This is a genomic window from Pseudomonas sp. AAC, from assembly GCF_000725445.1.
Lineage (GTDB): Bacteria > Pseudomonadota > Gammaproteobacteria > Pseudomonadales > Pseudomonadaceae > Pseudomonas > Pseudomonas citronellolis.
In genome coordinates, this window is sequence record NZ_KL647100.1 from 112,990 (window position 1) to 168,907 (window position 55,918).

Sequence of the window (55,918 nt, forward strand, 5' to 3'; positions counted from 1 at the left end):
GCCCGGCGGCGACATGGCGATCACCACCAGCCAGGCCTTCATCCGCTGAAAACGCCGGGCGCCGCCTGCTGGCGGCGTCCGGTCGGGCTTTTTTTCAGGCGCCGGGGTCGACGACTTCCGGCTCCGCTTCCTCCGCGCTCAGGTAGCGTTGTGCGCCGCAATGGCTGCAGCGCTGATGAAGCATCAGCACCTCGCCCACGCGGGTGGGCACGCCCTCGCTCCAGCGGCAGCCCAGGAAAAAGCAACGTAATCGCATGAGACCTCCCGTCGGGAATGGCTCCCGAGCGCAGAACAGGCAGCGTGGGTTCGGATCGTCCCGGCTTGTTCTTGTCTGGCGACGGTCGCGGCCAGCATCCGCCCGGCGCTCTAGAATGGGCAATCTAATCGCCGCAGGGCCCGCGGGACGGGGCTGCGCGGCCTTGTCGCTCCAACTGGCGTCACCTTTTCGGTCGATTGACCCGCCGGGGCATATCCCTAGCATCCGGGGTGGCGGCGGTTCCGCACCCGGTGCGGACGCCAGGTTTCGAACGATGGGGGCCACGAGGGCCCGGGGTGAAGCAATGAGCAAGAACAAGAACGGCCGCGCGCTGGTGACCGGCGCCTCCGCCGGCATAGGCGCGGCCTACGCCCAGCGCCTGGCGTCGCGGGGCCACGACCTGCTGCTGGTGGCCCGCGACCGCGAGCGCCTGATGGCCCTGGCCGCCTGCCTGCAGGCCGAGTACGGGGTGGACGTCGACATCCTGCCGGCGGACCTGACCGAGCCGAAGGAGCGCGCCCGGGTGGAAGCCCGCCTGGCCACGGACGCCGACATCGACATGCTGGTGAACAATGCCGGGATGGCGGTCAAGGGCAGCATGGTGGAGGCGGGGCTGGACCAACTGGAACAGATGATCACCCTCAACGTGCTGGCCTCGGCGCGCCTGGCCGGCTGCGCGGCCAAGGCCTTCGCCGCGAAGGGGCGGGGCACCATCGTCAACCTCACCTCGATCCTGGCCCTGGCGCCGGAACAGTTCAACGGGGTGTACAGCGGCACCAAGGCCTTCCTGCTCAACCTGAGCATCTCCATGCAGCAGGAACTGGCGCCCCTGGGCGTGCGCGTGCAGGCGGTGCTGCCGGGCGCAACTCGCACGGAAATCTGGGACCGCTCGGGCACCGACGTGCCGGAAGACATCCTCATGGAAGTCGGCCACATGGTCGACGCCGCCCTGGCCGGCCTGGCCCAGGGCGAGGTCATCACCATCCCGGCCTTACTCGACATGCAGGACTTCGAAGCCTACACCCGCGCCCGGCAGAACCTGGCGCCGCTGCTCTCCGGGCGCTTCCCGGCGGAGCGGTATGGGGTGCGGGTGGATTGAGCCGGGGCATTCCGGAGCGCGCGGCTTTTCGTAGGAGCGAGGGGGACGCCTAGTTCTTGCTCGCGAACGGTGTTTTGCCTGGGGTTGCGGGTGCCGGAGCTGAGAGCGCCCTCTCCCTAACCCTCGGCTGCGCGCCCCGCCCTGAAGGGAGAGGGGACCGTTCGGAGTGCGCTGATATTTCTGTGTTAGCCGGCTTGTACCGAGTTGCCGGCTGGCACCAAATCCTTTCTCGGCACGGACAAGCCCCCTCTCCCTTCAGGGAGAGGGCTGGGGAGAGGGAGCGGAGTCAACCCGATGCGCCGACATCGCCGGCGAATTCCCCTGTAGGAGCGCGCCCTGCGCGCGAAATCGCGGGCAGGGCCCGCTCCTACACCGGCCGAGAATACCGCGCGTCCCCGTAGGAGCGGACCTTGTCCGCGATAGCCGGACATATCGGCGCGATTCGCGGATGAGATCCGCTCCTACAGTTCGCCCGCAATATCGCGCTTGAGATAACGCCGGGTGCTTTCCAGAATGCGCCCGGACAACGCCGGATCGGCCACGCTGCGCGACAGCAGCAGTGCACCGACCAGCGTCGCCAGGGTCGCCACCGCCTGGTCCGGATCATGGCCCTCGGGCAGAACCTTCTCCAGGCGCTCCAGGCGCTGGACAAGGGCCAGGTCGGTAGTCGGGCTGGGCTTGCCGCGGGCGCCCAGCTCGGCGCTCAGGGTGGGGAAGGGGCAGCCGCGCTCGGGGTGGTCGCGGTGCTGCTCGGAGAGGTAGTCGTCGATGAAGTTCGCCAGCGCGTCCGGGCCGCCGAAGGTCCTGCCGGCCACTTCGGCGAGCTGCTCTGAAGCCGCCTGCAGGGCGATTTCCACCAGCTCTTCCTTGGACTTGAAGTGCGCATAGAAGCCGCCATGGGTCAGTCCCAGGGCCTTCATCAGCGTCTGCAGGCCGGTGGCTTCCACGCCCTCGCTGCGGAAACGCCGCGAGGCTTCGTCGATGATGCGCTGGCGCGTCTGGGCCTTGTGGTCTTCGGGGTAGCGCATGGACGTGTTCCCGGGCTGAATGACATGTCGGTCGTCATTCTAACCCCTAGGACCGATCCTGCGTCGTAGGACTTCAGACCAGGCTGTCGGGATCGCCGACGAACATGCTGATGCGCGAGCGCAGCCAGCGTTCGGCCGGGTCGTTGTCCTGGGCGCCGCGCCAGACCAGCGACAGCTCCGCCGGGCGCGGGGTGAAGGGCGGGTCCTCGGCGCGCAGGCCGCCGGCGGCGGTCAGCGCCAGGGCCGCGTAGTCCGGGACGGTGGCGATCAGGTCGGTGCCGGCGAGCAGCGCCCCCAGGCCGTTGAACTGCGGCACCGCCAGCACCACCTGGCGCTTGCGCTCGAGGGTCGCCAGCTGTTCGTCGACGAAGCCTTCCAGGTCGCCGGCGTAGGACACCATGGCGTGGGGCCGGGTGCAGTAGTCGTCCAGGCTCAGCGGGCCGGGCACCGAGTCGGCGCGCAGCACCTTCCATTTGCTGCGGCGCAGGGTCTTGCGCTTGGCATTGGCCGGCAGCTCGTCGGTGTAGCTGACGCCCGCGGAAATCTCGCCGGAGGCCAGCAGCTGCGGCATCAGCAGGTAGTTGGCGCGGCGCACCACCAGGACGATGCCCGGCGCCTCGGAGCGCAACCGGCGCAGCAGCGCCGGCAGCAGGCCGAACTCGACGTCGTCGGAAAGGCCGATGCGGAACACCGACTTGCTGGTGGCCGGGTCGAAGTCGGCGGCGCGACTCAGCGCGGTGGAAATGGAGTCCAGCGCCGGCGACAGGTGGCCGAAGATCTCCTGGGCCCGCGCGGTAGGCTCCATGCTGCGGCCGGTGCGGACGAACAGCGGGTCGTCGAACAGGTTGCGCAGGCGCGCCAGGGCCGCGCTGATCGCCGGCTGGCCGAGGAACAGCTTCTCGGCGGCGCGGGTCACGCTGCGCTCGTGCATCAGCGTTTCGAAGACGATCAACAGGTTGAGGTCAACCTTGCGGAGGTCGTTGCGGTTCATGGGGGCTCCCTGACGATGGGGGAAAAGTGAAGCGCGGCGCGTCTGGCGTCAAGGTCTGACGGATAAGTCCTTGATCATTTTCCGCATTCTTCCTTAGCAAGACGCTTCATTGCCGTTATCCTTCCCTACTGCGCAGCCGTATTTTTCGGGCGTTGCCTGGCGCTCCGGCCTGCGCGATCGATATGCCTGCGGAATCATCGGCATTTATGTCGACTATCGATAGCGGTGGGTAGCAAGCACAAGAAAGCCCGGATAGAGTCCGTGGCTATAAAGCATCAAAGGCGAGGTATGTGATGTCCCGCATGATCCGATTCCACCAGTTCGGTGATGCCTCGGTACTCAAACTCGAGGAAGTCCCGACCCCACGGCCGGGGCCGGATGAAGTCCTGATCCGCACCCAGGCGCTGGGCGTGAGCTGGCGCGACGTGCTCTGGCGGCAGAACCTGGCGCCCGACCAGGCCCAGCTGCCCGCCGGGATCGGCTACGAACTGGCCGGCGTGGTCGAGGCGGTGGGCGTGAACGTCACCGATCTTGCGCCCGGCATGGCCGTGGCCAGCTTCCCGGCCGACTCGCCGAACCAGTACCCGGCCTGGGGCGATTACGTGGTGATGCCGCGCACCTCGCTGACGCGCTACCCGGACAACCTCACCCCCGTCGAGGCCGCGGTGCACTACACCGGCCTGCTGTACGCCTACTTCGCCCTGGTCGAGCTGGCCGGGCTGCAGCCGGGCCAGCACGTGCTGATCACCGAGGCCGGGCACTGCCTGGCGCCGCAGTCGATCCAGCTGGCCAAGGCCCTGGGCGCCAAGGTGATCGCCACCACCAGCCACGAGAACACCCGCGACTTCATCCGCAGCCTGGGCGCCGACAAGGTGATCTACACCGAGGAGCAGGACCTGGTGCTGGAGGTCGAGCGCTTCACCGACGGCAAGGGCGTGGAAGTGGTCCTGGACCAGTGCGCCGGCCCGCAGATGAAGCTGCTGGGCGACGTCGCCGCGCCGCGCGGCAAGCTGATCCTCTACGGCATCAACGGCGGCAACGACGCCACCTTCCCGGCCTGCGCGGCCTTCAAGAAGCACCTGCAGTTCTACCGCCACTGCGTGCTGGACTTCACCGGCCAGCCGGAAATCGGCCTGACGCGCAACGACGAGGCGGTGCAGCGGGCGTTGCAGGCGATCAACCAGATGACCGCCGACCAGTTGCTCAAGCCGAGCATCGACAAGGTCTTCGACTTCGCCAAGTTCCGCGAGGCCAGCAACTACATGGAAAGCTGCCCCGGCGGCGGCCGGGTGGTGATGAAGGTCGCCGACTGACCTACCTGCCCGCGCAATGCCAGAAGCCACTCTCCGGAGTGGCTTCGGTGTTTCTGCGTCCCCGTTTTTCGTAGGAGCGCCAAACCTGTAGGAGCGGGCCCTGCCCGCGATTCGCGCGCAGGGCGCGCTCCTACAAGGGGCACGGCGCGAGGCAGCCCATACAAGCGGATCTTATCCGCGAATCGCGCCGGGATGTCCGGCTATCGTAGACAAGGGCCGCTCCTGCAAGGAATGGCGTGGGTGGGCCGCATCCACCGCAGGATCGGGCAAGCCTGCGCAGGACCGGGCAAGCCACTGGGCGGGGTTTTCCCGTATCGTCGCGGCATTCGGCCAGGGAAGCGCCTAGGCTGAATCCATTCCCCACGGAGCGGCCTTGGCTCCGGACTTCCACATCACCCGAACAAAGAGGTGAGCGCCTGATGATCAAGCTGAAACTCAACGGCAAGGACCACGAATTCGACGCGCCCGGGGAAATGCCCCTGCTCTGGGCGCTGCGCGACGTCGCCTTGCTCACCGGCACCAAGTATGGCTGCGGCATGGCCCTGTGCGGGGCCTGCACCGTGCACGTCGACGGCCAGCCCACGCGCTCCTGCGTGACGCCCCTGGCGGCGGTGGCCGGCAAGCAGGTCACCACCATCGAGGCGGTGGCCGAGCAGGCCGCCGGCAAGGCGGTGCAGGAGGCCTGGCGCAAGCTGGACGTGGTGCAGTGCGGCTACTGCCAGTCCGGCCAGATCATGTCGGCCACGGCGCTGCTGGCCGGCAACAAGAGCCCCAGCGACGCCGACATAGACGCGGCCATGAGCGGCAACATCTGCCGCTGCGCCACCTACGTACGCATTCGCGCGGCCATCCACGAAGCCGCGCAGAACCTGGCCTGAGGAGGCGCGACATGGCAGACCTGCAGCAACGAGCCAGCCGTGAGCCGGAAGATGCCGGCGACGGCATCCTCAACGTCAGCCGCCGGCATTTCCTGCGCGGCGCCGGCGGCCTGGCCCTGGGCATCTACTTCGCGCCGCTGCTGGGACGCTTCGGCGACCCGCAGGCCGCCGCGGCCAAGGCCTTCGAGCCCAACGCCTTCGTGCGCATCGCCCCCGACGGCACGGTGACGGTGATCGCCAAGCACGTGGAAATGGGGCAGGGCAGCTACACCGGCCTGGCCACCCTGCTGGCCGAGGAACTGGACGCCGACTGGAGCAAGGTCCGCGTCGAAGGCGCCCCGGCCGACGCCAAGCGCTACGCCAACCTGGCCTTCGGCACCCTGCAGGGCACCGGCGGCAGCAGTGCCATGGCCAACTCCTTCGAGCAGATGCGCAAGGCCGGGGCCACGGCCCGGGCCATGCTGGTGGCCGCGGCGGCGCAGCAGTGGAAGGTGCCGGCCGAGCAGATCGAGGTGCACGATGGCGTGGTCGAGCACAAGGCTTCCGGGCACAAGGCCGGGTTCGGCCAACTGGCCGAGGCGGCGGCCAAACAGCCGGTGCCGGCGGAGGTGAAGCTCAAGGCGCCGGAGGACTTCAAGCTGATCGGCCAGGTGAAGCTGCCGCGCAAGGACAGCCAGGACAAGACCGACGGCCAGGCACGCTTCACCCAGGACGTGCACCTGCCGGACATGCTGGTGGCCGTGGTGGCGCACCCGCCGCGCTTCGGCGGGGTGCCGAAAAAGGTCGACGACAGCAAGGCCAAGGCCGTGCCCGGCGTGGTGGCGGTGGTGCAGTTCCCGGGCAGCGACTCGCGCTTCGCCGGCGTCGCCGTGCTGGCGAAGAACACCTGGGCCGCGCGCCAGGGGCGTGACGCCCTGCAGGTGGAATGGGACGAGAGCAACGCCTTCCGCATGGGCAGCGCCGAAATCTTCGCCAGGTACCAGGAACTGGCGGCCAAGCCCGGCGTGGTGGCGCGCAACGAGGGCGACATCGCCAAGGCGCTGGACAAGCCGGCCAAGCTGATCGAGGCGCAGTACCAGTTCCCGTTCCTGGCCCATGCCTCCATGGAGCCGCTGAACTGCGTGGTCAAGCTCTCCGACGGCGCCTGCGAGATCTGGAACGGCGAGCAGTGGCAGACCGGCGACCAGATGGCGGTCGGGCAGTTGCTGGGCATCGCCCCGGAGAAGGTCTCGATCACCCAGCTGTATGCCGGCGGCAGCTTCGGCCGCCGCGCCAACCCGCACTCGGACTACGTGCTGGAGGCCGTCTCGATCGCCAAGGCGGCCCGCGAGCACGGCCACAAGGGGCCGGTGAAGATGGTCTGGACCCGCGAGGACGACACCCGCGGCGGCTACTACCGCCCGGCCTTCCTGCACAGCGCGCGCCTGGCGCTGGACGGCCAGGGCAACCTGGTGGGCTGGGAGCAGCATCTGGTGGGGCAGTCGTTCATCGTCGGCACGCCCTTCGAGAAGGTGATGGTCAAGGACGGCATCGACAAGGTGGCGGTGGAGGGCGCGGCGGACCTGCCCTATGCGGTGCCCAACCTGCGCGTGGAGCAGACCCTGGTGCCGGAGATCAAGGTGCCGACGCAGTGGTGGCGCTCGGTGGGCCACACCCACACGGCCTATTCCACCGAAACGCTGATCGACGAAGCCGCGGTGGCCGCCGGCAAGGACCCCTACGAATTCCGCCGCGCCCTGCTGGAGAAACACCCGCGGCACCTGGGCGTGCTCGACCTGGTGGCCGACAAGGCCGGCTGGAAGCAGCCGCTGAAGGCCGGCGGGGAAGGCGAGAAGCGCGGCCGCGGGATCGCCGTGCACGAGTCCTTCGGCAGCTTCGTGGCGCAGGTGGTGGAAGTCACGGTGAAGGCCGACAAGAGCTTCCGCATCGACCGCGTGGTCTGCGCCGTGGACTGCGGCCTGGCGATCAACCCGGACGTGATCCGCGCGCAGATGGAAGGCGGCATCGGCTACGGCCTGGCCATGGCCCTGCACAGCGCCATCACCCTCAAGGAGGGCGTGGTCGAGCAGTCCAACTTCCACGACTTCCAGGTGTTGCGGATCAACGAGATGCCGGCGGTGGAGGTGCACATAGTGCCGTCCAGCGAGGCGCCCACCGGCGTCGGCGAACCCGGCGTGCCGCCGGCGGCGCCGGCCCTGGCCAATGCCCTGGCGGCGGCCACCGGCAAGCGCATCCGCAACCTGCCGATCGGCAACCAGCTGCAGGCCTGAGGCCGGTGGTGAGGGCGGCCCGTTGCCTCGTGCAGCGGGCCGTTGCCTTTTCCGCGGCCGGCACCCGATATTTCCGGCGCGGCCGCGCCAAGGCAGGTATCCTTGTCGGCAGGCGTCCGCCCGGATGCCCCTTTCTACTGGAGCTGTGACATGACCCGCGACAAGCAACTCTTCCCCGACGACGAGATCGGTGACGCCCTGTGGGCCCTGCAGGAAGATGGCGAGGACCTTTCGTTCGAGCGTGAGGTGGAATTCGCCGTGATCTTCCCGGAAGAGCAGGCGGCGCTGGATTTCGCCATCCTCCTGCTGCAGAACGGCCAGAAGGTGGCCTATTCCGAATACGACGGCGACCCGGCCAACCCCTGGCAGGTCCTGGCCTACCCGGTGATGGGGCCGACCCACGAGAGCATCAGCGGCTACGAGGAACTGCTGGCCGAGCATTCCGAACCGCTGGGCGGCAAGACCGACGGCTGGTCGGCGCTCTGAGGCGGGATGTGGTGGAAAAAGCCGGGGCAGGTCCCCGGTTTTTTTCTGGGCGCAAGTTCATCATTCACCTGTAGGAGCAGGCCCTGCCTGCGATTTCGCGCGCAGGGCGCGCTCCTACAGGGGATGGCGAGGGTGGGGCGGCGTAGGTGCGGATCTCATCCGCGAATCGCGCCGGGATGTCCGGTTATCGCGGACAAGGTCCGCTCCTACAGGTCGACGCTGAGCTTCCCGTTCGCGCCGAACGGCTCCCTCTCCCTCTGGGAGAGGGCTGGGGTGAGGGAACGGAATCCCCTCGAACCCCAGCGGCCCCGGCCAACACCGTCGATTGCCCGCCTCAGGATTTCAACTCCTCCAGCTCCCGATACAACTCCAGCGCCTGCGGGTTGGCCAGGGCGTCGGTGTTCTTCACCGGCCTGCCGTGCACCACGTTGCGTACCGCCAGCTCGACTATCTTGCCGCTGAGGGTGCGGGGGATGTCGGCCACCGCGATGATCTTCGCCGGCACGTGGCGCGGGGTGGTGTTGGCGCGGATGGTCTGGCGGATTTTCTCCTCTAGCGACTCGTCCAGCTGCACGCCTTCGCGCAGGCGCACGAACAGCACCACGCGCACGTCGCCTTGCCAGTCCTGGCCGATGGCGATGGATTCCAGCACCTCGTCGACCTTTTCCACCTGGCGGTAGATTTCCGCCGTGCCGATGCGCACGCCGCCGGGGTTGAGCACGGCGTCGGAGCGGCCGTGGATCACCAGGCCGCCGTGGGCGGTTTCCTCGGCGTAGTCGCCGTGGGCCCAGATGCCGGGGAAGGTGGCGAAGTAGGCGTCGTGGAATTTCTCGCCCTGCGGATCGTTCCAGAAACCCACCGGGATCGACGGGAAATGCCGGGTGCAGACCAGCTCGCCCTTGCCGCTGCGCAGGCGCCTGCCGTCGTCGTCCCAGACTTCCACCGCCATGCCCAGGCCCTTGCATTGCAGCTCGCCGCGCCACACCGGCGCCGTGGGGTTGCCCAGGGCGAAGCAGGAGACGATGTCGGTGCCGCCGGAGATGGACGACAGGCACAGGTCGGCCTTGATGTCGCGGTAGACGTAGTCGAAGCTCTCGTGGGCCAGCGGCGAGCCGGTGGAGAGCAGCGTCTGCAGGCTGTCCAGGCTATGCGTCTGCGCCGGGCGCACGCCGGCCTTCTCCAGCGCGGCGATGTACTTGGCGCTGGTGCCGAAGACCTTGATGGCCTCGGCGTCGACCAGGTCCATCAGCCGTTCCGGGCCGGGGTGGAAGGGCGAGCCGTCGTAGAGCACCAGGCTGGCGCCCACCGCCAGGCCCGAGACCAGCCAGTTCCACATCATCCAGCCGCAGGTGGTGTAGTAGAACAGCACGTCGCCGGAGTGCAGGTCGGTGTGCAGCGCGTGCTCCTTGAGGTGCTGCAGCAGCACGCCGCCGGTGGAGTGGACGATGCACTTGGGCACGCCGGTGGTGCCGCTGGAATAGAGGATGTACAGCGGATGGGCGAAGGGCACCGGGGTGAATTCGGGTTCGCCGCCGCTCTGGTAGAAGTCGTTCCACAGGGTAGTTAGAGCAACTGACTTGTAATCAGTTGGGCGAGCCTCTGGCCGCGCGTAGGGCACCACCACCAGTTGCTGCAGCGATGGCAGCTTTTCCAGTATCTCGTTGAGCTTGCCGGTCAGGTCCAGCACCTTGCCGGCGTAGCGGTAGCCGGCGCAGGCGATCAGCACCTTGGGCTCGATCTGGCCGAAGCGGTCGATCACCCCCTGGGTGCCGAAGTCCGGCGAGCAGCTCGACCAGGTGGCGCCCAGGCTGGTGGCGGCGAGCATGCCCACCAGGGTCTGCCAGGTATTGGGCATGAAGGCCGCCACGCGGTCGCCCACGCCCACCCCGGCAGCGCGCAGGCTGCGTTGCAGGCCGGCGACCTGGGCGGCCAGCTCGGCATGGCTGAGGCTTTCGCGGCTGCCGTCTTCGCCTATGGCCACCACTGCCGTGGCCTCGTCGCGGCGGCGCAGCAGGTGTTCGGCGAAGTTCAGGGTGGCGCCGGGGAACCAGCGCGCGTCGGGCATCCGCGGGCCTTCCTCCAGCACCGTGCGCGGCGGGTTGTGGAAGCGTACGTCGAAGCTGTCGACGATGGCCTGCCAGAAGGCCTCGCGGTGCTCGATGCTCCAGGCGTGCAGGGCGGGGTAGTCGGCTAGCGCCAGGCCATGGCGCTGGTTGACCTGCCGGCGAAAGGCGTCCATCCGGCTGGCGGCGATGCGTTCGGCGGAAGGGGTCCACAAGGGCTTCATAGGGGCGTCCGTCCATCCACTGCTTGTCCTGTCAGTGTGGCACGGGATTGCGACGTCTTCCGCCCAGCGACGATCCGGCGCTGGCCCCCGCCGGCTGGCGGCGGGGGCGGACGCTCACTGGGCGACCCAGCCGCCGTCCATGTTCCAGGCGGCGCCGCGCACCTGGGCGGCGGCCTCGCTGCAGAGGAACAGCGCCAGCTCGCCCAGTTGTTCGGGGGTGACGAACTCCAGGGACGGCTGCTTTTCCGCCAGCAGGTCGTGGCGCGCCTGCTCGGGGCTGGCGCCCTCGGCTATGCGCGCGTCTATCTGCTTCTGCACCAGCGGCGTCAGCACCCAGCCGGGGCAGATGGCGTTGCAGGTGATGGGCGTGGTGGCGGTTTCCAGGGCGACACTCTTGGTCAGGCCGATCACCCCGTGCTTGGCGGCGACGTAGGCGCTCTTGCCGGCGGAGGCCACCAGGCCGTGGGTGGAGGCGACGTTGACGATGCGCCCCCAGTTGCGCCGGCGCATGCCCGGCAGCGCCAGGCGCGTGCTGTGGAACACCGCGGAGAGGTTGATGGCGATGATCGCGTTCCAGCGCTCCACCGGGAAGTCTTCCACGGCGTCCACGTGCTGGATGCCGGCGTTGTTGACCAGGATGTCCAGCGCGCCGAACTCGCGCTCGACGTAGGCGATCATCTCGGCGATCTGCGCCGGCTCGGCCATGTCCGCCGGGTGGTGGCCGATCCGCGTGCCGTGGCGGCCCAACTCGGTCAGGGCGCCCTCGACATCGCCGAAGCCGTTGATCACCACCTGGGCGCCGGCCGCGGCCAGGCTGTGGGCGATGCCCAGGCCGATGCCGCTGGTGGCGCCGGTGACCAGCGCGATCTTGCCTTTGAGGTTCATGGTCGTTTCTCCTGCCTGTGGCGGCCCTCAGCGGGCCGCCGGGTGGTACACGGCATCAAACGATGCCGGTTGCGTAGAAGGTAGCGATCACCACGAAGACCGCCAGGGTCTTGATCAGGGTGATGGCGAAGATGTCCTTGTAGGCCTCGCGGTGGGTCAGCCCGGTGACCGCCAGCAGGGTGATGACCGCGCCGTTGTGCGGCAGCGTGTCCATCCCGCCGCTGGCCATGGCGGCGACGCGGTGCAGCACCTCCAGGGGGATGTTGGCGGCGTGGGCGGCGGCGATGAACTGCTCGGACATGGCCGCCAGGGCGATGCTCATGCCGCCGGAGGCCGAGCCGGTGATGCCGGCCAGGGTGGTGACGGTGATGGCTTCGTTGACCAGCGGGTTGGGGATGCTCTTGAGCGCATCGGCCAGCACCAGGAAGCCCGGCAGCGAGGCGATGACCGCGCCGAAGCCGTATTCCGAGGCGGTGTTCATGGCCGCCAGCAGGGCGCCGGACACCGCGGTCTTGCTGCCTTCGGCGAGGCGGCTGCGGATCGCCCGGTAGCTGCTGGCCAGCACCAGCAGGATGCCCAGCAGCAGCGCCGCCTGCACCGCCCAGATGCCGGTGAGCTTGCTCACGTCGCTGGCCACCGGCGCGGCCATGCCGGCCAGCTGCAGGCTGTGGGTCTTGCCGTAGAGCTGCGGGATCCAGTGGGTGAACAGCAGGTTGGCCACGCCCACCAGCACCAGCGGCGAGAGCGCCAGCAGCGGGTTCGGCAGGGCGATGTCGCTGGCGGTTTCCGGCTCGTTGCGCAAGTCGCGACCGTAGCCTTCGCCGGCGGCGCGGGCGCGCCCGGCCTGGCGGCGCAGGAACAGCATGCCGGCGAAGAACACGAACAGGCTGCCGATCAGCCCCAGCCAGGGCGCGGCCCAGCCGTTGGTGCCGAAGAAGGCGGTGGGGATGATGTTCTGGATCTGCGGGGTGCCGGGCAGGGCGTCCATGGTGAAGCTGAAGGCGCCCAGGGCGATGGTCGCCGGGATCAGCCGCTTGGGGATGTCGCTCTGGCGGAACATCTCGGCGGCGAAGGGGTACACCGCGAACACCACCACGAACAGCGACACGCCGCCGTAGGTGAGCAGGGCGCACACCAGCACTATCACCAGCATGGCCTGGCGGGTGCCGAGCAGGCGGATGGCCGCCGCGACTATGGAGCGCGAGAAGCCCGACAGCTCGATGAGCTTGCCGAACACGGCGCCGAGCAGGAACACCGGGAAGTACAGTTTGACGAAGCCGACCATCTTCTCCATGAACACGCCGGTGAAGGCCGGCGCCACCGCTGACGGGTCGGTGAGGAGCACGGCGAGCAGCGCCGCGATGGGGGCGAAGAGGATGACGCTGTAGCCGCGGTAGGCGGCCAGCATCAGCAGGACGAGGGCGGCGAGGGCGATGACCACGCTCATGGGCAGTTCTCCTGGAGCCGCGCGGCGCCGTGGCCGCGCGTGATTATTGTGATGGTGGCGCGAATGCCGGCGGTTACCAGAGCGGCAGCACGTAGCTGAGGATCAGCCGGTTCTCGTCCAGGTCGTTGCCGAAATGGCTGGAGCGCACGCTAGCGTTGCGCCATTTGACGCCGAAGTTCTTCAGCGGCCCGCTCTGCACGACGTAGCCGATGTCCGTGTTGCGCTCCCACTCCTTGCCCTCCGGCTTGCCGGCGCCCAGCTCGATGTCGTCGCCGGACAGGTAGCGCGTCATGAAGGTCAGGCCGGGCACGCCCAGGGCGGCGAAGTCGTAGTCGTAGCGTAGCTGCCAGGACTTCTCGTCGCGGTTGGCGAAGTCGCCGATCTGCACGAAGTTGACCAGGAAGGCGTCGGTGCCGCCGATGTAGGCGAAGCCGGTATCGCCGTTCATGACCTGGTAGCCGGCGCCGAAGGCATGGCCGCCGAGGCTGTAGGTGAGCATGGCGCCGAAGGCGCGGTTGTCGACGTTGCTGTGGCCGTCGTCCTTGGAGCGGGCGAAGCGCAGGTCGGTCTTCAGCGATTGGCCTTCGGCGATGGGCAGCACGTGCAGCAGGTTGACGATGTGCTGGTCGTACAGGCCGTCGAGCTTGGCGTAGTTGTAGCCGGTGGTCAGCTGCGGCGTCCATTTGTAGCTCAGGTCGGCGAAGTCGAAGCGGTCGCTGTCGGCGCTGGCGACGATGCCGCGGGCGTTGCCGGTGGTGAGCGTCATGTCCTCGCTGTCGGAGGAATCGCGCTGGCTGACCTGGCGCAGGCGGCCGGCGTCGAAGGTCAGGCCGGCGAACTCGGTGGAATTCAGGTGCGCGCCCTGGAAGGTCTGCGGCAGCAGGCGCGAGTCGTTGGCGAGCACGCTGGGCAGCTTAGGCAGCAGGGTGCCGACCTTGAGCACGCTGTGGGAGGCGCGCAGCTTGGCGGTCAGGCCCAGTTCGCTGTAGTCGTCCTGGGCGCCGTGGACCTTCTCGCGGTCGCGCGGCAGCAGGCCGGAGCCGGCGCGGTCGGGGCTGGAGTCGAGCTTCACGCCCAGCAGGCCGATGGCGTCGACGCCCACGCCTATGGTGCCCTCGGTGAAGCCGGACTCGTAGCGCAGCAGGAAGCCCTGCGCCCATTCCTCCTGTTTCGACTGGGGCGCGGCGTCCTGGCGGAAGTCACGGTTGAAGTAGAAGTTGCGCAGTTCGAGGCTGGCCTTGCTGTCGGCGAGGAAATCGGCCTGGACGGGGAGCGCGATGCCGAGGGTGGAGCCCAGGGTGGCGAGGGCGACGGCATGGTTGAGCGGGGTTCTGCTCATGTTTGCTAGTACTCCTGGCGCGGCGCGGCGGCGAACCGGGGCGGGCCGTGGGCCCCGTGGGTAACGTTCGTGCGCGGACGGCGTTGGTTGTTGTTATGTCGGCGTGCGGCGGATGGCCGCCCGGGCCGGATAGCGAGAACCGTGCCAGATGTTTAACTAGCTGATTTTAAAGAGATTTATTTGGGTTTGCGGGGATCGCGCGCCGGGCTTTGTCTCCATTCGTGGACAAAGACGCATTCCATATGCCTGAAGACACCTGGAATTCGGGTTGTCTCTGAATGTAGAAAAGTCTCTGTTTCAGGACGAAAGGCCCAGGGCGGCCATCTTCTTGTACAGCGTCGAGCGGCCCAGCCCCAGGCGCCGCGCGGCCGCCTCGACGTTGCCGGCCTGTTCGGCCAGCACGTTGCCGATCAGCTCGCGCTCGAAGGCTTCCCGCGCGGCGTAGAAGTCCTGGCCCTCGGCCAGGCTGGCGCGGTTGCCGTCCGCCTGCGCCGGCGGCGCCTGCAGCGGGCCGAGGGCGGCGCGCAGGGCCTGGGCGTCCAGTTGCGCCCGGTCGTTGAGCAGCACGGTGCGCTCCAGCAGGTTGCGTAGCTCGCGCACGTTGCCCGGCCAGGCGTGGCGGCGCAGCAGGGCGAGGGCGTCGGCGTCCAGCTCGTAGAGGGCGTGGTTGTCCTCGCGCAGGTCGTCGAGGATCGCCTCGCACAGCGCCGGCAGGTCCTCCAGGCGCTCGCGCAGCGGCGGGATACCGATGGGCACCACGTTGATGCGGTAGTACAGGTCGGCGCGGAAGCGGCCCTCGCGCACGGCCTTGTCCAGGTCGATGGAGGTGGCTGCGATCAGCCGCACGTCGCTGCGCAGCACTTCGTTGGAGCCTACCGGCTCGAATTCCTTTTCCTGCAGCACGCGCAGCAGCTTGCTCTGCAGCGGCAGGGGCATGTCGCCGATCTCGTCGAGGAACAGGGTGCCGCCCTGGGCGATCTGCAGCTTGCCCGGGCGGCCCTTGCGGTCGGCGCCGGTGAAGGCGCCCGGCGCGGTGCCGAAGAACTCCGCTTCCAGCAGGGTTTCCGGGATGGCCGCGGCGTTGATGCTGACGAAGGCCTTGCCGGCCCGCGCCGAGGCGCTGTGGATGGCGTGGGCGAGCAGCTCCTTGCCGGTGCCGGTCTCGCCCAGCAGCAGCACCGGCGCCTCGCTGGTGGCGGCGCGGCGGGCGCGGCGCTTGACCTCCAGGCTGGCGCTGCCGTTGCCGATGAAGTGCGCCAGGCTGTACTTGGCCTGGCGCGCCTGCAGCAGCGAGCGGGTGGAGGCCAGCTCCTGGCGCATGCGCTGGTAGCGGCTGAGCAGCGGCGACAGCGAGCGCAGCTCGTCGAACAGGGCGAAGCCGATGGCGCCGATCACCTGCCCGGCGTCGTCGCGGATCGGCATGCGCATCACCACCAGCGGGTCGCGCGGCATGTCGAGGATGTCCAGCAGCATCGGCCGGCCGCTGCGCACCACTTCGCGCATCAGGCTGCCGGGGATCACGCTCTCCACCGGCCGGCCGACGGCCTGCTCGGCCTCGTCCAGGCCGAAGCGCTGGGCGTAGCGCTGGTTGATCCAGACGATATTGGCGTCGCGGTCGACGATCACGGTGCCCTCGCTGAACTGCTCGAAGATTTCGAACAGCGAGCGGATCGCCAACTGGCGGACGCTCTGGTAGTCCGTGAGGGGGGAGTTGTCGTGCATGGGCGGCCTGGTGCTTGGGGGGCTTTGAGCGGGCACTGTACCGGGATGTGGGGGGGAGGTCAGTAGGGAAGGGGGAGAAAGCGGGAGTGGAGTATGGGGTGGGTTCTGGTGTGGCGGGGGGGGCCCCAACCCTCTCCCCAGCCCTCGGCTGCGCGCCCCGCCCTGAAGGGAGAGGGGGCTAGGCCGTGCCGAGAGGAGGCCAGATTCCAGCCGGAAACCGTTGGTGCTGCCGGCTAACTCCAGAACACCCAGCTCTGCCCAACGGTCCCCTCTCCCTTCAGGGAGAGGGTTAGGGAGAGGGCGCTCTCAACCCCGAACACCCAAGCCCCCGGTAAACACCATCACTCCGCGGCCTGCATCCCCTGCGTCTGCTTCGCCTGCTTGTAACGCAGCGCCACCGCCGGCACCGGCGAGGCCTTGCCGGCTTCCACCCAGCGGCGGATGCGCGCGGCGTCGGCCACGTGGGTGCGCTTGCCGAAGGCGTCGAGCAGGGCCAGGGCCACCGGGCGGCCGTTCATCACCGTGACCATCACCAGGCAATGCCCGGCCTGGTTGGTGAAGCCGGTCTTGGTAAGGCGGATGTCCCACTTGCCGGCGCGCACCAGCGGGTTGGTGTTGAAGAAGCTCAGCGCGTAGCTCGGGTGGCTGAAGCGCGCATCCTTGGTCGCGGTGGTGCTCAGTTCGCGGATCAGCGGGTACTGGTAGGCGGCCTTGACCAGGCGGATCAGGTCATGGGCGGTGGAAGTGTTGTCGATCGACAGGCCGGTGGGCTCCACATAGTGGGTGTGCAGCATGCCCAGGGACTTCGCCTTGGCGTTCATCGCCTTGACGAAGGCCACGCTGCCGCCCGGGTAGTGGTGGGCCAGGCTGGCGGCGGCGCGGTTTTCCGAGGACATCAGCGCCAGCAGCAGCATCTGCCGGCGGTCGATGCGGCTGCCCAGGTGCACGCGGGAGAACACGCCCTTCATCTCGGCGGTCTCGGAGATGTCCACGTCGATCTGCTCGTCCAGCGGCAGCTTGGCGTCGAGCACCACCATGGCGGTCATCAGCTTGGTCACCGAGGCGATCGGGCGGACCACGTCGGGGTTGCTGGAATACACCACCTTGTCGGAGTTCAGGTCCACCACCAGGGCGCTGCCGGAGGCCAGGACCAACTGGCTGGGGGTGACTTCCGCCTTGCTGGCGGCGAGGGCGGGCAGGGCGAAGGCAAAGGTACAGGTGAAGAAAAGGCCCAGGATCGAACGACGAATGTTCATGGATGTGATTCGCACAAGTGGGAGGGTCTACATCCGTGTAGGCAATTTCCCAGAATTCTAATCCATGACCGGAGCCCGTGCATCAGCCTGGCAGTGGCCCAGGGGAAAGAATTTCAAGGGCTTGCAGGCACAAGTGCGTGTATCACTTTGAAAGCGCAGCGGCGGGAATGAGAAAGTGTCTCGCCAAGTGTTGCGAAATGCGAATGCCGGGCCGGGGTATCGGCTGTCGGATTATTCCAAGTATCTGATTCTCAAGGTGTTCTGATTCTGTGGCATGAAGCTTGACTGGCTAAGCTGTAGAGAACGAGGCGGATCGCGGGCTTGCGTTTACCTTTACGTTAACGTAAAGATGCTCGGCGAGCCGTCGACCGGCCGGTCATGCCCATGCCTGTGGGCCCGGCCATGAGCCCAGTCCCAGAACAAGCACAACAAGGGAACGCCATGAACCACCCGAGCTATACCCGTGGCCGCCAGGACAAGCCGCTGCTGGCCATGACCATAGGCGCTGCCTTCGACGACACCGCCGGCCGCTTCGCCGACCGCGAAGCGCTGGTGGTGCGGCACCAGAACCTGCGCTACACCTGGGCCCAGCTGGCCGAGGTGGTGAACGCCACGGCCCGCGCCTTCCTCGCCCTGGGCCTGCGCCAGGGCGACCGCCTGGGCATCTGGGCGCCGAACTGCGCGCAGTGGTGCATCACCCAGTTCGCCAGCGCCAAGATCGGCGCCGTGCTGGTCAACATCAACCCGGCCTACCGCGCCAACGAGCTGGAGTACGCGCTGAAGCAGTCCGGCTGCCGCTGGCTGGTGTGCGCCGACGCCTTCAAGACCTCCGACTACCACGGCATGCTCGCCGAGCTGCTGCCGGAGCTGCGCGACTGCCGCCCGGGCGAGCTGAACAGCGCGCGCCTGCCGGAGCTGAGCGGGGTGGTCAGCCTGGCCGCCCAGGCCCCGGCCGGGTTCCTCCGCTGGGACCAGCTGGAAGGCATAGGCGCCTCGGTATCCGCCGAGGAGCTGGCGCAGCGCCAGGCGCTGCTGCAGTTCGACGAGCCGATCAACATCCAGTACACCTCCGGCACCACCGGCTTCCCCAAGGGCGCCACCCTCAGCCACTACAACATCCTCAACAACGGCTACATGGTCGGCGAGAGCATCGGCCTCACCGAGCACGACCGCCTGGTGATCCCGGTGCCGCTGTACCACTGCTTTGGCATGGTGATGGGCAACCTCGGCTGCATGACCCACGGCGCCACCATGATCTACCCGGCGCCCAGCTTCGAGCCGGAAGCGACCCTCGCTGCCGTGGCCGAGGAACGCGCCACCGCGCTCTACGGCGTGCCCACCATGTTCATCGCCGAGCTGGACCACCCGCGCCGCGCCGAATTCGACCTGTCCAGCCTGCGCACCGGGATCATGGCCGGCGCCACCTGCCCGATCGAGGTGATGCGCCGGGTCATCAATGAAATGCACATGGCCGAGGTGCAGATCGCCTACGGCATGACCGAGACCAGCCCGGTGTCGCTGCAGACCGGCCCGGACGACGAGCTGGAAATCCGCGTGACCACCGTCGGCCGCACCCAGCCGCAGCTGGAGAGCAAGATCATCGACGGCGACGGCCGCATCGTCCCGCGCGGCACCATCGGCGAGCTGTGCACCCGCGGCTACAGCGTGATGCTCGGCTACTGGAACAACCCCCAGGCCACGGCCGAGGCCATCAGCCCGGCGCGCTGGATGCTCACCGGCGACCTGGCGGTGATGGACGAGGCGGGCAACGTGCGCATCGTCGGGCGCAGCAAGGACATGATCATCCGCGGCGGCGAGAACATCTATCCGCGCGAGATCGAGGAATTCCTCTATACCCACCACGCCGTGGCCGACGCCCAGGTGATCGGCATCCCCGACGACAAGTACGGCGAGGAGCTGGTGGCCTGGGTCAAGTTCCACCCCGGCCACGGCGTCGACGAGGAGGAACTGCGGGCCTTCTGCAAGGCGCGCATCGCCCACTTCAAGGTGCCGCGCTACTTCCGCTTCTGCGACGAGTTCCCGATGACGGTGACCGGCAAGATCCAGAAGTTCCGCATGCGCGAGATCAGCATCGAGGAACTGCGTGGCTGACGGACGCGAGGCGCCATGCCGGTAGAGAAGGGCACCATCTCCATCCGCCTGGTCAACGAGGCCCTGGCCGAACCCGTTCGCCAGGGCCTCGACGCGTCCGCGCTGCTGGCCGCGGCGGGCATCGCCGGCGAACTCGTCGGCAAGCCCTACGCGCGGGTGCCGATCCAGGCCTATTCGCGGCTCTGGCTGCGCCTGGCGAAGGCGCTGGACGACGAATTCTTCGCCATGAACCCGCGGCGGATGAAGTCCGGCAGCTTCAACTTCATGGCCCGCACGGCGATCCACGAAGCGACCCTGGAGGCTGCGCTGGAGCGTGCCCTGGCCTTCCTAGGCCTGGTCTTCGACGGCCTGCAGCCACGCCTGGTGAGCCAGGACGGGGTGGCCGCCATCCAGCTCGACGAGGGCGCGGCGCCGCCGCAGCGGGCCTTCTGCTACTTCACCCTGTACCTGATGGTCCACGGCCTGGCCTGCTGGCTGGTGGGCCGGCGCATCCCCATCCTCGCCATCGACCTGCGCAGCCCGCAACCGGACTACATCGAGGACTACCGGGTGATGTTCAGCGACAACCTGCGCTTCGCCCGCCGGCAGACGCGCCTGCTGTTCAACGCCGAGGCCCTGGCCCTGCCGGTGCGCCGCGACGAACGCGAGCTGCGGCGCTTCCTGGTCGGCGCCCCGGCCAACATCCTGGTGCGCTACCGCGACCCGCAGAGCCTGGCGGCGCGCATCAAGGCCTACCTGCGCAGCCAGCGCTGCGAGCGCTGGCCGGACCTGGAGGCGCTGGGCAGCCACTTCTACATGGCGTCCTCGACGCTGCGCCGCAAGCTCGCCGCCGAAGGCCAGTCGTACCAGGCGCTGAAGGACCAGCTGCGCCGCGACCTGGCCATCGCCCGCCTGGACGCCGGCGAAGGCAACTTCGCCGAACTGGCCGAGGAACTCGGCTTCGCCGACACCAGCGCCTTCTACAAGGCCTTCCGCAAGTGGACCGGCTCCACCCCCGGCCAGTACCGCGCGCTGATGCAGCAGGAAAACGACTGGCCCGACGCCTCCAGAAATCCCCCGCCAGGCCGATAGCCTGGGGCACTCCCACGTTCCTAGGACCTCCGCCCATGTTCCTGACGCGCCTTTCGATCCAGTGGAAGATCACCCTGCTGGCCGGCCTCTGCCTGTTGTGCACCGTGGCCTTGCTGGTGGGCAGCTCGCTGCTGCGCATGAACCACAACCTGCAACTGGTGAAGACGGCCAATGCACAGATGCTCGAGGATGCGGCCCAGGCGCGCATGCAGGCGCGGGCCGAGCAGCAGGCGGAGACCATCCAGCGCTTCTTCACCGACGTCTACCACTTCGGCGACCAGTTCAGCCGCCAGGTCGCCCAGTTGCGCGCCCAGAGCGCGCGGCACGGCGTCGATGCGCAGGTGCTGCGCGAAGACCTGGTGAAGCTGGTGCACGACGGCCTGAAGTCCAACCCGACGCTGCTCAGCCTGTACGTGGTGTTCGAGCCCGAGGCCCTCGACGGCCAGGACGCCCGCTTCGCCGGCCAGGAAGCCCTGGGCAGCAACGAGAAGGGCCGCTTCGGCGCCTACTGGGCGCAGAAGGCCAGTGGCGACAGCAGCCTGGCGGTGACCGAGGCGATGATCGCCGACACCACCGCGATGCTCGACGGCACCCCGTTCAACACCTGGTACCAGTGCCCGAAGCAGAACCTGCGGCCCTGCGTGCTCAACCCGTACTTCGACGACGCTTCCGGCCAGCGCGTGCTGATGACCACCGTGGTGTTCCCGCTGATGGAGAACGGCAAGCTGCTGGCCGTGGTCGGCGCCGACATCAGCCTGAGCCGCCTGCAGCAACTGGCCCTGGACGGCGACCGCGCGCTCTACGACGGCCAGGGCGCTATCCGCATCCTCAGCCCGGCCGGGTTGCTGGCCGGCGACAGCCAGGACGCCAACCAGCTCGGCCAGCCGCTGGGCAAGTCGGTGGCCAACGCCGCCGAACTGCTCGCCGTGCAGGCCGCCGGCACGCCCAGGGCGCTGATGGGCGAGGACAAGCTGCAGGTGGTCGAGCCGCTGCAGGCCATCCCCGATTCGAAGAACTGGGGCGTGCTGCTGGAAGTGCCGCGCGCGGTGCTGCTGGAGCCGTCGCTGAAGCTGCAGGGCGAGCTGGATGCGCGCAACCTCGGCGGCGCGCTCTGGGAAACCGCCTTCGGCGTCGGCCTGGCGCTGGTGGTGCTGGTCCTGCTGTGGCTGACCGCTCGCGGCGTGACGCGCCCGATCCTCGGCGTGGCCGGCATGCTGCGCGACATCGCCAGCGGCGAGGGCGACCTGACCCAGCGCCTGAAATACCAGGGCCAGGACGAACTGGGCGAACTGGCCGGCTGGTTCAACCGCTTCCTCGACAAACTGCAGCCGATCATCCGCGACGTGAAGGCCTCGGTGCAGGACGCCCGCGCCACCGCCGACCAGTCCGCCGCGCTGTCGACCCAGACCAGCGCCGGCATGCAGCAGCAGTTCCGCGAGATCGAGCAGGTGGCCACCGCCTCCCAGGAAATGAGCGCCACCGCCCACGACGTGGCCAACAGCGCAGCCCAAGCCGCCGACGCCGCCCGCGGGGCCGACGGCGCCACCCGCGACGGCCTGGCGGTGATCGACCAGACCACCCGCGCCATCGACGAACTGGCCCGCGACATGAGCCAGGCCATGACCCAGGTCGAGGGCCTGGCCGCCAGCAGCGAGCAGATCGGCTCGGTGCTGGAGGTGATCCGCGCCATCGCCGAGCAGACCAACCTGCTGGCCCTCAACGCCGCCATCGAAGCGGCCCGCGCCGGCGAGGCTGGCCGTGGCTTCGCGGTGGTGGCCGACGAAGTGCGCAACCTGGCCAAGCGCACCCAGGACTCGGTGGAGGAAATCCGCCAGGTGATCGAAGGCCTGCAGAACGGCACCCGCGAAGTGGTCACCGCCATGCACAGCAGCCACCAGCAGGCCCAGGGCAGCGTCAGCCAGGTGGAGCAGGCGGTCGCCGCGCTGCAGCGCATCGGCGAGGCGGTGGGGGTGATCAACGACATGAACCTGCAGATCGCCAGCGCCGCCGAGGAACAGAGCGCGGTGGCCGAGGAGATCAACCGCAACGTGGCGGGTATCCGCGACGTGACCGAATCGCTGTCCGGCCAGGCCCAGGAGTCGGCGCAGATCAGCCAGTCGCTGAACGACCTGGCGAATCACCAGCAGGGGCTGATGGGGCAGTTCCGGGTGTGACCGGCGGGCCCCCATATACCCATCGCCACAGCCGCATGGGTATCGCAAGCTCAACCCATCCTACGAAGAGCGCCTCGGCGCAGGGACGTAGGGCGCATAACCGTTCGCGGTTATGCGCCGCTGGCCGGAACACCGATACCTCCGCCCCACACACAACCCCCGTAGGATGGCGTTGAGCGAAGCGATACCCATCACCACGGCCGCATGGGTTTCGCAAGCTCAACCCATCCTACGAAGAGCGCCTCTGCGTCAGCCCTTGCTCACACTGGCCGCGGTCTGGCCGAAGAGGATCTTCTTGCCTTCCTCGGTCACCGACGGCCGCGACGAATACGCCTGGCCCTTCTCGTAGGCGCGCACGGTCGCCGGCCGGGCGGCTATGCCTTCGAACCAGCGCTTGAGGTGGGGGAAATCGTCCAGGTCCTGCTGCTGGCGCTGCCACGGCACCACCCAGGGGTAGCTGGCCATGTCGGCGATGCTGTACTGCGCGCCGGCGAGGTAGGGCACTTTCGCCAGGCGCTTGTCCATCACGCCGTACAGGCGGTTGGTCTCGTTGATGTAGCGCTGCATGGCATAGGGCAGCTTTTCCGGCGCGTACTGCACGAAGTGGTGGTTCTGCCCGGCCATCGGGCCCAGGCCGCCGACCTGCCAGAACAGCCATTCCAGCACCGTCTTGCGCCCGCGCACGTCGGCCGGCATGAACTGGCCGGTCTTTTCCGCGAGGTAGACGAGGATGGCGCCGGATTCGAACACGCTGATCGGCTCGCCGCCGTCCGCCGGGGCGCTGTCGATGAGGGCGGGCATGCGGTTGTTCGGCGAGAAGGCGAGGAACTCCGGCTTGAACTGGTCGCCGGCGCTGATATCGACGGGGTGGATGCGGTAGTCGAGCCCCGCCTCTTCGAGGAACAGGGTGATCTTGTGGCCGTTGGGGGTGGGCCAGTAGTACAGCTCGATCATGGGACCTCCTGAAATGGCGACGCCCCGGCACCCTGCCGAGGCGTGCAACGCCCGCGCCCAGGAGAGCTGCGCGGGCTGGAAGCCAAGACTATAGCTTTACTTGCGGTCGATCCAGACGGTCTGCGGGTTGAGGAACTCGCGCAGGCCGAAGTGCGACAGCTCGCGGCCGAAACCGCTCTTCTTCACGCCGCCGATCGGCACGCGCGGGTCGGAGGCGGAGAAGCCGTTGATGAACACGCCGCCGCTGACCAGGCGCCGCGCCATGTGCTGGGTCTTGGCCTTGTCGGCGCTCCAGATGGCGCCGGACAGGCCGAACTCGCTGTCGTTGGCCAGTTCCAGGGCGTGCTCGGCGTCGCGCGCGACTATCACCGAAGCCACCGGGCCGAAGATTTCCTTGGCGAAGGCGGTGTTGCCCGGCTTCACGTCGGCCAGCACGGTCGGCGCGTAGTAGTTGCCTTCGCCTTCCAGCTTGTGGCCGCCCAGCAGCAGGCTGGCGCCGTCGGCGATGGCCTGTTGCACCTGGCCGTGCAGTTCGTCGCGCAGGTCGAAGCGGGCCATGGGGCCGACGAAGGTGTCGTCCGCCAGCGGGTCGCCGATCTTCAGCGCCTTGACCGCGGCCAGCAGCTTCTCGGTGAAGGCCGGGGCGATGGATTCCTCGACGATCATGCGCTTGGCGGCGATGCACACCTGGCCGCAGTTGCCGAAGCGGCTGGCCACGGCGGCCTTCACGGCGGCGTCCAGGTCGGCGTCGGCCAGCACGATGAAGGCGTCGGAACCGCCCAGCTCCAGCACGCACTTCTTCAGCGCGGCGCCGGCCTGGGAGGCGATGGCCGCGCCGGCGCCCACGCTGCCGGTCACGGCGATGGAGGCGATGCGGTCGTCGGCGATGGCCTTGGAGACCAGCGGCGGCTCCACGTTCAGCACCTCGAACACGCCCTCGGGCAGGCCGGCCTGCAGCCAGGCATCGCGCAACTGATAGGCGCAGCCCATGACGTTCGGCGCGTGCTTGAGCACGTAGGTGTTGCCGCCGAGGATGATGCTCACCGCGCCGCGCATGACCTGCCAGGTGGGAAAGTTCCACGGCATCACGGCCAGCACCGGGCCCAGCGGCAGGTAGGAGATGTACGCGCCTTCGATGCTGGTCTTCTCGTCTTCCAGCATGGCCGGGCCGTGCTCGGCGTACCAGTCGCAGAGGTTGGCGCACTTGTTGATCTCGCCGCGCGCCTGGGTGACCGGCATGCCCATTTCCCGGGCTTCCATGCGGGCCATGGGCTCGACGTTGGCGCGCAGCACCTCGGCCATCCTGCGCAGCACGGCGACGCGTTCGGCCACCGGGGTCTCGCGCCACTGGCGGAAGGCGGCGTCGCTGCGGGCCAGGGTGCTTTCCAGCTGGGCGGCGTCCTCGAAGGGGTAGCGGGCCAGTTCCTGGCCGGTGGCGGGGCTGCGCGAGATGGCAGCGGGGATGGCGGCGATCTGGTTCATGGAAGGTCCTTGCACGGCAGGTGGGGCTGGCCGCCGTCGGTCGGCGGCGTCGGTTGTCCGGCCGGCGCCACTGGCGCCGGCATGGGGAAGAAAGTAAGGTGGCGCTTCATTCATGACAAATGAATAATTCAGAAAGGATCATTCTCTCGGAGAGAAACGTGGACCTGACCCAACTGGAGTTCTTCCGCGCCGTCGCCCAGGACGGCAGCATCACCGCCGCCGCGGGCCGCCTGCACCGCGTGCCGTCGAACCTGACCACGCGCATCAAGCAGCTGGAAAGCGAGCTGGGCGCCGAGCTGTTCATCCGCGAGAAGTCGCGCCTGCGCCTGTCGCCCACCGGGCGCAGCTTCCTCGACTACGCCGAGCGCATCCTCGACCTGGTGGAAGAGGCGCGCCAGGTGGCCAGCGGCGCCGAACCCCACGGCAGCTTCTCCCTGGGTTCGATGGAAAGCACCGCGGCGGTGCGCATCCCCGAGCTGCTGGCGCGCTACCACCAGCGCTTCCCCAAGGTGCAGCTGGACCTCTCCACCGGCCCCTCGGGCGAGATGATCGACGGCGTGCTCTCCGGGCGTTTCATCGCTGCCTTCGCCGACGGCCCGGCCAACCACCCGCAGCTGGACGGCCGCCCGGTGTTCCAGGAGGAACTGGTGCTGATGAGCGCCCAGGGCCACCCGCCGGTGCGCGACGCCCGCGACGTGGCGGGGGAGACGGTGTTCGCCTTCCGCGACACCTGCTCCTACCGCAAGCGCCTGGAAGGCTGGTTCGCCGAGCAGCGCGTGGTGCCGGGCAAGATCATGGAGATGGAGTCCTACCACGGCATGCTGGCCTGCATAGCCGCCGGCGGCGGGGTGGCGATCATCCCCAAGGCGCTGTTCGACAGCCTGGCCGGCGGGCGCAACGTGACCATCCACCACCTGGCCCCCAGCCACGCCGAAGCCACCACCTGGCTGTTCTGGCGCCGCGGCACCGACACCCCGGCATTGCGCGCCTTCATCGGCCTGCTGGAACCGGAGCAGCGGGAGGCGGCGTAGGGCGTATAACCGCGAACGGTTATACGCCCTACGGTGCTGTTAGGGATCAGGATGACTCTGAACTCCCCGGCCCCTCAGGACAGCCCCCTCTCCCGCTTGCGGGAGAGGGGCTTTTCGTCATCAATGCGCCGCAGCCTTCACCGTCCTTGGCGGCGCATGCTCGGCCTGTTCGTGCTCCTCGTCGATCACCGGCACCTCGTTGCCGTCCTTGTCGTGCAGCCTGCCGTTGAGGAAGTAGTCGCCCTCGTTCAGCGCGGCGATGTCGCGGTAGCGCAGGGTGCGTTCCTCGGCGGCGACGAATACCGACTGCTGGTCCGAGTTGCCGGTCTTGAAGTGGTTGAACAGCAGGTTCAGGGCGATGGCCATGATGGCCGAGGAGCTGATGCCGGAGTGGAAGATGGTTTCCACCCAGCCGGGGAAGTTGTGGTAGAAGTTCGGCGCCGCGATCGGCAGCATGCCGAAGCCCAGGGCGGTGGCGACTATCACCAGGTTCATGTTGTTGTGGTAGTCCACCTTCGACAGGGTGCGGATGCCGCTGGCCGCCACGGTGCCGAACAGCACCAGGCCGGCGCCGCCGAGCACCGCCGGGGGCACCGCGGCCACCACCCGGCCGACCACCGGCAGCAGGCCGAGGGTCACCAGGATCAGCCCGCCGGTGGCCACCACGTAGCGGCTCTTCACGCCGGTCACCGCCACCAGGCCGACGTTCTGGGCGAAGGCGCTCTGGGTGAAGGAACCGAAGATCGGCGCCAGGATGCTCGACAGCATGTCGGCGCGCAGGCCGTTGCCCAGGCGCTTGGAGTCCACCTTGGTGCCGATGATCTCGCCCACGGCGAGGATGTCCGCCGAGGTTTCCACCAGGGTCACCAGGATCACGATGCACATGGAGATGATCGCCGCCAGGTGGAAGGTCGGCATGCCGAAGTGGAAGATCTCCGGCATGGCCAGCATCGGGCCTTCGGCGACCTTGGAGAAGTCGGTCATGCCCAGGGCGTAGGCGATGCCGGTGCCGATCACCATGGCCAGCAGGATCGACAGGCGCGAGATGGCGGCGCTGCCCAGCTTGCTCAGCAACAGCACGATGACCAGGGTCACCGCGGCCAGGCCGATGTTCGCCGTGCTGCCGAATTCCGCCGCCTTGGGGTTGCCGCCCATGGCCCAGCGCGCGGCCACCGGCATCAGCGTCAGGCCGATGGTGGTGATGACCACGCCGGTGACCAGTGGCGGGAAGAACTTGGTGATGCGCGAGAACACCGGGGTGATCAGCAGGCCGATGGCCGAGGCCGCCATTACCGCCCCCAGCACCGCGGGGATGCCGCCGCCCTCGTAGCCGGTGGTGAGGATGGCGAGCATGGTCGCCACCCCGGCGAAGGACACGCCCTGCACCAGCGGCAGCTGGCTGCCGAAGAAGGGCAGGCCGAGGGTCTGCAGCAGCGTGGCAAGGCCGCCGGCGAACAGCGACGCGGCGATCAGGGTGCCGATCTCGGCGGGCGATAGGCCGGCGGCCTGGCCGAGGATCAGCGGCACGGCGACGATGCCGCCATACATGGTCAGAACGTGTTGCAGGCCGTACGCCAGGTTGGCGCCGACACCGAGGTTCTCGTCTTCCGGGCGGGTGCTGGAGGACGCTACAGCTGAACGGTCATTCATGGCTGGAGGACTCGCTTGTTTTTGTTGTGCCGAGCACTGTAAACACGGTTGTTCCTGTTTGGCTACTACCTTGTATACAAAATCTTATTCGACAATCTGAACTATCTGATTCGAAAGAGAAAATAATCTTTCGAGAAATGCGCAAGCGACCGCCTGCACGCCGTCCGGAGCGAAGCAAGAACCTGGCCAGGTCGTCAGGAATTTTGGATACAGGGGCGCCGTAGGTCGGCACGGCCCGGGTGGCGCGAGGGCATGGCCATTGCGTCGGCCATGGAGCCAGGTGGCGAGAGGGAAGAAGTGCACGGAAGTCGGGCGCCGCGGCCTCAAGATGGTGCCGTCCAGCGGGAGCGCAAATGAAAAACGCCGCGACGGGGAACCGTTCGCGGCGTTTTCGCAGGGCGCGGGGAGGGGCTTCAGATCATGAAGCGCAGGATGTCCGCCCGGTTCATCTCGGTGCGGCCTTCCTCGTACCAGCGCGGGATGACGTCCTTCAGGCCTTCCTTGGTGTCGTCCAGGTTGAACGGCGCCGGGTAGCGCTTCTTGCGGTAGGAATAGATGTAGTAGGTGCCGTCGCGGTAGAGGATGCGGTCGAAGGTGTAGAAGCCGATGTGCGAGCCGTTGCAGCGCGCGGTCAGCACCACGTCGCCTTCCTCGTAGGGCAGGGCGCCCTCGGCGCATTCGTAGGTGAAGAACTCGCGCACGTCGTCCCAGTCCACGCCGCTGCTGGCGCGCAGGAAGCCCTCGGCGGTGGTCTCGGAGTCCTCGGAGTGGTCGCTGTACCAGATGAACAGCGGGATGCTCTGGTTGGACTCCTCGCCCAGCCAACTCTCGCCGTCCAGGTACTGCGCGGTGCGCGCCAGGCCCGCCTGCATGCGGCGGTGGTTCCAGCGGTAGGTTTCCAGCGCCTCGTCGAAGGCCTCGGTCTGGGTGCTGGGCAGCACGCCTTCGGTGGCCTTCAGCTGTTCGACGCGGGCCAGGTGCTGCTGGTAGAGCGCGGCGTCCTGGATGACCACGGCGTTGTCGCGGGACAGGCCGACGCCCAGTTCGGTGAAGTTGGCGCTGCCGAGGATGACCACGTCCGGCTCGATCAGGTAGAGCTTCCAGTGGATGCTCTTCTGGTAGCGGAAGTCGACGGACAGGGCCAGGTCGTCGCCGCCTTCGCCGATGCAGTACTCGATGAAGTCCGGCGAGGTGAAGGAGTTGATGGTCCCGACCACTATGTCCAGACGGTTGCCGTTCGCGCGCAGGCTTTCCACCAGGGGTTCGGTGCCGGCGGCGAAGGCGGTGACGACCGTGATCTTCTTGTCGCGCTGTTGGCCGAGGTAGCCCGCGAGGTCGTTCCGATTATCGAGGATCTGCATAGGTTCTCCAGCAGCATGGGTTCCGCAAAATGTAGGCATTGTCGCACGCCGGTGGGGGAGGTTTCACGCTTGGCGCGCAAAGGTCGGTGCTAGAGCCGGGGGCCTTGGTTTTCTTGCTCGCGAACCGTGCTCGCCGGCGATCATGGTATTTCCGGTTGACTCCGCACCCTCTCCCCAGCCCTCGGCTGCGCGCCCCGCCCTGAAGGGAGAGGGGGCTTGTCCGTGCCGAGAGAAGGAATGGTTTCAGCCGGAAACCTGCGGCGTTGCCGGCTGACTCGGGAAAACCAGACCGCGCCGAACGGTCCCCTCTCCCTTCAGGGAGAGGGTTAGGGAGAGGGAAAGGAGCTGAAATCGGCGCCGAAGCAACCAGCAAGCACCGTTCGCGAAAAGCCAGCCAAAAAAAGCCCGCCATACGGCGGGCCGAAGCGGAACCAAAGGAGTCTTTCAGTCGCCCATGCCATCTTCGATGGCGATGCCCTGTTTGCGCATCTGGGCGATCAGCTGGGCGCGGGTTCCTGGCAGGTTGAGCATGGTTTCGTGGCGAATCCCCGCCACTTCCTCCGCGGTGTAGGGCTCGTAGCTGGCCGGCATGCTGTTGCCGGCCATGCCGTCCTTGCGCAGCAGCCAGTTGAGCATGTCCGCCAGTTGCGCATCGTTGAGCGCCGACATCGACATGCCCGGCACCCGCACCAGGAACTGGCGGCCGCCCTCCACCTTCAGGAAGTTGCCGACGAAGCCGAGCATCCTCGGCACGTCGTTGGCCTTGGAGCCGGCGCCGTCGGACAGGTGGCAGCCCGCGCACTGCAGCTGGTAGTTGGTGGCGTTGCTGTAGCCGGCCTCGGCGATCGGCGTCTGCGGCGCCTCGTTGCCCGGCGCGTGTTTCTGGTGCGGGTCGGGGATGCTGCGGGCCTGGGCCGCCGGGGCGGCCAGCAGGCACAGCAGCGCGAGGGTCGGCAGCGAGCGCTTCATCTGCGTTATACCGCGACGCCGCGGATGACCGAGACGGTGCAGTGGTAGATGTGCGACTTGGCCGCCAGGCACCAGTTCACGTCGTTGTTGTTGAACGGACGGTAGGCCGGCTCCTCGCTGTCGTTGCGGGTGCAGGCGCACTGGTTGCAGCTGTGCTTACCGCAGCAGTCGTTATAGGAAATGATGTAGTTCTTGCCGTCGGCCGGGTTGTGGCAGGTGCCCACCCAGGCCACCTGCGACACCTCGGTGCCCGGCGGGCAACTGGACACGCTGCCGCCGCAGCAGGAGCAGAGGAAGCCGTCGATGGAGCAGTAGCGCCAGTAGTCGCAGCTGTTGGGGTCGCCCGGGTCGCCGGCCATCGGCTTGTCGGCGGCCAGGGCCTTGCCGGTGCGGTCGATGGGCAGTAGCACCGGCAGGGCGGCGCCGGCCACCAGCAGCGAACCCATGCGCGAGAGCAGCTTGCGCCGCGAGGTGGTGTCGGCGATGCGACGGGAGGAGCGCTCGAAGAGCTGGTCGAGGAATTTCATCGGTTATCCCTTTTTATTGTTCAGTGGGCGCTGTGCGAGTGCGCGTGGCCGGGCTCGTGGCTGTGAACCTGAGGCTGCTGGGCCTGCAGGTACTGCTGCAGGGTGGCGCTGCCCAGGTGCTCGGCCTCGAACAGGCTGTCCAGGTGCTCGCGGGAGTTGACCAGGCCCTTGGCGCGGAGGATGCCGTTCCGGTCGATCAGCGCCGCGTAGGGCAGCTTGCCGATCTGGTAGGTCATGCCCACTTCCGGGCCGACCACGTAGGTGGCGCCTTCGAGCTTGTGCTCGGCGATCAGCGCCTGCTGCGCGGCCGGCTCGCTGTCGCTGACGAAGACCACGTCCAGGCGCTGCGCCTGTTCCTTGGCGATGGACTTGATCGCCGGCAGCAGCGACTTGCAGATCGGGCAGGTGGGCGAGAGGAAGAACAGCAGCTGGGCCTTCTCGCCGGCGTAGCCGAAGTTCACCGGGCGGCCGTGGCGGTCGGCGGCGGTGACCTGCGGGGCCGGTTCATTCACGGCGACGCCCTTGTCGACCATCAGCGCGCCGGCCGGGGCGATGCGCCCGTGCAGCACGCCGATCTGGCGCACCAGGCCCATGACGACGAATGCCAGTGCCAGCAGCAGGCACCAGAGCAGGATGTTGGAAACGATCATGGCTTCCATGGTTCACCTTCCAATGAGTTTGAGCAGACGGGGGCCGTTGGCCAGCAGGCCGTCGGCGGAGACGTAGAGGAGCAGGGCGACGGCGCTGGCGGCCAGCGTCACGAAGCCGTCGAACAGGCCCAGCTCGCGGGCCTGCGGCTGCAGGCTGGCGAGCAGGGCCAGGGCGATGAGCACGGCGTTGCGCGCCAGCAGCACCGGGCGCAGCGGCTGGGCCTGGTCGGGCCCGGCGCAGCCGCAGTCGATGTCGCGGCGGCCGCGCCACAGGTTGACGCCGATGGCCGCGGCGTACAGCGCCAGCAGCGCGGCGGCGGCCAGGGCCGCCAGCGAACGGCTGGCCGGCACCAGCAGGGCGAAGGCGACGGCGCCTTCCAGCAGCGGCAACACGCGGGCGGCGGGCTTGAGCAGGGCCTGCGGCAGCAGCTGGTAATCCTCCAGCTGCCGCGCGAAGCGCCCCGGCGCGCGCCACTTGTGGCTGGCGGCGCTGGCCAGGATCACCGCCACCGAGACGGCGCCGGCGATCACGTAGATGGGATCGGCTTGCATGGTCGTGCCTCTGTCAGTGGGTCAGGACCTGGGTGGCGGTCTTGGCGATCTTTTCCACGGTGCCGGTGTGCTTGCCGGCCTTCAGGTCGAAGATCTCCAGGCCGCCTTCGACGTTGGCGCCGTACAGCAGCGGGGCGTCGTCGCTGGTGGCGGTCATGCTCCAGACCGGGGCCGGGGCGCTGAGGGTGCCGATCTTCTTCTGCGTCTTCAGATCGTAGACCCAGATGTCGGTGCTCGGGTCTTCCCACTTCATCGGCTCGTGCTGGTCGTGCATCAGCACGTACAGGCGGTTCAGCTTCGGCGCCAGGGCCAGTTCCTGCCAGCCGCCGGGGGCCCAGCCGGCCTTGCGTTCGGCGTCGGTGACCAGCGACCAGGTCGGCAGCACCTTGGGCTGCTTGCCGGAAAAGTCGATGGCGTGGATGACGCCTTCGGTGGTGGTGAAGTAGTAGGTCTCGCCATTGTTGATGGCGCGCTCCACTAGCTTCTCCTTGTTCGGGTCGAAGAACGGCGTGCGGCTGCGGGCGGTTTCCTTGCCGTCTTCGCCGAGGGTCACCAGCTGCATGCTGCCGTCGCCGCACAGCGAGGCGAAGGCGCGCTTGCCCACCGGGTAGTTGAGCACGCAGCCGGGGATGGCGATCTCGGCGGTCACCGCCTTGGCCTGGGTGTCGACCACGGTCACCGAGGTGGACGGGGTGAAGTTGTAGACGTAGGCGAAGCGGTCGTCGCCGCTGACCGCCAGGCCGTAGCGCTGGGTCAGGGATTCGGAGCGCTTGCTGGGGATCACCACTTCCCAGGACGGCGACAGGGTGGAGGTGTCCCAGGCGGTCAGCACGTCGGTGCGGGTGCCGCGGGTGCCGCGCGAGTAGTACAGGTCGGCGGTGTACAGGGTGTGCTGGTCGTGGCTCAGGGTCGAAGGCGCGGCGAAGCCGGTGCTGACCATGCCGAGCATCTTCTTCTGCGCCGGGTCCACCACGGTCACGCGGCCGGTCACGAAGCTGTCGAACTCCACGTCGACGACGTAGGCGCGGTGCGGGTCCGGCGGGAACGGCAGGGTCGTCTGGCCGACGGTCTCCGGCGGCAGGTCGGCGAATGCGCCGCCGACGGCGGCCAGCGAGACGCCTAGCGCCAGCGTGGTACGAGCAAGGATCCTGGTTATTCGCATGGGGGGTGGCTCCCTCGATTTTATTGGATGGTCGGACCGCGGACCGGTGTGGGCAGAAGACTGCAGCCCTAGTCTGCCCGGCGTTGCCCGCTGCTGCCTTGTTCTGCGTGCCAAGCCCTTGTCTGTCCCTGACAGGGCTTGTGCCGGCGCGCCAGGGCAAGCATCGGCGGGGTTCGCGCGGCGCGCCCTACCGTTGGTCGGCGGGCCTCACGCAGGGCAGGGCGATGCAGAACATGGCGCCGTGGGGCTCGACGTTCTGCGCCCAGATGTCGCCGCGGTGGCGCGACACGATGTTGCGGCACAGCGCAAGGCCAATGCCGTTGCCGCTGACCTTGGAACTGAAGAAGCCGTCGAACAGCCGCTCCCGCGCGCCGGCGTCGATGCCGCGGCCGCGGTCCTCGACGCAGAGCAGGGCGCTGTCGCCCTCGCGGCGGGTGTGGATGCGCAGCCGGCGGCGCTCGGCGGGCAGCTCGGCCATCTCCTCGATGGCGTTGAAGGCCAGGTTGAGGATCACCTGGCCGATCAGCACCTTCTCGCAGCTCACCGGCAGCGCCTCGGCGCAGGGCGCCAGCTCCAGGCGCACGCCGGCCGGCTGGCCCTTGAGGTCGATGAAATAGCGGGCGTCGGCCAGCAGCTCGTTGAGGTCGACGCACTGCTCGGCCTGCTCCAGGCGCACCACGTACTCGCGCACGCTCTTGATGATCTCCGAGGCGTGCTCGATCTGCCGCACCGCGCTGTCCAGGCCCCAGGCCACGTTCGGTTCGACCGCGCCCTGCTGGCCGAGGCGGATCACCGAGCCCTCGATGAAGTTGCGCGTGGCCGCCAGCGGCTGGCTCAGCTCGTGGGCGATGGCCACGGCCATCTCGCCCATGGCGTTGTAGCGCGCCAGGTATTCCAGCTTCTGCTCGCTCTGCCGGCGGGCCTCCTCGGCGCGCACCTGTTCGCTGACGTCGCGGAACAGCAGCAGGTGGCCCTTGAGGTCGTCCTCGATCTCGATGTAGCGGCAGGTGGCGTGGTGCCAGCGCCAGTCGCCGTCGCAACGCCGCAGGTGGTAGCCGACGCTGTAGGGCTCGCGGCTCGGCGGCGTGCGCGAGAGGTGCTGGAGCAGGCGCTGGCGGGATTTCTCGTCGCAGGTGTCGAGGAAGTTGCGCCCCAGGTGGCGGCGGTCCGCGGCGCCCAGCAGGGCCAGGGCGGAATCGCTGATGAAGCGGATGTCGCCGTCGGGGCCGAGCACCGCCACGCCCTCGGCCAGGTCCTGCATGAAGGCCTTCAGCCGGCTCTCGGTGCGCTTCAGCTCGCGCTTGACCTTGTCTTCCTTGGAGATGTCGCGGAACTGCACCATCAGCACGTCGCGCTCGGCCAGGTGGACCAGGGTGGCGGTCGCCTCGGAAAGGATGTCCACGCCCTGCTTGGAGCGGTAGCACCACTCGATGGCGCGCTGCCCGGTGCGCGCCGCGCCCTCCAGCCAGCGCAGGCCGATGGAGCGGCGGTACTTTGGGGCCGGGTTGGTCATGTCCGGGGCCTTCAGCGGCACCAGTTCCTCCAGGCTGAAGCCCAGGGCCTGTAGCGCGGCGCTGTTGGCCCAGAGGATCTCCTTGGTCTGCGCGTCGTGCAGCAGGATGCACAGCGGCATGGCCTCGATGAGCGCGTGGAAGTCGGTTTCGGCAGGCTGGAACATGGCGGGCAACTCTTGGCGATGCGCGTTCCCGGACGCGGGGCACGGCTTTTATAGCGCGCAGCCTAGCGCGTCGGCGCTAGGAAACAACCCGGCGGGCACTAGGGGATTCCTTTAGCGCGCGGGCGGCACGCCCCAATAGAGGCGCGCTCGGCACGCTCCCTACACTGGGCCCCATCGACGGCCGCCGGCTCCCACCGGACGGCCGGCCCACAAGAACACAGGGAGACGCCCATGCCGCGTTCAGCCGCCGCCGCCACAAATTCGCCCCTCGCCAGCCGTGCCAGCCTGTTCGAGCAGGTGCTCGACGAGGTCCGCCAGCGCCGCGACGAGTTCGATGCCCGCTCCCACGTGCCGCGCGACATGATCGAGCGCTTCATCGAGGCCGGCATCTACCGCTCCGCCACCCCGCGCTGCTTCGGCGGCGACGCGCTGCCGCCGGCCGAGTTCCTGCGCCTGGTCGAGCGCATCGCCGAGGCCGACGGCTCCGCCGGCTGGGTGGCCAGCTTCGGCAGCGCCAGCACCTACCTCACCGCGCTGCCGCGCGAGACCCTGGCCGAGCTGTACGCCGAGGGCCCGGACCTGGTGTTCGCCGGCGGCCTGTTCCCGATCCAGCCGGCCGAGCAGGTGGAAGGCGGCTGGCGCGTCAGCGGCACCTGGAAGTTCGCCAGCGGCTGCAAGGGCGCCGACGTGCTCGGCGTCGGCATCGGCCTCGGCGGCCCCGGCGGCAAGCCGCGCACCGCGCTGCTGCGGGCCCGCGACGTGGAGATCGTCGAGAACTGGGAAGTGGTCGGCCTGAAGGGCACCGGCAGCCACGACCTGCGCCTGGACAAGGTCTTCGTGCCCGACGCCTGGACCTTCATCCGCGGCGGCCAGAGCAGCATCGACGAGCCGCTGTACCGCTACCCGACCATCGCCTACGCCGCCCAGGTGCTGGCGGTGGTCAACCTCGGCCTGGCCCGCGCCGCCCTCGACGAGATCGCCCGCATGGCCTCCGGCAGCGGCGTGACCGGCGCGCCCAGACTGGCCGACCGCGCCTACGTGCGCATCGAGCTGGGCAAGGCCGAGGCGCAGCTGCACGCCGCGCGCGGCTTTTTCTACGACGCCACCGGGCAGGTCTGGGAATCCATCCTCGCCGGCAACGCCGTGACGCCCGAGCAGGTCAGCCTGTTGCGCCTGTCCGCCGTGCACGTCTCCCGCGCCGGCGCCGAGGTGGTGCAGCGCGCCTACGCCCTGGCCGGCACCACCGCCATCTACCTGCGCCACCCGCTGCAACGCTACCTGCGCGACGCCATGGTGGTGACCCAGCACGCCTTCCTCAGCGACGGCATGTACGACGGCGCAGGCTCCGTGCTGCTCGATGTGCCGCCGTTCCCCGGCTACCTCTGATCGACCACAAGGACAAGAAACCATGACCCGACCCACCGCCGAACCCATGCGCGTGCTGTTCTGCATCGGCATCACGCAGAACTTCTTCGACCTGCCCACCGGCGAAGGCATCAGCGTCTGGAAGGGCTTCAGCCAGATGATGGGCGAACTGGGCGCGCTGCCCGGCATGAACGTGCTCGGCGTGCTCGACGACGACCGCCTGATGGTCGGCGCCTCCAACACCGCGCCCTGGACCGTCTACATCATGGCCGACGTCGACTGCCACCAGACCGTGGTCGACGCCTGCAACCTGTTCCGCACCGTGCAGGTCGGCCCGTACAGCCTGTGGAAGTACGCCCGGATCGAAGCCCGCGTCGGCCGCCCGCTGAGCATCCCCGAAGCGGCGCGGAGCTGAGCCATGGGCCAGGCCCTGGAGCAGTTGCAAGCACGCTTGGAGCGCCTGGAGGGCGAGGCCGCGGTGCGCCGTTTGATGGCCCGCTACATGGACCTCTGCGACGTCCCGCGCGACAGCCTCGCATTGCAAACCGAGCTGGCCGGGCTGTTCGCCGAGGACGCCATCTGGGAAGGCCTGGGCGCCCGCGCCGGGCAGAGCTTCGGCCGCCATGAAGGGCGCGCGGCGGTGGCGGCGTTCGTCGCCGGCTACCTGCCGCCGGCCGAGCACTTCGCGCTCAACCTGCACTTCCTCGGCAGCGAGTCGATCGAGGTCGGGGAGGGCGGCGACACCGCGCGCGGCCAGTGGCTGATGCAGCAGCTGTCGACTTACGTCGACGGCCGCAGCGAACTGTTCGGCACCCGCCTGAACCTGGACTTCCGCCGTGTCGGCGAGGCTTGGCAGATCACCCATTTCCGTACCCGGCGGCTACTGGCCATGCCGCTGGGCGCACTCGCGGAGGGCGAGGCATGAGCATCTTCGTCAGCGAATTCGTCATTGAATTGGAACCTGGCGGCGCCGGCAAGCGCGTCGCCGTCAAGGACACCATCGACATCGCCGGCCATCCGACGCGTTGCGGCAGCCGCGCGCTGGCCGACAGCGCGCCCGCGCAACACCACGCCGAAGTGGTGCAGCGGGTGCTCGACGCCGGCTGGCGCATCGTCGGCAAGACCAACCTGCACGAGCTGGCCTTCGGCGTCACCGGCATCAACGACTGGAGCGGCACGCCGCTCAACCCGCAGGCGCCGGAGCGCGTGCCCGGCGGCTCGTCCAGCGGCTCCGCCGCGGCGGTCGGCGCGGGCCTGGCGGACATCGCCCTGGGCACCGACACCGGCGGTTCGGTGCGGGTGCCGGCGGCCTGCTGCGGCGTGGCCGGGCTCAAGCCGAGCTTCGGCCGCGTCAGCCGCGCGGGCGTGCACCCGGAACACAGCAGCCTGGATTGCGTCGGGCCGTTCGCCGCGAACATGGCCGACCTCGTCGCCGCCATGCAGGTGCTCTGCCCCGGCTTCGGCGCGGTGAACCTGCCCGGCGCCAACGCCCGCGTGGCCTTCCTCGAAGTGCCCGCCGACCCGCACATCCAGGCCTGCCTGGGCGCCGCCGCCGACCGTGCCGGCTGGCGCCGGGCGAGTCTCTACCTGGGCGAGTTCGAGGCGGCCTTCGAGGCCGGCCTCGTCGTCATCAACCACGAGAACTGGGCGGCGCTGGGGCAGTTCACCGGCAAGGGCCTGCTGGGCGCCGACGTCGAGCAGCGCCTGCTTGCCGCCGGGCGCACCAGCGCCGCGCAGCTGGCCGAGGCCGAAGGCGTGCGCGCGAGCTTCACCCGCGCCATCGACTCCGCCCTGGACGATTACGAAATCCTGCTGCTGCCGACCCTGGCCAGCCTGCCGCCGCTGCTCAGCGATGCGCGCAGCGGCAAGAGCGTGGCCGCGCTGACCTCCCTGGTCCGCCCCTTCAACCTCAGCGGCCACCCGGCGCTGAGCGTGCCGGTGGAGCTGGAGCACGGCGGCCTCAAGGTCGGCCTGCAGATCGTCGGCCGCAAGGGCGACGACGAACGCGTCTGCGCCTTCGGTGCGCAGCTGGAACAGGCACTGGCCGCCGAGCGGCCGACGAACAAGAAAATGGCATGAGGAGACACCCATGAGCGCCCCCGAGTACCGGCTGATCGCCAAGACGGGCAGCCCCGAGCAACTGGTCCAGAGCGACCGCGTGGACGTATCGCTGTACCACGACCCGGCGCTGTTCGAGGCCGAGCTGGAGAAAATCTTCTACCGCACCTGGGTGTGGGTCGCCCACGACAGCGAAGTGCGCAACCCCGGCGACTTCAAGACCACGATGATCGGCCGCCGCCCGGTGATAGTGGTGCGCGACAAGAAGGGCCAGGTCAACGTCCTGGAAAACCGCTGCCGCCACCGCGGCGCGACCGTCTGCGAGAAGCACAAGGGCAACGCCACCGGCTTCACCTGCCCGTACCACAGCTGGTCCTACGGCCTGGACGGCAAGCTGCGCGCGCTGCCGTACCCGGACGGCTACGAGGACATCCTCGACAAGGCCGAGCTGCCGCTGACCAGCCTGCGGGTGGAAAGCTACGCCGGCATGATCTTCGCCAGCTACGACGCCGACATCGAGCCGCTGGAAGACTTCCTCGGCGGGGCGAAGCACTGGATGGACCTGTTCATGAAGCAGGGCGCCGGCTTCCCGATCAAGGTCCAGGGCGAACACAAGTTCACCTTCAAGGGCAACTGGAAGATCCAGCTGGAGAACACCACCGACGGCTACCACTTCCCCATCGTGCACAAGTCGTGGATGTCCTCGGTGGACGACGAGACCAGCGAGATGCTCTCGTTCATGACCGACCCGCAGGCGGTGACCCACGCCCTGGGCAACGGCCACAGCGTGATGGTGATGGTGCCCGAGCACGTCGACCTCGACCACGACGACGGCACCGAGCAGCTGCAGGAGCGCTTCGCCCACGTCACCGAGGAACTGTCCAGGACCATGGAGCCTGCACAGGTGCGCCGCATCGTCCGCTCGCTGCACGGCGCCGGCTTCAACCTCAACCTGTTCCCCAACGTGGCCATGTCCATGTCGTTCTTCCGCGTGCTGCGCCCGGTCTCGGTCACCGAGACGGAAATCCGCCACGTAGCGCTGGGCATGGACGGCGGCCCGGAGATCGCCAACCGCGAGCGCCTGCGCATCCACGAGCACTTCCAGGGCCCGTTCGGCTTCGGCAGCCCGGACGACGCCGAGGCCTGGGACCGCGTGCAGCGCGGCTCCTACGCCGGCCCCGAGGCGCCGATCCTGGTCAACCGCGGGCTGAACCGCGAAGTCGTGGCCGAGAACGGCGACAAGGTTTCCCACGCCACCGACGAAGGCGGCATGCGCGAGGCCTACCAAATGTGGAAGAGGATGATGAGCCAATGAGCAACGACACCCTGAACGGCTTCTCCGGCCCGCTGGCCAAGGCCATCGAATTCATCTGGCGCGAGGCCGAACTGCTCGACCGCAAGGACTACGCGCAGTGGAGCGGCCTGTGGAGCGAGGAGGGCATCTACGTGGTGCCCATCGACGCCGAGGGCGACGACTTCGCCGCCAGCCTCAACTACGCCTTCGACGACGCGCGCATGCGCGCCCTGCGCATCGAGCGCCTGAGCGCCGGCTTCTCGCCCTCGGCGGTGGATTCGGCGAAGACCGTGCGCACGGTGTCGCGCTTCCGCCTGGTGGAGGCCGCCGGCGATCTCGTCGAAGTGCATTCGGCGCAGATCCTCTACGCCTACAAGCGCGGCGTGCACACGCCCTTCGTCGCCGACCTGGAGCACCGCATCCGCTTCGCCGCCGAAGGCCCGCGCCTGGAGCGCAAGGTGGTGCGCCTGATCAACGCCCAGGACGCCCTGGGCGCCATCGGCTTCCTGCTCTGAGGATGCAGCCATGACCCGTACCGCACTCGTCACTGGGGCCTCGCGCGGCCTCGGCGAATGCATCGCCCGGCGCCTGCACGGCGCCGGCTACCGCGTGGCCCTGGCCGACGTGCGCCTGGGCGACGCCCAGCGCCTGGCCGATGAACTCGACCCCAGCGGCGCCAGCGTGCTAGCGGTGGAGCTGGACGTGCGCGAGAAGGCCGACTTCGAACGCGCCCGCGACCTGCTGCAGGCCAAGTGGGGCGGCTGCGACATCTTGGTGAACAACGCCGGGGTGTCCAAGGTCGCCGCGCTGATGGACATCACCCCGGAAGAGTTCGATGACTCGTTGGCGGTGAACCTGCGCGGCACCTTCGTCGCCTGCCAGGTGTTCGGCGCGCACTTCGCCAGCCGTGGCTTCGGCCGCATCGTCAACATCGCCTCCCTGGCCGGGCAGAACGGCGGCACCGCCACCGGCGGCCACTACGCCGCGGCCAAGGGCGGCGTGGCGACGCTGACCAAGGTTTTCGCCCGCGAACTGGCGCCGGCCGGCGTCACCGTCAACAGCATCTCCCCGGGCCCGCTGGACCTGCCGGTGGTGCGCGAGACGGTGGCCCCGGAGCGCCTGGAGCAGATCCTCAAGACCATCCCGGTGGGCCGCCTGGGCGACCCGGACTACGTGGCCGACAGCGTGCTGCTGCTGGTCGCGGACAACGCCAGTTCGGTGACCGGCGCCTGCTGGGACATCAACGGCGGCCTGTTCATGCGCTGAGGTTTACGCAGGACTCCCAGCACACACCGTACAACCCCCTCTCCCTTCAGGGCGGGCCGCGTAGGCGAGGGCCGGGGAGAGGGTGCCGAGCCCATCAATACACCACGCCTTGCAGGTAACAACAATGATGAAGGTAAGAATCCAAAGGATCGTCGACGAAGCCCTGGACATCCGCTCCTTCCGCCTCGTGCGCAGCGACGGCCAGCCGTTCGATGCCTACGAGCCGGGCGCCCACGTCGACGTCACCGGCCCCACCGGGGTGACCCGCCAGTACTCCCTGTGCAGCCCGCCGGAAGACCGCGCCGCCTACCTGGTGGCGGTGAAGAAGGAAGCCGCCTCCCGCGGCGGCTCCGCGGCCCTGCACGAGCAGGTGGAAGAGGGCATGGAGCTGGAAATGGGCGCCCCGCGCAACCTGTTCCGCCTGGCTCCGGAAGCCCGCGAGCACGTGATGTTCGCCGCCGGCATCGGCGTGACGCCGTTGCTGAGCATGGCCTACAAGCTCAACGCCCGGGGCGAGCCCTACGTGCTGCACTATTTCGCCCGCTCGCCGGAGCACGCGGCCTTCGTCGAACTGCTGTCCGGCCCGGTGTTCGCCGGCAAGGTGGAGTTCCACTACGGTGTGGAGCCGGTCGACCTCGAAGCCGAGCTGGCCGCCAGCCTGGCACGCGCCCCGGCAGCGGCCCACGTCTACACCTGCGGCCCGGCGCCGTTCATGAACAAGGTGGTGGACGTCGCCAAGCGCAGCCGCAGCGAAGACGCCATCCACCTGGAACACTTTCAGGCCGACCCGGCTGCCAACGCCGCCCCGGCCGGCAGCTTCGAAGTGGAGCTGGCCAGCAGCGGCGTGGTGCTGCAAGTGCCGGCCGACGCCAGCCTGGTAGACGTGCTCCAGGCCCACGGCTGCGACATCGACACCGAATGCCGCGAAGGCATCTGCGGCACCTGCATAGTGGAAGTGCTGGAAGGCGAGCCGGAGCATCGGGACAATTGCCTGTCGAGCAAGGAGAAGGCTTCGAACAGGCAGATTTGCGCCTGCGTTTCGCGGGCCAGGTCGGCGCGGTTGGTGCTCGACCTCTGAATAGGGCGTATAACCGTTCGCGGTTATACGCCGTTTCACCGGAGCCCGACCCAACGCCAAGGTCAGCCCCGGAGCCGCCTGGAACCAAGGCCAAACGGCGGATAACGCCCTAGGCGTTATTCGCCCTACGCCAGGCCCAACCATGGCGTAGGGCGTATAACCGTTCGCGGTTATCCGCCGATGCACCCGGGCATTACGCCATGTCGTGGCCGAGCCCGGAGTGCCTTACGGCACCCCCAGGTCCAACACCTCCCGCACCAACAGCGCAATGCTGGAAACCCCCATCTTCTCCTTGATCTTGGTGCGGTGCACATCCACCGTCTTCACGCTGATGTTCAGCTCGCGGGCGATCACCTTGCTGGCCTTGCCGTCGATCACCATGCCCAGCACCTCGCGCTCGCGCCCGGTGAGCAGGTCCAGGCGCTGCTGCAGCTGGCGCTTCTGCTCGGCGCCGGCGTGCACCTGCACCGCGGCTTTCAGCGCGGCCTGGATGCGCTCCAGCATCTGCTGCGGGTTGTAGGGCTTCTCGACGAAATCCAGCGCGCCGTTCTTCATCGCCTGCACCGACATGGGAATGTCGCCATGGGCCGAGACGAAGATGATCGGCAGCGCCGCGCCGCGCTCGTTGAGCATGGCCTGCAGCTGGAAGCCGCTGGTTTCCGGCATGCGCACGTCGAGCACGAGGCAGGCGGGGCTGCTGGCGTCGTAGTGGGCGAGGAATTCCTCGGCGCCGGCGAAGCACTGCGCCTGGATGCTGACCGACTCCAGGAGCCAGGCCAGCGAGGTGCGCAGGTCCTTGTCGTCGTCGACGATGTAAACAACGGGTTTGCGGGTATCCATCAGGGCACTGCCACGGTTCTTCTTATTAGGTCTGGCTCGCAGTCTTCGCTGCGGCACGCACGGCGGGCGCGCTTGCGCCCAGGGGCCAGCATACCCAGGCGGCGCCGGGCTGGCGATAAAGAAACCCCCTAGTCGACTAAAGGCCAGCCACCGCCGCCATGGGATTCACCTGGATACCGCGCCTGGCCGCGGGGCCGTAGATTGGCAAGCATCGACAACCGGCCACAAGGGCGTGCCATGAACAACCTGAGCCAGACCCAGATCGACTTCCGCAACGCCATGGCGCGGCTGCCCGCCGCGGTGAACATCATCACCAGCGACGGCCCCGGCGGGCGCTGCGGCATCACCGCCAGCGCGGTCTGCTCGGTCACCGACTCGCCGCCCACGGTGCTGGTGTGCATCAACCGCGGCAGCGCCAGCCACGAACCCTTCCGCGCCAACGGCCACCTGTGCATCAACGTGCTGCGCGGCGAGCAGGAGGAGCTGGCCCGGCACTTCGCCGGCATGACCCGCGTGCCCATGGAAGAACGCTTCGCCTCGGCCCTGTGGGAAGAGGGTTGCGCCGGCGTGCCGGTGCTGCGCGATGCCCTGGTCACCCTGGAAGGGCGCATCAGCGAGTGCAAGGAAGTCGGTTCGCACTCGGTGCTGTTCGTCGAGCTGGAGCGCGCCGCGGTGCGCGAGCAGGGCGACAGCCTGGTGTACTTCAACCGTCTGTTCCACCGCCTGGACGGCGTGTCGGCGGCGGCCTGAAGGGCGGGGCAGGGGGCTTTCATCACTGCGTGGCATGATGACTATCGACGCCGACGCGTGGTCATGCGCCAGGCATGTGGTTAGAGTCCGGTTCAAAGCCACGCCCGCGCATCTGCCGCGCGGGCCCTGACCGGAGCCTCCATGAAGTCCCTGTCCGAAACCGCCTTTTCCATGCTCGACCTGGTGCCCATCCGCGACCAGGGCACCGTCAGCGAGGCGCTGAACAACGCCGTCGAGGTGGCCCGCCACGTCGAGCGCCTCGGCTTCACCCGCTACTGGCTGGCCGAGCACCACAACATGGACGGTATCGCCAGTTCGGCGACTGCCGTGCTGATCGGCCACATCGCCGGCAAGACCGCGCGCATCCGCGTCGGCTCCGGCGGGGTGATGCTGCCCAACCACCCGCCGCTGGTGATCGCCGAGCAGTTCGGCACCCTCGCCAGCCTCTACCCGGGGCGCATCGACCTGGGCCTGGGCCGCGCCCCCGGCGCCGACCAGGCGACCATGCGCGCCCTGCGCCGCGACCGCATGCTCGGCGACGGCGAAGACTTCCCCGAGCAGGTCGCCGAGCTGGAAATGCTCCTCGGCCCGCGCCGCCCGCAGCAGAGCCTGCTGGCCATCCCCGGCGAGGGCACGCGGGTGCCGATCTGGCTGCTCGGCTCCAGCCTGTTCAGCGCCCGCCTGGCCGCTGAGAAGGGTCTGCCCTACGCCTTCGCCTCGCACTTCGCGCCGCGCTACTTGCACGACGCGCTGCGCATCTACCGGCAGAACTTCAAGCCCTCGGCCATCCTCGAACAGCCCTACGCGATGATCGGCGTGCCGCTGATCGCCGCGCCCACTGATGAAGAGGCCGAGTACCTGGCGACCACCGCGTTCCAGCGCGTGCTGGCGCTGATCCGCGGCGAAAGCCTCAAGCAGAAGCCGCCGGTGGAGCGCATGGCCGGCCTGTGGTTGCCCCACGAGCAGGAGGCGGTGGGCAACTTCTTCGGCCTGGCGGTGATCGGCGGCCCGGAGAAGGTGCGCAGCCGCCTGGAAATCCTCGTCGAGCAGACCGGGGCGGATGAGATCATCTTCACCAGTGATATCTACGACCATGCCTTGCGCTTGCGTTCGTTGGAGATCGTTGCCGGGTTGCGTTGATTCCAGCGGCGCTTTGGTGTTTGTCGGTTACGTCGGCGCCGGGGGGGAATTCCTTTCCCTCACCCCAGCCCTCTCCCTCTGGGAGAGGGCTGGGGTGAGGGGACCAGCGCCAACCTGAAGCACCCCCACCCCCAGCCACTCCCCGCTGTCCAATCCGCTCATCCACATAAGTCCCTTTCGACATTGCCGCGGCAACCGCCCGGCGCGAACATCCCGCTACTCCCTACAAGAACAAGCCAGGAGTTCCGCGATGCGCCCCTATGCCGCCGCCGCTGCCGAATTCGATTACGCGGCCACCGCCCGAGACACCCTCGCCGGCAGCCTCGACGCCCTCAACGCCTGCGTCGAATGCTGCGACCGCCATGCCCCGTCCGGGCGCGTCGCCCTGTACTGGGAAGGCCGCAACGGCGAGCGCGCCGAATACAGCTTCGCCCAGCTGCAGGCCCTGTCCGCGCAGTTCGCCAACCTGCTCCACGACCTGGGCGTGCGCCCCGGCGACCGGGTTTCCGGCATGCTGCCGCGCACCCCGGAACTGCTGGTCACCATCCTCGGCACCTGGCGCCTGGGCGCGGTCTACCAGCCGCTGTTCACCGCCTTCGGGCCCAAGGCCATCGAGCACCGCCTGGGCATCGCCGGCAGCCGCGTACTGGTCACCGACGCCGGCAACCGCGCCAAGCTCGACGAAGTGCCCAACGCCCCGCAGATCATCACCGTCAGCGGCGGCCAGGCGATCCCGGCCGGCGACCTCGACTTCAAGCAGGCCCTGGAAAGCCGCTCCGAGCGGTTCGAACCGGTCCTGCGCAGCGGCGAAGACCCCTTCCTGCTGATGTTCACCTCCGGCACCACTGGCCTGGCCAAGCCGCTGGCGGTGCCGCTCAAGGCCATCCTGGCGTTCACCGGCTACCTGCGCGACGCCGTGGACCTGCGCCCCGAGGACCGCTTCTGGAACCTGGCCGACCCGGGCTGGGCCTACGGCCTCTACTACGCCGTCACCGGCCCGCTGGCCCTGGGCCACGCCACCACCTTCTACGAAGGCGCCTTCACGGTGGAGAGCACCTGCCGGATCATCCGCCAGTACGGCATCACCAACCTGGCCGGCTCGCCCACTGCCTACCGCATGCTCAAGGCCTCGGCTGCCGAGGTGGAGCGTGAGCTCAAGGGCCGCCTGCGCGCGGTGAGCAGCGCTGGCGAGGCGCTGACCCCGGAGGTGATCCGCTGGTTCGCCGAGGGCCTGGGGGCGACCATCCACGACCACTACGGGCAGACCGAGCTGGGCATGGTCCTGGCCAACCACCATGGGCTGCAGCACCCGGTGCACCTGGGCGCGGCCGGCTACTCCATCCCCGGCCACCGCGTGGTGGTGCTGGGCGAGAACGGCGAGGAACTGCCCGCCGGCCAGCCCGGCATCCTGGCCATGGACCGCAAGCGCTCGCCGCTGATGTGGTTCGCCGGCTACCAGGGCATGGAAACCAAGGCCTTCGTCGGCGACTACTATCTCAGTGGCGATACCGTGGAGCTGAACGCCGACGGCAGCATCAGCTTCGTCGGCCGCTCCGACGACCTCATCACCACCTCCGGCTACCGCGTCGGCCCCTTCGACGTGGAGAGCGCGCTGATCGAGCACCCGGCGGTGATGGAAGCGGCGGTGATCGGCAAGCCCGACCCGGAGCGCACCGAACTGGTCAAGGCCTACGTGGTGCTCTGCCCGCAGCACCAGCCCAGCCCGGAGCTGGCCGAGGAGCTGCAACAGTACGTGCGCAAGCGCCTGTCGGCGCACAGCTACCCGCGGGAAGTGGAGTTCATCGCCGAACTGCCGAAGACCCCCAGCGGCAAGATCCAGCGCTTCCTCCTGCGCAACCAGGAGATAGCCCGGCAACAAGAGGCGGCCGAACGCGCGGCCGCGCAGCACTGATTCGGAGAGATTCCATGCACATCAAGGACAAGGTATTCCTCATCACCGGCGGCGGCTCCGGGCTCGGCGCGGCCACCGCGAAGACTCTGGTGGAGGCCGGCGCCCGCGTGCTGCTGGCCGACGTCAACGCCGAGGCTGGCGCCGCCCGCGTGGCCGAACTGGGCGAGGGCAGGGCGCGCTTCGTGCGCACCGACGTGACCAGCGAGGCCGACGGCCGCGCCGCGGTGGAAGCCGCGCTGGAAAGCTTCGGCGCGCTGCACGGGCTGGCCAACTGCGCCGGCGTGGCGCCGGCCGAGAAGGTCCTCGGGCGCAATGGCCCGCATGGCCTGGACAGCTTCGCCCGGGCCATCAACATCAACCTGGTGGGCAGCTTCAACATGCTGCGCCTGGCCGCCGAGGCCATGGCCCGCAACGAGCCGGACGCCGGCGGCGAGCGCGGCGTCATCGTCAACACCGCCTCGGTGGCGGCCTTCGACGGGCAGATCGGCCAGGCCGCGTATTCGGCGTCCAAGGCCGGGGTGGTCGGCATGACTCTGCCCATCGCCCGCGAGCTGGCGCGCCACGGCATCCGCGTGATGACCATCGCCCCCGGCATCTTCGAAACGCCGATGATGGCCGGCATGCCCCAGGAAGTCCGCGACTCCCTCGGTGCCAGCGTGCCCTTCCCGCCGCGCCTGGGCCGCCCCGACGAATTCGCCGCGCTGGTCCGCCACATCGTCGAGAACAGCATGCTCAACGGCGAGGTGATCCGCCTCGACGGCGCCATCCGCATGGCCGCCAAGTGACAGGAGTAACGAAAATGAACGATCCCGTAGTCATCGTCAGCGCCGTCCGCACCCCCATGGGCGGCTTCCTCGGCGACTTCAAGGACGCCAGCGCCGCCACCCTCGGCGCCGCCGCCGTGCGTGCGGCCATCGAGCGCGCCAAGCTGGGCGCCGACCAGATCGACGAAGCCATCCTCGGCTGCGTGCTCTCCGCCGGCCAGGGCCAGGCCCCGGCGCGTCAGGCAGTGCTCGGCGCCGGGCTGGACCGCGGCACGCCCTGCACCACCATCAACAAGATGTGCGGCTCGGGCATGAAGGCCGTGATGCAGGGCCACGACGCGCTGCTGGCCGGCAGCGCCGGCGTGGTGCTGGCCGGCGGCATGGAGAGCATGTCCAACGCGCCCTACCTGCTGGAGCGCGCCCGCACGGGTTACCGCATGGGCCACGGCAAGGTGCTCGACCACATGTTCCTCGACGGCCTCCAGGACGCCTACGACAAGGGTCGACTGATGGGCACCTTCGCCGAGGACTGCGCGCAGGGCTACGGCTTCACCCGCCAGCAGCAGGACGACTACGCCATCGCCTCGCTGACCCGTGCCCAGCAGGCCATGCGCGACGGCCGCTTCGCCGCCGAGATCGTCCCGGTGACGGTCAAGGCCGGCAAGGAAACCCGCGAGATCGCTCAGGACGAGCAGCCGCCGAAGGCCAGGCTGGACAAGATCCCGACGCTGAAACCGGCGTTCCGCGAGGGCGGCACCGTCACCGCGGCCAACTCCAGCTCCATCTCCGACGGCGCCGCCGCGCTGGTGCTGATGCGCTTGTCCGAGGCCGAGAAACGCGGCCTGGCGCCGCTGGCGGCGATCCGCGCGCACTCGTCCTACGCCGCCGCGCCGAACCTGTTCCCCACCGCGCCGGTGGGCGCCATCCAGCGCCTGCTGCAGCGCAGCGGCTGGGGCCTGGGCGAGGTGGACCTGTTCGAGGTCAACGAAGCCTTCGCCGTGGTGGCCATGGCCGCCATGCGCGAGCTGGACATCCCCCACGCCAAGCTCAACGTCCACGGCGGCGCCTGCGCCCTGGGCCACCCGATCGGCGCCTCGGCGGCGCGCATCCTGGTGACCCTGCTCTCGGCGCTGCAGCAGTACGACCTGAAACGCGGCATCGCCTCGGTGTGCATCGGCGGCGGCGAAGCCACGGCCATCGCCGTCGAGCGCCTGTGAGGAGCGAAGCATGATTCCCAGCGAAGAAGACCTGCAGATTCGCGACGTCGCCCGCCAGTTCGCCCAGGAGCGGCTGAAACCCTTCGCCGCCGAGTGGGACCGCGAGCATCGCTTCCCTGCCGAGGCGCTGAAGGAAATGGCCGACCTCGGCTTCCTCGGCATGCTGGTGGCCGAGGAGTGGGGCGGCGCGCAGACCGGGCACCTGGCCTACGCCATGGCCCTGGAAGAGATCGCCGCCGGCGACGGCGCTTGCTCGACCATCATGAGCGTGCACAACTCGGTGGGCTGCATGCCCATCGCCAAGTTCGGCACGGACGAGCAGAAGCGCCAGTTCCTGATGCCCCTGGCCCGTGGCGAGATGATCGGCGCCTTCGCCCTCACCGAGCCCCAGGCCGGCTCCGACGCCAGTTTCCTGAAGACCCGCGCGCGCCGCGACGGCGACCATTACGTGCTGAACGGCAGCAAGCAGTTCATCACCTCCGGCAGCCACGCCGGACTGGTGATCGTCTTCGCTGTGACTGACGCGGCGGCCGGCAAGAAGGGCATCAGCGCCTTCATCGTGCCCACCGACACCCCCGGCTACCGCGTGGTGCGGGTGGAGGACAAGCTCGGCCAGCACGCCTCGGACACCTGCCAGATCGCCTTCGACGACCTGCGCATCCCGGCCGGCTACCGCCTGGGCGAGGAGGGCCAGGGCTACGCCATCGCCCTGGCCAACCTGGAAGGCGGACGCATCGGCATCGCCTCCCAGGCGGTGGGCATGGCCCGCGCCGCCTTCGAATACGCCCGCGACTACGCCCACGAGCGCGAGACCTTCGGCAAGCCGATCATCCAGCACCAGGCGGTGGCCTTCCGCCTCAGCGACATGGCCACCGAGATAGCCGTGGCCCGGCAGATGGTCCACCACGCGGCGAGCCTGCGCGAAGTGGGCCTGCCGTGCCTGACGGAAGCCTCCATGGCCAAGCTGTTCGCCTCGGAGATGGCCGAGCGGGTGTGTTCGGCGGCGATCCAGACGCTGGGGGGGTATGGTTACCTGCAGGATTATCCGGTGGAGCGTATCTATCGGGATGTGCGGGTGTGCCAGATCTATGAGGGCACCAGTGATGTGCAGCGGTTGGTGATTGCGCGGAGTTTGTAGAGCGCTCTTGTAGGAGCGAGCTTGCTCGCGAATGGTGATAGCCCCGAAGAGCGCCCTCTCCCTAACCCTCTCCCTGAAGGGAGAGGGGACCGTTCGGCGTGCTTGGATGTTCTGGAGTCAGCCGGCAGCACCGAAGGTTTCCGACTGAAACCATCACCTTTCTCGGCACGGACAAGCCCCCTCTCCCTTCAGGGAGAGGGCTGGGGAGAGGGGACGGAGCCAGGCCCAGACACCTGCGTTGCCGACGAACTCCATTCGCGAGCAAGCTCGCCCCCACGCCCTCTCGAACCCTACCCATCCCCCCGAAACCGCCCCCGATACTCCGTCGGCGTCACCCCCAGCCTCTGCACGAACACCAACCGCATCCGCGCCGCGCTGCCGAAGCCGCAGCGCCAGGCCACCACCTTCAGCGGCAGCCCGCTGCCCTCCAGCAACCCCCGCGCCGCGTCCAGCCGGGCGCGCTGGACGAATTCCGCCGGGGTGATGCCCGCCTCGCGGACGAACAGCCGGGCGAAGGTGCGTTCGCTCATGGTCGCTACCGCCGCCAGTTCCGCCACCGACAGCGCATCGGTGAGATGGGCCTGCACGTGGCGCTGCACCCGGGCGATGGGCGAGTCGCCATCCGCTGGCGCCTGCAGGTAGGGGCTGAACTGCGACTGGCCGCCCTGGCGCTGGGCTACCACCAGCAGGCGCTTGGCCACGCTCAAGGCCACCGCCGGGCCGTGGTCCTCGGCCAGCAGCGCCAGGGCCAGGTCGATGCCGGCGGTCACGCCTGCGGAGGTCACCAGCGCGCCGTCGCGCACGTGGATGCTGTCGGGCTCCACCCTTGCCCGCGGGAACAGCTGCGCCAGTTGCGCGGCGTCGCTCCAGTGGGTGGTGACGCGCTTGCCGTCCAGCAGCCCGGCATGGCCGAGGAGGAAGGCGCCGGTGCAGATCGAGCCGTAGCGCGGCGTCTCGGCGCAGGCCCGGCGCAGCCAGGCGAGGAGGGCGGTGGAAGGTGTCTCGGCGGGCAATTGCGGGCCGCCGGGCACCAGCAGGATGTCGAAGCCGCCGACGGCGCCGTCCAGCTCGTGCTGCGCGCCCAGCAACTGGCCGTTGGAGGCGGGGATGGGGAAGCCGCGTTCGGCCAGCGTCAGCACCTGGTAGCCACTGCCCGGCGCGACGAAGGCATTGGCTTCGGCGAAGACGTCCAGCGGGCCGGCGACGTCCAGCGCCTGCACGCCGGGGAACAGCAGCATGGCCACGCGTTTCATGGCGGAGTCCTGGCGACGAATGGGCTTGCCATTGTGGCGCCGTGATTGGCTGGCAGCAAAGCGGAAAATGAATCGAATCCTGCCAGTCCAGGGGCTTTTTACCGCAGGTGAAAGGGCGGTCAATCCATTCAGCCAGGTTGGCAAGCCCTTATTGTTACGTGTTGCGCAGTAATCCCTTGTCGTATTGCCTCTGTGTCCGGAACGGCCGTTCAACTAAATTTGTATACACGGCAAGGCCAAATGGCCAGCACGCCGGAAACCGGAGAATCCCACCATGAAACGCACCCTGTTCAGCCTGTTCGCCATCCCCCTGATGGGCGCCGCCCTGGCCGCCAATGCCGCCGACGCCGCGCCCGTGGTCTACCACTACGGCATGCAGCTCGACGTGGCCAAGGTGATCAGCATCGAGCAAGCCAACGACCGTTGCGAAGTCGCCCCGGCGAAAATGACCTACGCCGACTCCAAGGGCCAGGTCCACGTGCTCGAGTACCTGCGCCAGACCGAGATGTGCAGCGACATCTGACCCTCCCAGCGCAACGGGCGGCGTTCTTCCGCCGCCCGCGCCGCGCGACTCTGCCTCATTCTGCTCGACCTTCCTCGCAACCTTCCTTCTGCAACCGCGGCCAGTCGGCTATCTGCAAGAGCACGTCGCTCAGCGCCTGGGCGGCGCTGGAGAGCTTGTGCTCGGCCAGGCTGAACAGGCCCACGCGGCGTTCCACCGTGGGTTCGTAGAGGTCCACGCAGCGCGCGCCCAGCTCCTCCATCTGCTTCACGCACAGGCGCGGCACCGCGCTCACCCCCAGCCCCTGGGCGACCATGCGCCCCACTGTGACCAACTGGTGGCTCTCGAAGGCCACCGCCAGCTTTCCGTGGCTGGCCGCCACGCTGTCTTCCAGCAGCAGGCGCACCGCCGAGGGCCGCTGCAGGGTGATGAAGGGCTGCTCCAGCAACTGCGCCCAGGTCAGCCGGCGCTGCCCGGCCAGGGGCGAGCCGGCCGGCAGCACGGCGACGAAGCGGTCGCTGTAGAAGGCCTGGAAGCTCAGGCCGTCGAGGCTGTCCGGCTCGAAGGCGATGCCCAGCTCGACGCGGCGGTTGCGCACCATCTCCAGCACCTGTTCGTTGATCACATCGTGCACCGCCACGTTCACCTTCGGGTGGCGCTGGCGGAAGGCCATGAGCGCGCCCGGCAGCAGGTTGCCGGCGAAGGAGGGCATGGCGGCGATGGAGACCTTGCCCAGCTGCAGGGTGAAGTGCTGGCGCAGCAGTTCCTCGGCGTTGTCCCAGTCGGCCAGCAGGCGCCGGGCGATGGGCAGCAGGGTCTCGCCCTCGGGGGTGAGGGCGACGCTGCGGGTGGTGCGCACCAGCAACTGCCCGCCGAGGGATTCCTCCAGGTTCTTGATCGCCAGGCTCAGGGCCGGCTGCGACAGGTGCAGGCGCTCGCCGGCCTGGGCGAAGCTCAGGCTCTGCGCCACGGCGAGGAAGGCGCGCAGTTGCTTGACGGTCATTGATAAGCAAAGCCGAATAATCGATTGGAAAAACAAACTTAACAAATCAGTCTCCAGCGGTGAAGCTGCAGACGCTCTCCGACCGGCCGGTCGGAAACCCAAACTACAAGAGAGGCAGCAGCAGATGGCAGGACTCGACAAGCGGGTTGGCAGTTACGCGGAGGCCCTGGCCGGGCTCACCGACGGCATGACGGTACTGGCGGGCGGCTTCGGCCTGTGCGGCATCCCCGAGAACCTCATCGCCGAGATCCGCCGCCTGGGCGTGAAGGGCCTGACGGTGGTGTCGAACAACTGCGGCGTCGACGGCTTCGGCCTGGGCGTGCTGCTGGAAGACCGGCAGATCCGCAAGATGATCGCCTCCTACGTCGGCGAGAACGAACTGTTCGAACGCCAGTTGCTGTCCGGCGAACTGGAAGTGGAACTCACCCCGCAAGGCACCCTGGCCGAGAAACTGCGCGCCGGCGGCGCCGGCATCCCGGCCTTCTTCACCGCCACCGGCTACGGCACCCCGGTCGCCGAAGGCAAGGAAGTGCGCGAGTTCAATGGTCGCCCGCACATCATGGAACAGGCCATCACCGGCGACTTCGCCATCGTCAAGGGCTGGAAGGCCGACCACTACGGCAACGTCATCTACCGCCACACCGCGCAGAACTTCAACCCGGTGGTGGCCACCGCGGGGCGCATCACCGTGGTCGAGGTGGAGGAGATCGTCGAGCCGGGCGAACTGGACCCCACCCAGATCCACACCCCCGGCATCTACGTCGACCGCATCATCCAGGGGACCTTCGAGAAGCGCATCGAAAAGCGCACCGTGCGTTCCTGAGCCCACCGGACAAGAGAGACAAGAAGATGGCACTGACCCGCGAACAGATGGCCCAGCGCGTGGCGCGCGAACTGCAGGACGGCTACTACGTGAACCTCGGCATCGGCATCCCGACCCTGGTGGCCAACTACGTGCCCGAGGGCATGGAGGTGATGCTGCAATCGGAGAACGGCCTGCTCGGCATGGGCGCCTTCCCCACCGAGGAAACCCTCGACGCCGACATGATCAACGCCGGCAAGCAGACCGTGACCGCCGTGAAGGGCGCGTCGATCTTCTCCTCCGCCGAATCCTTCGCGATGATTCGCGGCGGCCACGTCGACCTCACCGTGCTCGGCGCCTTCGAGGTGGACGTGCAGGGCAACATCGCCTCCTGGATGATCCCCGGCAAGCTGGTGAAAGGCATGGGCGGCGCCATGGACCTGGTGGCCGGCGCCGACAACATCATCGTCACCATGACCCACGCCTCCAAGGACGGCGAGTCCAAGCTGCTCGACCGCTGCAGCCTGCCGCTGACCGGCGCCGGCTGCATCCGCAAGGTGCTCACCGACCTGGCCTACCTGGAAATCGTCGACGGCGCCTTCGTCCTGCGCGAGACCGCGCCGGGGGTGAGCGTCGCCGAGATCGCCGAGAAGACCGCCGGGCGGCTGATCGTGCCGGATGACGTGAAGGAAATGACCTTCTGACACCCCCTGTAGGAGCGGGCCCTGCCCGCGATCGCGCGCAGGAGTAGCACCCGTAGGATGGCGTTGAGCGAAGCGATACCCATCACCACCACTGAGTTAGTCGCGCTGTAGGAGCACCCTCTCCCTAACCCTCTCCCGCAAGCGGGAGAGGGGACTGGTTCGGCGCCGGGATGAGCACATGAGTCATCTTGGCACGGACAGCTCCCTCTCCCTTCAGGGAGAGGGCGGGGGGAGAGGGCAGCCCAAGCCACCGGAGTGAGCCAATCATGCAAGACGTAGTGATAGTCGCCGCCACCCGCACCGCCATCGGCGCCTTCCAGGGCAGCCTGGCGAACATCCCCGCCCACGAGCTGGGCGCCATCGTCATTCGCGAGCTGCTGCAGCGCAGCGGCGTGAAACCCGAGCAGGTGGACGAGGTGATCCTCGGCCAGGTGCTCACCGCCGGCTCCGGGCAGAACCCGGCGCGCCAGGCCGCCATCGCCGCCGGGCTGCCCCATGCGGTGCCGGCGCTGACGCTGAACAAGGTCTGCGGTTCGGGCCTCAAGGCCCTGCACCTGGCCGCCCAGGCCATCCGCTGCGGCGATGCCGAGGTAGTGATCGCCGGCGGCCAGGAGAACATGAGCCTGTCGCCCTACGTGCTGCCCAAGGCCCGCACCGGCCTGCGCATGGGCCATGCGCAACTGGTCGACAGCATGATCGTCGACGGCCTGTGGGACGCCTTCAACGACTACCACATGGGCATCACCGCCGAGAACCTGGTGGACAAGTACGGCATCAGCCGCGAGGAACAGGACGCCTTCGCCGCCGCCTCGCAGCAGAAGGCCGTGGCCGCCATCGAGGCCGGGCGCTTCCGTGACGAGATCGTCCCGGTGAGCATCCCGCAGCGCAAGGGCGAGGCGCTGAGCTTCGACACCGACGAGCAGCCGCGCGCCGGTACCACCGCCGAGTCCCTGGCCAAGCTCAAGCCGGCCTTCAAGAAGGACGGCAGCGTCACCGCCGGCAACGCCTCCAGCCTCAACGACGGCGCCGCCGCCGTGCTGCTGATGAGCGCCGCCAAGGCCAAGGAACTGGGCCTGCCGGTGCTGGCACGCATCGCCTCCTACGCCAGCGCCGGCGTCGACCCGGCGATCATGGGCATCGGCCCGGTCTCCGCCACCCGCCGCTGCCTGGACAAGGCCGGCTGGCAACTGGCCGAGCTGGACCTGATCGAGGCCAACGAAGCCTTCGCCGCGCAGTCCCTGGCGGTGGGCAAGGAACTGGGCTGGGATGCCGCCAAGGTCAACGTCAACGGCGGCGCCATCGCCCTTGGCCACCCCATCGGCGCCTCCGGCTGCCGCGTGCTGGTCAGCCTGCTGCACGAAATGCTCCGCCGCGATGCGAAGAAGGGCCTTGCCACCCTGTGCATCGGCGGTGGCCAGGGCGTGGCCCTGGCCCTGGTCCGCGACTGATCGAGCCCCGCGTGCCCGTGTGACGGACGCCCCGGACGAACTCCGGGGCGTTCGGCGTTACAAAGAAAAATAACTCCAAGAAAATCGAGGTAGGAAAAATGAACGCGAAACTGCAACTGCAGGAAAGCCGTTCCGCGCGCTTCGCCATGGCCTGCTCGGCCTGGGCCGAGCGCTGGTTCCCGGACTCCTGGGTGTTCGCCACCCTGGCGGTGCTGATCGTGGCCGTGGCCACCCTGGCCATGGGCGCGTCCCCCGGCGACACCGCCAAGGCCTTCGGCGACGGCTTCTGGAGCCTGATCCCCTTCACCATGCAGATGGCCTTCGTGGTCATCGGCGGCTACGTGGTCGCCAGTTCCGGCCCGGCCTCGCGGCTGATCGCGCTGCTGGCGCGGGTGCCGAAGAACGGCCGCTCGGCAGTGGCCTGGGTGGCCGTGGTGTCGATGCTCGCCTCGCTGCTCAACTGGGGCCTGAGCCTGGTCTTCGGCGGCCTGCTGGTGCGCGCCCTGGCCCGCCGCACGGACCTGAAGATGGACTACCGCGCCGCCGGCGCCGCGGCCTACCTGGGCCTGGGCGCCGTCTGGGCGCTGGGCCTGTCCTCCTCCGCCGCACAGCTGCAGGCCAACCCCGGCAGCCTGCCGCCGTCGATCCTCGCCATCACCGGGGTGATCCCCTTCACCGAGACCATCTTCCTCTGGCAGTCCGGCCTGATGCTGCTGGCCCTGGTGGTGGTGTCGGTGGTGATCGCCTACATGAC

Annotated in this window: 51 protein-coding genes and 1 pseudogene (2 of these 52 running past the window's edge); 30 read left to right on the top strand and 22 right to left on the bottom strand. The window is 68.6% G+C overall.

Going from position 1 to position 55,918, the window contains the following annotated elements; genetic code table 11:
• Positions 1-49: the 3' end of a quinohemoprotein amine dehydrogenase subunit beta gene (gene peaD / locus FG99_RS24070; protein ID WP_043272641.1), read on the top strand. The gene continues 1,073 nt to the left of window position 1, outside the view; the window shows 49 of its 1,122 coding nt (coding positions 1,074-1,122); its start codon lies beyond the left edge, outside the window; its stop codon occupies positions 47-49.
• A 45-nt stretch (positions 50-94) separates the two neighbouring features.
• Here the strand turns inward: peaD and FG99_RS32540 are convergent, their stop codons facing one another.
• Complete coding sequence (locus FG99_RS32540) at positions 95-256, bottom strand: PSPA7_2676 family Cys-rich small protein (RefSeq protein ID WP_009620367.1); 162 nt, start codon at positions 254-256, stop codon at positions 95-97.
• A 304-nt stretch (positions 257-560) separates the two neighbouring features.
• Between FG99_RS32540 and FG99_RS24075 the strand changes: the two genes are divergently transcribed.
• Positions 561-1,355, top strand: a complete 795-nt coding sequence (locus FG99_RS24075) for an SDR family NAD(P)-dependent oxidoreductase (RefSeq protein WP_043272642.1) — start codon at positions 561-563, stop codon at positions 1,353-1,355.
• Positions 1,356-1,816: 461 nt separating this feature from the next.
• On the opposite strand, the gene FG99_RS24080 is transcribed toward FG99_RS24075, so the two are convergent.
• Both FG99_RS24080 and FG99_RS24085 read right to left on the bottom strand, forming a co-directional pair.
• Positions 1,817-2,383 carry a TetR/AcrR family transcriptional regulator gene (locus FG99_RS24080; protein WP_043272643.1) on the bottom strand — a complete coding sequence of 189 codons (567 nt, stop codon included), beginning with the start codon at positions 2,381-2,383 and terminating at the stop codon, positions 1,817-1,819.
• A 73-nt stretch (positions 2,384-2,456) separates the two neighbouring features.
• Positions 2,457-3,374: a LysR family transcriptional regulator gene (locus FG99_RS24085; RefSeq protein ID WP_009620382.1), complete on the bottom strand. Its 918-nt coding sequence runs from the start codon at positions 3,372-3,374 to the stop codon at positions 2,457-2,459.
• A 293-nt stretch (positions 3,375-3,667) separates the two neighbouring features.
• On the opposite strand from FG99_RS24085, the gene FG99_RS24090 reads away from it, so the two are divergent.
• From FG99_RS24090 to FG99_RS24105, 4 genes are all read left to right on the top strand, one after another.
• Positions 3,668-4,687 carry a zinc-dependent alcohol dehydrogenase family protein gene (locus FG99_RS24090; protein WP_043272644.1) on the top strand — a complete coding sequence of 340 codons (1,020 nt, stop codon included), beginning with the start codon at positions 3,668-3,670 and terminating at the stop codon, positions 4,685-4,687.
• Positions 4,688-5,106: 419 nt separating this feature from the next.
• Positions 5,107-5,565, top strand: coding sequence for a (2Fe-2S)-binding protein (locus FG99_RS24095; protein ID WP_043272645.1), 459 nt, complete (start codon positions 5,107-5,109; stop codon positions 5,563-5,565).
• 11 nt (positions 5,566-5,576) lie between these two features.
• The gene (locus FG99_RS24100; protein ID WP_043272646.1) at positions 5,577-7,835 is read left to right on the top strand and encodes a xanthine dehydrogenase family protein molybdopterin-binding subunit; all 2,259 of its coding nucleotides are present in this window, start codon (positions 5,577-5,579) and stop codon (positions 7,833-7,835) included.
• A gap of 150 nt (positions 7,836-7,985) precedes the next feature.
• Entirely contained in the window at positions 7,986-8,321 is a 336-nt protein-coding gene (locus tag FG99_RS24105; protein WP_043272647.1) for a ribonuclease E inhibitor RraB, read from the top strand.
• Between the two features lie 334 nt (positions 8,322-8,655).
• Here the strand turns inward: FG99_RS24105 and FG99_RS24110 are convergent, their stop codons facing one another.
• From FG99_RS24110 to pbpG, 6 genes are all read right to left on the bottom strand, one after another.
• Entirely contained in the window at positions 8,656-10,608 is a 1,953-nt protein-coding gene (locus tag FG99_RS24110; protein WP_043272648.1) for an acetoacetate--CoA ligase, read from the bottom strand.
• 114 nt (positions 10,609-10,722) lie between these two features.
• Positions 10,723-11,493 (bottom strand): 3-hydroxybutyrate dehydrogenase, encoded by a 771-nt coding sequence (locus FG99_RS24115; RefSeq protein WP_009622234.1) that lies wholly within the window; start codon positions 11,491-11,493, stop codon positions 10,723-10,725.
• A gap of 55 nt (positions 11,494-11,548) precedes the next feature.
• Complete coding sequence (locus FG99_RS24120; protein ID WP_043272649.1) at positions 11,549-12,940, bottom strand: GntP family permease; 1,392 nt, start codon at positions 12,938-12,940, stop codon at positions 11,549-11,551.
• Positions 12,941-13,013: 73 nt separating this feature from the next.
• On the bottom strand, positions 13,014-14,279 hold the full coding sequence (locus tag FG99_RS24125) for an OprD family porin (RefSeq protein WP_043272650.1): 1,266 nt from the start codon (positions 14,277-14,279) through the stop codon (positions 13,014-13,016).
• 297 nt (positions 14,280-14,576) lie between these two features.
• Complete coding sequence (locus FG99_RS24130; protein ID WP_043272651.1) at positions 14,577-16,001, bottom strand: sigma-54 interaction domain-containing protein; 1,425 nt, start codon at positions 15,999-16,001, stop codon at positions 14,577-14,579.
• A gap of 341 nt (positions 16,002-16,342) precedes the next feature.
• Entirely contained in the window at positions 16,343-17,257 is a 915-nt protein-coding gene (gene pbpG, locus FG99_RS24135; RefSeq protein WP_051879212.1) for a D-alanyl-D-alanine endopeptidase, read from the bottom strand.
• A gap of 441 nt (positions 17,258-17,698) precedes the next feature.
• Between pbpG and FG99_RS24140 the strand changes: the two genes are divergently transcribed.
• The 4 genes and pseudogenes from FG99_RS24140 to FG99_RS33355 all read left to right on the top strand — a co-directional run bounded on the left by FG99_RS24140 (position 17,699) and on the right by FG99_RS33355 (position 22,614).
• Positions 17,699-19,369, top strand: coding sequence for an AMP-binding protein (locus tag FG99_RS24140; protein WP_043272652.1), 1,671 nt, complete (start codon positions 17,699-17,701; stop codon positions 19,367-19,369).
• A gap of 15 nt (positions 19,370-19,384) precedes the next feature.
• Complete coding sequence (locus tag FG99_RS24145; protein WP_043272653.1) at positions 19,385-20,440, top strand: AraC family transcriptional regulator; 1,056 nt, start codon at positions 19,385-19,387, stop codon at positions 20,438-20,440.
• Positions 20,441-20,646: 206 nt separating this feature from the next.
• Positions 20,647-21,756, top strand: a pseudogene (locus tag FG99_RS33350) (HAMP domain-containing protein); the annotation flags it as partial.
• A 102-nt stretch (positions 21,757-21,858) separates the two neighbouring features.
• The gene (locus FG99_RS33355) at positions 21,859-22,614 is read left to right on the top strand and encodes a methyl-accepting chemotaxis protein (RefSeq protein WP_370311555.1); all 756 of its coding nucleotides are present in this window, start codon (positions 21,859-21,861) and stop codon (positions 22,612-22,614) included.
• Between the two features lie 249 nt (positions 22,615-22,863).
• Here FG99_RS33355 and FG99_RS24155 read toward each other — a convergent pair whose 3' ends face one another.
• Together FG99_RS24155 and FG99_RS24160 are read right to left on the bottom strand one after the other, a co-directional pair.
• Positions 22,864-23,568 (bottom strand): glutathione binding-like protein, encoded by a 705-nt coding sequence (locus tag FG99_RS24155; protein ID WP_043272655.1) that lies wholly within the window; start codon positions 23,566-23,568, stop codon positions 22,864-22,866.
• 96 nt (positions 23,569-23,664) lie between these two features.
• Positions 23,665-25,050 (bottom strand): NAD-dependent succinate-semialdehyde dehydrogenase, encoded by a 1,386-nt coding sequence (locus FG99_RS24160; RefSeq protein ID WP_043272656.1) that lies wholly within the window; start codon positions 25,048-25,050, stop codon positions 23,665-23,667.
• 158 nt (positions 25,051-25,208) lie between these two features.
• Between FG99_RS24160 and FG99_RS24165 the strand changes: the two genes are divergently transcribed.
• Complete coding sequence (locus FG99_RS24165; protein WP_043272657.1) at positions 25,209-26,081, top strand: putrescine utilization regulator PtrR; 873 nt, start codon at positions 25,209-25,211, stop codon at positions 26,079-26,081.
• 120 nt (positions 26,082-26,201) lie between these two features.
• On the opposite strand, the gene FG99_RS24170 is transcribed toward FG99_RS24165, so the two are convergent.
• The 8 genes from FG99_RS24170 to FG99_RS24205 all read right to left on the bottom strand — a co-directional run bounded on the left by FG99_RS24170 (position 26,202) and on the right by FG99_RS24205 (position 34,630).
• Entirely contained in the window at positions 26,202-27,731 is a 1,530-nt protein-coding gene (locus FG99_RS24170; protein WP_043272658.1) for a nucleobase:cation symporter-2 family protein, read from the bottom strand.
• A gap of 413 nt (positions 27,732-28,144) precedes the next feature.
• Positions 28,145-29,092: a phospholipase D family protein gene (locus FG99_RS24175; protein WP_043272659.1), complete on the bottom strand. Its 948-nt coding sequence runs from the start codon at positions 29,090-29,092 to the stop codon at positions 28,145-28,147.
• 444 nt (positions 29,093-29,536) lie between these two features.
• Positions 29,537-30,061 carry a cytochrome c family protein gene (locus FG99_RS24180; RefSeq protein ID WP_043272660.1) on the bottom strand — a complete coding sequence of 175 codons (525 nt, stop codon included), beginning with the start codon at positions 30,059-30,061 and terminating at the stop codon, positions 29,537-29,539.
• Between the two features lie 5 nt (positions 30,062-30,066).
• Entirely contained in the window at positions 30,067-30,588 is a 522-nt protein-coding gene (locus FG99_RS24185; RefSeq protein ID WP_009622218.1) for a methylamine dehydrogenase light chain, read from the bottom strand.
• A 20-nt stretch (positions 30,589-30,608) separates the two neighbouring features.
• Positions 30,609-31,247, bottom strand: coding sequence for a methylamine dehydrogenase accessory protein MauD (gene mauD / locus FG99_RS24190; protein ID WP_043272661.1), 639 nt, complete (start codon positions 31,245-31,247; stop codon positions 30,609-30,611).
• A gap of 3 nt (positions 31,248-31,250) precedes the next feature.
• A complete protein-coding gene (locus FG99_RS24195) occupies positions 31,251-31,790 on the bottom strand; it encodes a MauE/DoxX family redox-associated membrane protein (protein ID WP_009622216.1) in 540 nt (179 codons plus the stop codon).
• A gap of 13 nt (positions 31,791-31,803) precedes the next feature.
• On the bottom strand, positions 31,804-32,952 hold the full coding sequence (locus FG99_RS24200) for an amine dehydrogenase large subunit (protein WP_043272662.1): 1,149 nt from the start codon (positions 32,950-32,952) through the stop codon (positions 31,804-31,806).
• A gap of 187 nt (positions 32,953-33,139) precedes the next feature.
• On the bottom strand, positions 33,140-34,630 hold the full coding sequence (locus FG99_RS24205; RefSeq protein ID WP_043272663.1) for a sensor histidine kinase: 1,491 nt from the start codon (positions 34,628-34,630) through the stop codon (positions 33,140-33,142).
• A gap of 231 nt (positions 34,631-34,861) precedes the next feature.
• Between FG99_RS24205 and FG99_RS24210 the strand changes: the two genes are divergently transcribed.
• The 8 genes from FG99_RS24210 to FG99_RS24245 all read left to right on the top strand — a co-directional run bounded on the left by FG99_RS24210 (position 34,862) and on the right by FG99_RS24245 (position 41,691).
• Positions 34,862-36,016, top strand: coding sequence for an acyl-CoA dehydrogenase family protein (locus FG99_RS24210; protein ID WP_043272664.1), 1,155 nt, complete (start codon positions 34,862-34,864; stop codon positions 36,014-36,016).
• Between the two features lie 22 nt (positions 36,017-36,038).
• The gene (locus tag FG99_RS24215) at positions 36,039-36,410 is read left to right on the top strand and encodes a hypothetical protein (RefSeq protein ID WP_043272665.1); all 372 of its coding nucleotides are present in this window, start codon (positions 36,039-36,041) and stop codon (positions 36,408-36,410) included.
• A 3-nt stretch (positions 36,411-36,413) separates the two neighbouring features.
• Entirely contained in the window at positions 36,414-36,920 is a 507-nt protein-coding gene (locus FG99_RS24220; protein WP_043272666.1) for a nuclear transport factor 2 family protein, read from the top strand.
• Complete coding sequence (locus FG99_RS24225) at positions 36,917-38,074, top strand: amidase (RefSeq protein ID WP_043272667.1); 1,158 nt, start codon at positions 36,917-36,919, stop codon at positions 38,072-38,074. Before FG99_RS24220 ends, FG99_RS24225 begins: the two co-directional genes overlap by 4 nt.
• Positions 38,075-38,084: 10 nt before the next feature.
• On the top strand, positions 38,085-39,368 hold the full coding sequence (locus FG99_RS24230; protein WP_043272668.1) for an aromatic ring-hydroxylating oxygenase subunit alpha: 1,284 nt from the start codon (positions 38,085-38,087) through the stop codon (positions 39,366-39,368).
• Positions 39,365-39,862 (top strand): aromatic-ring-hydroxylating dioxygenase subunit beta, encoded by a 498-nt coding sequence (locus FG99_RS24235; protein WP_043272669.1) that lies wholly within the window; start codon positions 39,365-39,367, stop codon positions 39,860-39,862. The genes FG99_RS24230 and FG99_RS24235 overlap by 4 nt, the downstream gene beginning before the upstream one ends.
• 10 nt (positions 39,863-39,872) lie before the next feature.
• Complete coding sequence (locus tag FG99_RS24240) at positions 39,873-40,613, top strand: SDR family NAD(P)-dependent oxidoreductase (RefSeq protein ID WP_043272670.1); 741 nt, start codon at positions 39,873-39,875, stop codon at positions 40,611-40,613.
• 124 nt (positions 40,614-40,737) lie between these two features.
• The gene (locus FG99_RS24245; RefSeq protein ID WP_043272671.1) at positions 40,738-41,691 is read left to right on the top strand and encodes a PDR/VanB family oxidoreductase; all 954 of its coding nucleotides are present in this window, start codon (positions 40,738-40,740) and stop codon (positions 41,689-41,691) included.
• A gap of 225 nt (positions 41,692-41,916) precedes the next feature.
• On the opposite strand, the gene FG99_RS24250 is transcribed toward FG99_RS24245, so the two are convergent.
• Positions 41,917-42,531 carry a response regulator transcription factor gene (locus FG99_RS24250; RefSeq protein WP_043272672.1) on the bottom strand — a complete coding sequence of 205 codons (615 nt, stop codon included), beginning with the start codon at positions 42,529-42,531 and terminating at the stop codon, positions 41,917-41,919.
• Positions 42,532-42,768: 237 nt separating this feature from the next.
• Between FG99_RS24250 and hpaC the strand changes: the two genes are divergently transcribed.
• The 6 genes from hpaC (at position 42,769) to FG99_RS24280 (ending at position 49,452) form a co-directional block, all read left to right on the top strand.
• Positions 42,769-43,281, top strand: a complete 513-nt coding sequence (gene hpaC, locus FG99_RS24255) for a 4-hydroxyphenylacetate 3-monooxygenase, reductase component (RefSeq protein WP_009622197.1) — start codon at positions 42,769-42,771, stop codon at positions 43,279-43,281.
• Positions 43,282-43,422: 141 nt separating this feature from the next.
• Positions 43,423-44,421, top strand: coding sequence for an LLM class flavin-dependent oxidoreductase (locus FG99_RS24260; RefSeq protein ID WP_043272673.1), 999 nt, complete (start codon positions 43,423-43,425; stop codon positions 44,419-44,421).
• A 250-nt stretch (positions 44,422-44,671) separates the two neighbouring features.
• Positions 44,672-46,333 (top strand): acyl-CoA synthetase, encoded by a 1,662-nt coding sequence (locus FG99_RS24265; protein ID WP_043272674.1) that lies wholly within the window; start codon positions 44,672-44,674, stop codon positions 46,331-46,333.
• A 14-nt stretch (positions 46,334-46,347) separates the two neighbouring features.
• Positions 46,348-47,118, top strand: a complete 771-nt coding sequence (locus FG99_RS24270) for a 3-hydroxyacyl-CoA dehydrogenase (RefSeq protein WP_043272676.1) — start codon at positions 46,348-46,350, stop codon at positions 47,116-47,118.
• Between the two features lie 14 nt (positions 47,119-47,132).
• Positions 47,133-48,314, top strand: coding sequence for an acetyl-CoA C-acyltransferase (locus FG99_RS24275; RefSeq protein ID WP_043272678.1), 1,182 nt, complete (start codon positions 47,133-47,135; stop codon positions 48,312-48,314).
• A gap of 10 nt (positions 48,315-48,324) precedes the next feature.
• Entirely contained in the window at positions 48,325-49,452 is a 1,128-nt protein-coding gene (locus tag FG99_RS24280) for an acyl-CoA dehydrogenase family protein (protein ID WP_043272680.1), read from the top strand.
• Positions 49,453-49,742: 290 nt separating this feature from the next.
• On the opposite strand, the gene FG99_RS24285 is transcribed toward FG99_RS24280, so the two are convergent.
• The gene (locus FG99_RS24285) at positions 49,743-50,705 is read right to left on the bottom strand and encodes a GlxA family transcriptional regulator (RefSeq protein WP_043272682.1); all 963 of its coding nucleotides are present in this window, start codon (positions 50,703-50,705) and stop codon (positions 49,743-49,745) included.
• A 274-nt stretch (positions 50,706-50,979) separates the two neighbouring features.
• On the opposite strand from FG99_RS24285, the gene FG99_RS24290 reads away from it, so the two are divergent.
• Positions 50,980-51,228 carry a DUF2790 domain-containing protein gene (locus FG99_RS24290; RefSeq protein ID WP_009622183.1) on the top strand — a complete coding sequence of 83 codons (249 nt, stop codon included), beginning with the start codon at positions 50,980-50,982 and terminating at the stop codon, positions 51,226-51,228.
• A 55-nt stretch (positions 51,229-51,283) separates the two neighbouring features.
• On the opposite strand, the gene FG99_RS24295 is transcribed toward FG99_RS24290, so the two are convergent.
• Positions 51,284-52,210 (bottom strand): LysR family transcriptional regulator, encoded by a 927-nt coding sequence (locus FG99_RS24295; protein ID WP_043272683.1) that lies wholly within the window; start codon positions 52,208-52,210, stop codon positions 51,284-51,286.
• A gap of 124 nt (positions 52,211-52,334) precedes the next feature.
• On the opposite strand from FG99_RS24295, the gene FG99_RS24300 reads away from it, so the two are divergent.
• From FG99_RS24300 to FG99_RS24315, 4 genes are all read left to right on the top strand, one after another.
• Positions 52,335-53,033 (top strand): CoA transferase subunit A, encoded by a 699-nt coding sequence (locus FG99_RS24300; protein ID WP_009622180.1) that lies wholly within the window; start codon positions 52,335-52,337, stop codon positions 53,031-53,033.
• 26 nt (positions 53,034-53,059) lie between these two features.
• On the top strand, positions 53,060-53,716 hold the full coding sequence (locus tag FG99_RS24305; protein WP_043272685.1) for a CoA transferase subunit B: 657 nt from the start codon (positions 53,060-53,062) through the stop codon (positions 53,714-53,716).
• 266 nt (positions 53,717-53,982) lie between these two features.
• Positions 53,983-55,164 carry an acetyl-CoA C-acetyltransferase gene (locus FG99_RS24310; RefSeq protein ID WP_043272687.1) on the top strand — a complete coding sequence of 394 codons (1,182 nt, stop codon included), beginning with the start codon at positions 53,983-53,985 and terminating at the stop codon, positions 55,162-55,164.
• Between the two features lie 98 nt (positions 55,165-55,262).
• Positions 55,263-55,918: the start of a short-chain fatty acid transporter gene (locus FG99_RS24315; protein WP_043272688.1), read on the top strand. Its footprint extends 769 nt past the window's final position; only the first 656 of its 1,425 coding nucleotides appear in the window; the start codon lies at positions 55,263-55,265; the stop codon falls past the right edge of the window.

Coding starts and splice junctions, on each gene's coding strand:
- FG99_RS24185 (WP_009622218.1), bottom strand. CDS start 30,588: ATGAAATTCCTCGACCAGCTCTTCGAGCGCTCCTCCCGTCGCATCGCC.
- FG99_RS33355 (WP_370311555.1), top strand. CDS start 21,859: ATGCAGCAGCAGTTCCGCGAGATCGAGCAGGTGGCCACCGCCTCCCAG.
- FG99_RS24275 (WP_043272678.1), top strand. CDS start 47,133: ATGAACGATCCCGTAGTCATCGTCAGCGCCGTCCGCACCCCCATGGGC.
- FG99_RS24305 (WP_043272685.1), top strand. CDS start 53,060: ATGGCACTGACCCGCGAACAGATGGCCCAGCGCGTGGCGCGCGAACTG.
- FG99_RS24270 (WP_043272676.1), top strand. CDS start 46,348: ATGCACATCAAGGACAAGGTATTCCTCATCACCGGCGGCGGCTCCGGG.
- FG99_RS24295 (WP_043272683.1), bottom strand. CDS start 52,210: ATGACCGTCAAGCAACTGCGCGCCTTCCTCGCCGTGGCGCAGAGCCTG.
- FG99_RS24080 (WP_043272643.1), bottom strand. CDS start 2,383: ATGCGCTACCCCGAAGACCACAAGGCCCAGACGCGCCAGCGCATCATC.
- FG99_RS24240 (WP_043272670.1), top strand. CDS start 39,873: ATGACCCGTACCGCACTCGTCACTGGGGCCTCGCGCGGCCTCGGCGAA.
- FG99_RS24140 (WP_043272652.1), top strand. CDS start 17,699: ATGAACCACCCGAGCTATACCCGTGGCCGCCAGGACAAGCCGCTGCTG.
- FG99_RS24290 (WP_009622183.1), top strand. CDS start 50,980: ATGAAACGCACCCTGTTCAGCCTGTTCGCCATCCCCCTGATGGGCGCC.
- FG99_RS24280 (WP_043272680.1), top strand. CDS start 48,325: ATGATTCCCAGCGAAGAAGACCTGCAGATTCGCGACGTCGCCCGCCAG.
- FG99_RS24160 (WP_043272656.1), bottom strand. CDS start 25,050: ATGAACCAGATCGCCGCCATCCCCGCTGCCATCTCGCGCAGCCCCGCC.
- FG99_RS24210 (WP_043272664.1), top strand. CDS start 34,862: ATGCCGCGTTCAGCCGCCGCCGCCACAAATTCGCCCCTCGCCAGCCGT.
- FG99_RS24195 (WP_009622216.1), bottom strand. CDS start 31,790: ATGCAAGCCGATCCCATCTACGTGATCGCCGGCGCCGTCTCGGTGGCG.
- FG99_RS24120 (WP_043272649.1), bottom strand. CDS start 12,940: ATGAGCGTGGTCATCGCCCTCGCCGCCCTCGTCCTGCTGATGCTGGCC.
- FG99_RS24155 (WP_043272655.1), bottom strand. CDS start 23,568: ATGATCGAGCTGTACTACTGGCCCACCCCCAACGGCCACAAGATCACC.
- FG99_RS24175 (WP_043272659.1), bottom strand. CDS start 29,092: ATGCAGATCCTCGATAATCGGAACGACCTCGCGGGCTACCTCGGCCAA.
- FG99_RS24090 (WP_043272644.1), top strand. CDS start 3,668: ATGTCCCGCATGATCCGATTCCACCAGTTCGGTGATGCCTCGGTACTC.
- FG99_RS24215 (WP_043272665.1), top strand. CDS start 36,039: ATGACCCGACCCACCGCCGAACCCATGCGCGTGCTGTTCTGCATCGGC.
- FG99_RS24205 (WP_043272663.1), bottom strand. CDS start 34,630: ATGTTCCAGCCTGCCGAAACCGACTTCCACGCGCTCATCGAGGCCATG.
- FG99_RS24220 (WP_043272666.1), top strand. CDS start 36,414: ATGGGCCAGGCCCTGGAGCAGTTGCAAGCACGCTTGGAGCGCCTGGAG.
- FG99_RS24130 (WP_043272651.1), bottom strand. CDS start 16,001: ATGCACGACAACTCCCCCCTCACGGACTACCAGAGCGTCCGCCAGTTG.
- FG99_RS24265 (WP_043272674.1), top strand. CDS start 44,672: ATGCGCCCCTATGCCGCCGCCGCTGCCGAATTCGATTACGCGGCCACC.
- FG99_RS24300 (WP_009622180.1), top strand. CDS start 52,335: ATGGCAGGACTCGACAAGCGGGTTGGCAGTTACGCGGAGGCCCTGGCC.
- FG99_RS24100 (WP_043272646.1), top strand. CDS start 5,577: ATGGCAGACCTGCAGCAACGAGCCAGCCGTGAGCCGGAAGATGCCGGC.
- FG99_RS24245 (WP_043272671.1), top strand. CDS start 40,738: ATGATGAAGGTAAGAATCCAAAGGATCGTCGACGAAGCCCTGGACATC.
- FG99_RS24115 (WP_009622234.1), bottom strand. CDS start 11,493: ATGAACCTCAAAGGCAAGATCGCGCTGGTCACCGGCGCCACCAGCGGC.
- FG99_RS24180 (WP_043272660.1), bottom strand. CDS start 30,061: ATGAAGCGCTCGCTGCCGACCCTCGCGCTGCTGTGCCTGCTGGCCGCC.
- FG99_RS24105 (WP_043272647.1), top strand. CDS start 7,986: ATGACCCGCGACAAGCAACTCTTCCCCGACGACGAGATCGGTGACGCC.
- FG99_RS24225 (WP_043272667.1), top strand. CDS start 36,917: ATGAGCATCTTCGTCAGCGAATTCGTCATTGAATTGGAACCTGGCGGC.
- FG99_RS24085 (WP_009620382.1), bottom strand. CDS start 3,374: ATGAACCGCAACGACCTCCGCAAGGTTGACCTCAACCTGTTGATCGTC.
- FG99_RS24230 (WP_043272668.1), top strand. CDS start 38,085: ATGAGCGCCCCCGAGTACCGGCTGATCGCCAAGACGGGCAGCCCCGAG.
- FG99_RS24310 (WP_043272687.1), top strand. CDS start 53,983: ATGCAAGACGTAGTGATAGTCGCCGCCACCCGCACCGCCATCGGCGCC.
- pbpG (WP_051879212.1), bottom strand. CDS start 17,257: ATGAACATTCGTCGTTCGATCCTGGGCCTTTTCTTCACCTGTACCTTT.
- FG99_RS24200 (WP_043272662.1), bottom strand. CDS start 32,952: ATGCGAATAACCAGGATCCTTGCTCGTACCACGCTGGCGCTAGGCGTC.
- FG99_RS24145 (WP_043272653.1), top strand. CDS start 19,385: ATGCCGGTAGAGAAGGGCACCATCTCCATCCGCCTGGTCAACGAGGCC.
- FG99_RS24250 (WP_043272672.1), bottom strand. CDS start 42,531: ATGGATACCCGCAAACCCGTTGTTTACATCGTCGACGACGACAAGGAC.
- FG99_RS24125 (WP_043272650.1), bottom strand. CDS start 14,279: ATGAGCAGAACCCCGCTCAACCATGCCGTCGCCCTCGCCACCCTGGGC.
- FG99_RS24285 (WP_043272682.1), bottom strand. CDS start 50,705: ATGAAACGCGTGGCCATGCTGCTGTTCCCCGGCGTGCAGGCGCTGGAC.
- FG99_RS24170 (WP_043272658.1), bottom strand. CDS start 27,731: ATGAATGACCGTTCAGCTGTAGCGTCCTCCAGCACCCGCCCGGAAGAC.
- FG99_RS32540 (WP_009620367.1), bottom strand. CDS start 256: ATGCGATTACGTTGCTTTTTCCTGGGCTGCCGCTGGAGCGAGGGCGTG.
- FG99_RS24075 (WP_043272642.1), top strand. CDS start 561: ATGAGCAAGAACAAGAACGGCCGCGCGCTGGTGACCGGCGCCTCCGCC.
- FG99_RS24095 (WP_043272645.1), top strand. CDS start 5,107: ATGATCAAGCTGAAACTCAACGGCAAGGACCACGAATTCGACGCGCCC.
- hpaC (WP_009622197.1), top strand. CDS start 42,769: ATGAACAACCTGAGCCAGACCCAGATCGACTTCCGCAACGCCATGGCG.
- FG99_RS24260 (WP_043272673.1), top strand. CDS start 43,423: ATGAAGTCCCTGTCCGAAACCGCCTTTTCCATGCTCGACCTGGTGCCC.
- mauD (WP_043272661.1), bottom strand. CDS start 31,247: ATGGAAGCCATGATCGTTTCCAACATCCTGCTCTGGTGCCTGCTGCTG.
- FG99_RS24235 (WP_043272669.1), top strand. CDS start 39,365: ATGAGCAACGACACCCTGAACGGCTTCTCCGGCCCGCTGGCCAAGGCC.
- FG99_RS24110 (WP_043272648.1), bottom strand. CDS start 10,608: ATGAAGCCCTTGTGGACCCCTTCCGCCGAACGCATCGCCGCCAGCCGG.